The following is a 57,671-nucleotide window of genomic DNA, read 5'->3' on the forward strand; positions in this document are numbered from 1 at the left end:
CGCGCCGATGATAGTGCGGATTCCCGTGTGAAAGTAGGTCATCGTCAGGCTTTTATACTGATCAACCCCTCTGCTCTTCCCGAGTAGAGGAGTTTTTCTTTTGCGCCGCGCTATCTGGCAGCCGTAACCAGCCTTCGGCTGACCCTCTTTTGCACTTCAGCGCGGGCAGGCAAGCACCTTGGTGCACGGCTCGATGGCGGTGTTTGGCACAATAGCTGTTTGTGTTTCAAGGACTGCCATGACAGAGCAAAGCTGTCTGCGCCAAGCGCAGCGCCGCCGTCTGCTGCATCTATTGGCGCTGCTGGGCGGTGCCGGTGCGGTATCTCCGGCTTTCGCGCTCTCGCTCGCCGATCTGACCCATACCGATGCGAGCCAGGGCATCAAGGCTGCGCTGACCCAGGGTGCGCAGGTGGCGGTGTCCCAGTTGGGCCAGAACGGGGGCTTTTTCAACAACCCCCAGCTGCGCATTCCGCTGCCTGGCTATATGGGTGAAGCGGCCAAGATGATGCGGCGCTTTGGCCAGGGCCGCTATGTAGATGAGGTGGAGCAGGGCATCAACCGGGCGGCGGAGCTGGCCGTTCCGATGGGCAAGGATATGCTGCTGGATGCCGTGCAGCGCATGACGCTGGACGATGCCAAGCGAAACCTGAGCGGCGGTGAAGGCTCGGTAACCACGTTCTTTATGGAAAAAACACGCCAGCCTTTGACCCAGCGGTTTTTGCCGGTGGTGACCCAGGCGACGGGTCAGGTGGGTGTCGTGCAGCAGTACAACCAGCTGGTGGGCAAGGCAGCGAGCTTTGGCGTCTCCAGCGATGCACTGGATCTGAACCAGTATGTGACCGGCAAGACCCTCGATGGCCTTTACGCTGTGATTGGCGAGCAGGAGCGTGCTATTCGCCAGAACCCGCTGGGCAGCGCCAATGCCGCCGTGCGCAAGGTCTTTGGAGCATTGCGCTAAGCCATGGCCAAGAAACCCCCATTGCCCACGCAGCCCGCCTGCCCTTGTGAATCCGGGGCCGCCTACAGCGCCTGTTGCGGCCGCTTCATAGCGGATTTCGAGGGCATGCCAGCACCGGATGCCGAGCACCTGATGCGGTCGCGTTACAGCGCCTTTGTGCTCGAGGAGCGTGCCTACCTGTTGGCGACCTGGCATGCCTCTACCCGCCCGTCTCAGCTGGATTTTGAGCCGCAGTGCCGCTGGCTGGGCTTGCAGGTCAAGGCCTTCGAGCCGGTGGATGGCAGCCATGCCGAGGTCGAGTTTGTCGCCCGTTACAAGCTGCAAGGCCGTGCGGTGCGCCTGCATGAGCGCAGCCGCTTCGTGCAGGAACAAGGCCGTTGGTTTTATCTGGATGGTGACCAGTTCTGATCACCACCTGTTTTTCGAGGATCCCAAAATGAACCCCAATGCAGGCTTTGAGGCCATGCTGTTTGATTGCGATGGTGTGTTGGTGGACAGTGAAGTTATCACCAACCGGGTGTTGTGCACGATGCTCAATGAGGCGGGCTGGGTGCTGTCGTCCGAGGATTGCCTGCAGCTGTTCATCGGCAAGATGGTGCGCAGCCAGAAGGACCTGATCGAGGCCCACACCGGCAAGCCGTTGACCGATGCCTGGATGGAGGAGTTCTATGCGCGCCGCAATGCAGCGCTGGAGCAGGATGTCAAAGCCATCGACGGTGCGGTGGAAGCGATCAAGGCCCTGCATGCCCAGTTCAACGGGCAGATCGCCTGCGCATCGGGTGCCGACCGCAAGAAGGTGGTGATGCAGTTGCGCATTGCCGGCCTGCTGCCCTATTTTGAAGGCCGTATTTTCAGCGGCCATGAGATGCCGCGCACCAAGCCTTTCCCCGATGTCTACCTGGCTGCGGCTGCTGCGCTGGGTGCCGATCCGCAGCGCTGTCTGGTGATCGAAGACAGCGTGACCGGCACCCAGGCGGGTGTGGCGGCCGGCGCTACCGTGTGGGCCTATCACCCGCCTGCGCATGCAGTCTGCTCGCAGGCCGATCTGGCGGCAGCCGGTGCCAGCCAGTTCTTTGAACACATGGACGATCTGCCGCAGCGCGTGGCGCGCGCCTCGGCCCTCGCGGCCTGAGCATGACGCTGCCCACCAGGCGCAGAGGCGGACACTGAAGCGACAGGCCTGATCCCAGGCTGCACCTAGACTTTTCATCTGTTTGCCACCTGGAGTTGTTATGGGGCCTGTGCATGAGTGGGATGCGGCGTTTGACTTCATCATTGTCGGTGCCGGCATGGCTGGCTGCATCCTCGCCAACCGCCTGAGCGCATCGGGCCGCTTCCAGGTGTGTCTGCTGGAGGCTGGTCCACCCGATCACCACCCCTACATCCACATCCCCGCCGGCTTTATCAAGGTCGGCTACAACCCGCGCTACACCTGGCCATTCAAGACCGAGCCCGATGCCGCCACCCTGGGCCGCGAGGTCGTCGCTCAGTTGGGCCGCACCCTGGGCGGCTCCAGCGCCGTCAACGGCTTCAACTATGTGCGCGGCCAGGCCCAGGACTACGATGACTGGGCAGCCCAGGGCGCCACAGGCTGGTCTTATGACGAGGTGCTGCCGTACTTCAAGCGTTCGGAGCGGCGCCTGGCCCTCTGTGACGTGAACTACCGGGGGCTCGAAGGCGAGCTGCCCATCACCGACTGTGACTGGCGCCATCCGCTGTGCGATGCCTTTATCGCCGGCGCAGCCAGCCTGGGCATCCCCTCCGGCAAGGACTACAACGCGGCCAAGCAAGAGGGCGCAGGCTATTACCAGCGCTGGATCCACCGGGGCTGGCGGGTCAGCGCCGCCAAGGCTTTTTTGCGGCCTGCCAAGGGGCGCTCCAACCTGCGGGTCATCTGCCGCGCCCAGGTCAGCCGCCTGGTGATCGAAGGCACACGCGTCACCGGCGTGGAGTACGCGGCCGAGCCTGGCGGCCCGCTGCGGCGCCTGCAGGCCAGCCGCGAGGTGATTGTGGCGGCCGGGGCCATCAATTCGCCCAAGCTGCTGAATCTGTCGGGCCTGGGCGACGCGCAGCGGCTCCAGGATCTGGGCATTGCGGTGCGGCAGCACCTGCCCGGCGTCGGCGAAGGCCTGCAGGACCATATGATGCTGCGCTCCATCGTGCGGGTGCAGAACGCGCCGACGTTGAACACCACCGCCCGGGGCTGGCGGCTCTGGGGCCAGGTGGCGCGTTGGCTGGTCCGCAAGCCCAGCATTCTGGCCATCAGCCCTTCGGTGGCCTATGCCTTCTCATCGGCACAGGCGCCAGGCGCGCGGGCGGATTTTCAGTTCCATTTCTCGCCCGGCAGCTATGCCTCCGGCATTGCCGGCCAGCTCGATGGCTTTCCCGGCATGACCTTGGGCTTTTACCAGCTGCGCCCCCAGAGCCAGGGCCATGTGCGCCTGGCCTCGGCCCATGCCTGGGACAGCCCGGTGATCCAGCCGCACTACCTGCACCATGACGCCGACCAGCGCCTGGTGGTCGAAGGCCTGCGCCAGGCCCGCCGCTTGCTGCACAGCGCCGCCTTGGCGCCCTATGTGGCCAGCGACGAGGCGCCGTCCGCCCAGCTGCAATCGGACGAGGAACTGCTGCAGTTTGCCCGTGAGCGGGGCAGTACCGCCTGGCATTTCATGGGCACCTGCCGCATGGGCGCGGCGGGCGATGGCCAGTCCGTGGTCGACCCCCAGCTGCGTGTGCATGGCATGGCGGGATTGCGGGTCGCCGATGCCTCGGTGATGCCCGCCATGCCCTCCGGCAACACCGGTGCGCCGACGATGATGATTGCGGAAAAGGCGGCGGACCTGCTGCTCGCGGCACACCGCGACTAAGGGGTTGTAGTTACGAACTCTTACTTAGGAGTAAGCCAGAAGAGCGATTGCGGCATCCGCCGCTATATTGAAGAAGACAAGGGCCTCGTGCGTGCAGACGAGGCTGACAAAGAGATTTTGACAACAAAGCAAGGAGACAAACATGTACAAGCTCGTCTATCGTCTGACGAAGGCTGCGGCGTTGGTAGCCAGCGTTTTCGCCTTTTCGGCACAGGCCCAGGACATCAAGATCGGCTACACCGCCGACCAATCGGCCAGCGGCGTGGCCGAGCTGGGCATTTCCGGCCGCTGGGGGTTTGAAGCCGCCATCGAAGACATCAACAAGGCCGGCGGCATCATGGGCCGCAAGCTGGTGGGTGTCATCCGTGATGACCAGGGCACACCGCCCAAGGCCATCCAGACCGTGCAGGAGCTGATCGACAGCGAAAAGGTCAGCGGCATCGTGGGGCCGGCCAACTCCGGCAACGCGCTGGCCTGGCTGCATATTCCGCAGCAAAAGAAGGTGCCGGTGATCGTGCCGATTGGCACGGCCACCGAAATCACCACCCGCTACGCCAAAGAACCGCAGAACTACCTCTACCGCATCTCGATGGTGGACCGCGAACAGGTCGCGTTGCTGGGCGCCTATGCCGTCAAGGCCTCGAAGGACAAGAAGATCGCGATCCTGGCCGATTCCACCGGCTACGGCCAGGGCGGCATCAAGGATGCGACTGAGATTCTGGCGCTGCACGGCGTCAAGCCCGTGGCGGTCGAGAAGTACGGTCCGAAGGACACGGACATGACCTCGCAGCTCAACAAGATCAAGGCGGCAGGCGCGGACACCGTGATCATCTACGGCATTGCCGATGGCGCCGCCCAGGTGCTGCGCAGCATGGAGAAGATCAACTACATGCCCACGACCCTGGGCACCTGGGGCAACCTGAGCTCGCTGCTGCCCAAGATGGCGGGCACCAAGCTGGCCGAGCACCTGATCATGGCGGCCTCGACGACCGAAGACACCTCCGCCAAGACCAAGGCCCTGGGCCAGCGCGTGCGTGTGAACTTCCCCACCCTGACGACCTTCCCCTGCGCTGCCCAGGCCTATGACTCGGTGATGCTGCTGGCCGCAGCGATGAAGCAGGCCAACAGCACCGATGGCGAGAAGGTTGCCGCTGCGCTGGAAAACCTGAACAGCACCGACGGCGTCATCAAGACCTACGACAAGCCCTTCAGCAAGACCAACCATGAAGGCCTGAGCGTGAGCGACTTCTACCTCGCCCGCTGGAAGGGCAGCGACGTGGTGCGCTTTGAGGACAGTGTCTACAAGTCGCTGACACCAGCGGATCTGAAGAAGTAAGGCATCGGCTCGTCAGGCCTGCGCCCGCCCCATGCGGCACGCAGGCCTGGTTTTTTTAGCAGCAATGTGTCTGGGGTACGTATGCTGGATTCGATACTGCAGGCGGTCTTTAGCGGGCTGGCCTTGGGAAGTATTTATGCCTTGGTGGCGGTGGGCTTCAACATCACCTTCAACACCACCAAGACCTTGAACTTTGGCCAGGGCGAGTTCCTGGTCGCGGGCGCGTTTGTCGCGGTCTCGGTACTGCTGCTGCTCGCCGGCAAGAACATCACCGACAGCCTGCTGCCCGCCGATGTCAGCCTGTGGCGCTATGTGCTCAGCCTGCTGGGCACGATGGCCGTCCTGGCGCTGCTGGGCCTGCTGCTGTACTACGCCGCCGTGCGGCCCTTTGTGGGGCGTGGCGGCATGGCCTGGGTGATGAGCACCATCGGCTTTGGCATCATCATCCAGAACACGGCGCTGGCCATCTGGGGTCCTGCCCCTCTGGTCATGCCCTCGCCGCTGGGCAGCGAGGTGCTGCGCATCGGCAATGCCGGTGTGCTGCCCCAGGAGGTGCTGGTGCTGGTCTGCAGCGTGACCGTGTTGCTCGCGCTCGATTATGTGATGCGCCATACCCGCATCGGCAAGGCCGTGCGCGCGGTGGCGCAAAGCGGCAGCGCCGCCACCCTGATGGGCATCAATGTGACGGCCATCGTCGTGCTGGCCTTTGTCATCAGCTCCAGCCTGGCGGGCCTGGCCGGTTTGCTGATTGCGCCCATCACCACGGCATCGGTTTTCATGGGCATGAGCCTGGCACTCAAGGCTTTCTCCTCGGCCATTCTGGGGGGGCTGACCAGCCCGCGCGGCTGCATGCTGGGCGGCTTTGTGCTGGGCCTGATTGAAGCGCTGGTGGGCCTGTGGCAGGCGGAGATGCGCGAGATCAGCATCTTCTTGCTGATCATCGTGGTGCTGGTGGTGCGGCCCCAGGGCCTGCTGGGCCAGAAGATCGTGGAGAAAGTCTGATGAACAGCGAGATCAAGCACTACGGCTGGCTGGCCCTGGTGGCGGCGCTGGTGGCCGCCATCCCGCTGATGACCAGCAACGACTTCTACCTGCGCATCGTCTTTCTGATCGGGGTGAACTACATCGCCGCCTCCGGGCTGAATGTGCTGGTGAACTACACCGGTCAGAAATCGCTCGGCCATGCCGGCCTGTTTGCTGTGGGCGCCTATGCGGTGGCGCTGCTCACCACCCGCTGGGGCTGGAACCCCTGGGCCGCGTTTGCGATGGCCGGCGTGCTGGCCGGCCTGTTCGGCGTGGTGATTGCGCTGCCGGCGCTGCGGGTCAAGGGCCCGGCGCTGGCCATGGTGACCATCGGCTTTGGCATCGTGGTCGAGAAGGTGGTCTCCGAATGGCAGGATGTGTTTGCCGGCCAGCAGGGCATCTATGGCGTGGTGCCGTTGAAGCTCGGCGATCAGATGTTTGCCTCGTCGCACTGGGTCTGGTTTGTGCTCGCGCTGTGCGTGGTGCTGCATCTGATGTTTCGCCACCTGCTGGCCGGGCGCTTTGGCCGCGCCTTCATGGCCGTCAACACCGCCGAGGTGGCGGCCGAGAGCGTCGGCGTCAGCGTCTACAAGTTCAAGGTGCTGGCCTTTGTCATCAGCGCCTTTACCTGCGGCATCGCCGGTGCGCTGATCACGCAGCAGAACCAGTACATCAACTCCGACTTCATCACCTTCAACCTGTCGGTGTTCTTCCTGCTGGTGGTGCTGTTTGGCGGCAATTCCGTCTATGGCCCGCTGCTGGGTGCGGTGGTGCTGACCTTGCTCGATTCGCTGCTGTCGCGCTGGCCAGGTGTGCAGCATTTCACCTATGGTGCGCTGTTGCTGTTTGCGCTGTACGCCATGCCCAATGGCCTGGCCGGCACCTTGCGCAGCCTGGCGCGCAAATATGCGCCGGGCCTGCTGCCTACGCCGCAGCTGCCGCGTGATCTGCCGGCCTGGCAACTCAAATCGGCCGCGCCGCTGGCCAGTACCGGCAGCGAGGGTTTGCTGGACGGCCGCGGCATCTACAAGGCCTATGGCGGCGTGGTGCCGACCAATGAGGTGGATCTGTGCATCAAGCCCGGCCATGTGCATTCGCTGATCGGGCCCAATGGTGCGGGCAAGACCACGTTGCTCAACATCCTCTCGGGCATTGTGGTGCCCGAGCGCGGCACCATCCAGTTCGCGGGGCAGAGCATTGTCGGTGTCTCGCCCAACCGGATTGCCCGCATGGGCCTGGGCCGCACCTTCCAGAACCTGCGGCTGTTCAGTGACATGACGGTGCTCGACAACGTCAAGGTCGGCTTGCATGCGCATATCCAGGCGGGCTTCTTTGCCAGCCTGATCGGGGTGGGCAAGGCCCGGCGCGCCGAGCTGGCTGCGCGGGATGAAGCCTTGCAGATCCTCGACCGCCTGCAGCTGCGCGACAAGGCGCTGCATACCGCAGGCAGCTTGCCCTATGGCCTGCAGCGCCGGCTGGAGCTGGCGCGCGCGCTGGCCACCCACCCGCGTTTGTTATTGCTCGATGAGCCGGCCGCCGGCCTCAACCCGCAGGAGACGCAGGAGCTGATCCAGGTGATTGCGCGCATCCGCGATCTGGGCATTACCGTGCTGCTCATCGAGCACCATATGGACCTGGTGATGGCGGTGTCCGACCACGTGATCGTGCTCGACTACGGCCAGAAGATTGCCGAAGGCACGCCCCAGCAGGTGCAAAGCAATCCGCGGGTGATTGCCGCCTACCTGGGCAGCGACGATGAATCCGAGGACGACGCGATGAACGGAGGCACCCATGCCTGAGCAAACACCATTGCTGCGTGTCGAGGCGCTGGAGCTGCACTACGGCGCTGTGCAGGCCCTCAAAGGGGTGTCGCTGCAGGTGCATGCCGGTGAGGTGGTCACCATCATCGGTGGCAATGGCGCGGGCAAGAGCACCCTGATGAAGGCCATCTCGGGCCTGGAGCCCACTGCAGCGGGCCGCATCGAGTTCCTGGGCCAGGACATCACCCGCATGCCCGGCCACCTGCGCGTGCCCTTTGGCATCGCCCAGTCGCCCGAGGGGCGGCAGGTGTTTGCCGACCAGAGCGTGCATGACAACCTGCTGCTGGGCGCCTACCACCGCAAGGATGGCGCCGCCGCGATTGCCGCCGATGTGGAGCAGCAGTTCAACACGTTCCCTCGGCTGCGTGAACGCCGCGCGCAGATGGCCGGCACCATGTCGGGCGGCGAGCAGCAGATGCTGGCGATTGCGCGTGCGCTGATGTCGCGGCCCAAGCTGCTGCTGCTCGATGAGCCCTCGCTGGGCCTGGCGCCGCTGATCGTCAAGGAGATCTTTGCAATCGTGCGCCAGCTCAAGGCGCAGGGGGTGACCATCTTGCTGGTCGAGCAGATGGCCAACCAGGCGCTGGCGGTGGCCGACCGCGCCTATGTGCTGGAGACCGGCCACTTCACGTTGCAGGGCGCAGCGGCCGATCTGCGGCGCGACCCCAAGGTGCGTGCCGCGTACCTGGGAGCCCATGCATGAGCGCGCCGGCCGCCGACAGTTTTGACTATGTGGTGGTCGGCAGCGGCGCGGCCGGAGCCATCGTCGCTGCCCGCTTGGGCGAAGACCCGGCGCTGCGCATCTGCGTGCTTGAAGCCGGCCCGCCTGACCACCGGCCCTACCTCAAGCTGCCGGCCGGCTTCATCAAGGTGATCTTCAACCCGGCGGTGGCCTGGCAGTTCAGCTCCGAACCGACGGAGCGCACCGCTGGCCGGCGCATTCCGCTGCCCCAGGGCAAGACCCTGGGCGGCTCCACCTCCATCAATGGCCTGGTCTACAACCGGGGCCAGCGCGAGGATTTCGACGGCTGGGCCGCGCAGGGCAATGCCGGTTGGTCCTATGACGAGGTGCTGCCGTATTTCCAGCGCAGCGAGCATTTTGTCGATGGCGGCGATCCGGCACTGCGCGGCCACAACGGCCCGCTCAAGGTCAGCCTGCCGCACTGGCCGCACCCGATTTGCGAGGCCTTTCTGGAAGGCGCCGCCGAGCAGGGCCTGGCGCGCAACCCGGACTACAACGGCGCCTACCAGCAAGGCGTGGGCTATTTCCAGCGCAGCATCCACAACGGGTGGCGCATGAGCACGGCCGGCTGCTTTCTGCGCCCGGCCGTGCGGCGCGGCAACCTGGATGTGCGGACCGGCGCGCAGGCGCTGCGCATTCTGGTCGAGGGCGGCCGCGCCTGCGGTGTGGAGTACCTGCAGGATGGTGTGCGGCGCCAGGTGAGGGCGCGGCGCGAGGTGATTGTCAGCGCCGGCGCCATCAATACACCGAAGCTGCTGCAGCTGTCGGGCATTGGCGATGGCGAGCGGCTGCGCGCGCTGGGCATTGCCACGCAGGTGCACCTGCCCGGTGTGGGCCAGCACCTCAAGGACCATTTCTCGGTGCGGCTGGTCGCCTCGGTGAAGAACGCCACCACCATCAACGAGCTGGCACGTGTGCCACGTCTCTGGGGCCAGGCCTGGCAATGGCTGCGCGGCAAACCCAATATCCTGCAGCTCAGCCCCTCGGTGGTGCACTGGTTCGCGGCCTCGCAGCCGGGGCGGGAGCGGCCCGATCTGCAAGGCGTGTTCTCACCGGCCAGCTACCGTGAAGGCTACGTGGGCCAGCTCGATGTGTTTCCGGGCATGACCTGCGGCGTCTGGCAGCACCGGCCGCAAAGCATGGGTACGGTGCAGCTGGCCTCCGACGACCCACTGGCCGATCCGGTGGTGCAGCCACGCTATCTGGAGGACGAGGGCGACCGCCAGACCTTGATCCGTGGCGTGCGGCTGGCCCGCGCCTTGCTGCAGAGCCAGGCGCTGGCGCCTTACCGGGTGGACGAGGTCATGCCGGGGCCGCAGGTGCAGTCCGATGACGAGATCCTGGACTTCATCTACCGCTACGGTGTGTCGTCCTACCACCTCAACGGCACGGCGCGCATGGGGCCCAGGCCCGAGGCGGGTGCCGTTGTCGATGCTCAGCTGCGCGTGCACGGCTTGCAGGGGCTGCGGGTGATCGATGCCTCGGTGATGCCCGAGATCACCTCGGCCAACACCTGCGCGGCCACGATGATGATTGGCGAAAAGGGCGCCGATCTGCTGCGCCGCGCAGGCTAGACTCCCGGCACTCCTCGCCCTGCAGCAGCGGGCCCGGCGCGGTCAGCGCTTTTTGTGCGCCCGCATGTCCAGCACCTGGGGCAGGCTGCGCACATCCTGGCCTGCGGCCAGAATCCGGTGCTTCTGGATCTTCTGCGTGCCGGTGGTGGGGATCTCGTCGGTGAACCACCACCAGCCTGGCACCTTGTAATAGGCCATCTCCTGCTGGCAGAACGCGAACAGCTCCTGGCAGATGGCAGTGCCGGGCGCCACACCTTCGCTCAGCACGATGCTGGCCAGCACCTCTTCTTCGCGGATGTCATCGGGCGCGGCCAGAACGGCCACCTGGTGCACCTTGGGGTGGGACAGCAGCACGGCCTCCACCTCGGCGGCCGCAATGTTCTCGCCGGAGCGGCGGATGATGTTCTTGCGCCGGTCCATGAAGTGCAGCAGGCCATCGGGGTCCTGCACCACGACATCCCCGGTGTGGAACCAGCCGCCCTCCCAGGCCTTGGCGGTGGCCTCGGGGTTGTCCAGGTATTCGCTGAAAAAATGCTTGCGCGGCGTCTCGGCCGAGTGGCGCACCAGCATCTCGCCAGGCGTGCCGGGCGGCACCGGCTGGCCGCTCTCATCGGCCACCCGCACCTCCAGCCCCGGTGTACCCCGGCCAAAGGAGCGTGTGCCCACCTGGCGGTCGTCGCCATGGTCGGAGAGGGTGCGCACCACCTCGGTCATGCCCCACAGCTCGATCAGCGGAAAGCCAAAGCGCTGCTCGAAAGCGGCATGCAGCTGCGGCTCCACCCCCGCGCCATAGCCAAAGCGCACGCAGTGCTGTTTTTCCCAGTCGGATGGCGGCTGCTTGAGCAGCAGCGGAATGATCACGCCCAGGTAGTGGACGATGGTGGCGCGGCTGCTGGCCACCTCTTCCCACCAGCGGCTGGGCTGAAAGCGGTCGGTCTGGATCTGGCAGCCACCGCTCAGCAGCATGCAATAGAACGACAGGATGGAGGCGTTGACATGGAACAGCGGCAGCGGGTTGAACAGGCGCTCGCGGCCTTCCTGGATCGACACATGGCCTGGGTGGGATGCATACCACTTGCCAGCGGCCAGCTCATAGGCATGCGACAGCACGCAGCCCTTGGGCTGGCCGGTGGTGCCGGAGGTGTAGAGGATGCTTGCAGGCGTATCGGCACTCAAGCGGCCCGACGGCTGCGAGCGTGCTGCTGGCAGTGTGATGGCGCTGCCATCTTGCGGATCGGTGCAGACCAGCGCCGGCTGGTTGCGCGTGTCCTGCAGGGACTGCTGCAGCGCCTCCAGCCGCTCGGGCAGGCAGACGACCAGATCCAGCTGCGCATGGTCGATCAGGTAGTTCAGCTCGCGGCGCTTGTAGTCGGGGTTGATGGGCACACAGCAGATGCCCAGGCTGTTCATCGCCAGCTTGTGCCAGAGGTGCTCGGGCCGGCTTTCCAGAAACAAGCCCACGCGGTGGCCCACGCCATAGCCGGCCGCCTGGTAGCTCGCCTGCAGCCGCGCAATATGGGCGCCGGCCTGCGTGTAGCTGAACTCGCAGCCCTCGGGCAGGTAACTGCGCTTGGGGTTGGCCGGCACTGCCAGCAGGCTGTGGTCGGGGTAGCGCGCCATGGCGGCCTGCAGTGCCTGGCCAATGGTGGTCTGGTCGGTGATGGCGATCATGTCGAGGGCTTCCAGGCAAGGTCAGGGCCGGATCAACGGCGACGGAATGGGGTCGATCTGCTGGTCCAGCGCGGCCTGCTTTTCGGCCTCCAGGCTGCGCAGGAAGGCGGCGCGCTGTTGCAGCTGCATCCAGTAGTGCTGGGTGGCCGGCCCCCATTGGGACGACATGCCCAGGTAATCCGACAGCATCAGCGCATAGCCCACGGCCACATCGGCGGCCGTGAAGCGGCCTGCGCAGAGGTAGGGCTGGTTGTCCGGCATCGCCTGGGCGGCGGTCTCCAGCGCGCGCAGCCGCCCCAGGAACCAGCGCTCGTAGTCTTCAGCCACCTGGGGCTGGCGCCGCACGGCGGGCTCAAAGAACTGGTAGCGCAGCACCAGGGTCTGCGGAAAGGTCAAGGTCGCATCGGACATGTGCAGCCAGTTCAGGTAGCTGCCATAGGCGGGGTCGCTGGGCTGCACGTCCAGGCGCTGGGCGGGGTCGCGGCTGGCCAGGTACTGGCAGATGGCGGCGGACTCGGTCATGCGCGTGTCGCCGTCGATCAGCAGCGGCACGGTGCCCAGCGGGTTGAGCGTCAGATAGTGCTTGGCCAGTGCGCGGGGCGGAAAGGGCAGCATCTGCAGCCGGTAGGGCAGGCCCAGCTCTTCCAGCATCCATAGCGCGCGGAACGAGCGCGCGCTCGCACAGTGGTACAGCTCGATCACAGCAAGTCTCCATCCGATGTTGTGCCGCCATCTTGGCACGAATGGACGCCAGTGGCTGCCCTGCAGGTGTCAGCCAGGTTGCAAATCGGGCCGGTGTCAGGCCCGCATCTGCGGAGCCTCAGGCCGGCGGCCGGGTGCTCTTGCGGTACTCGGCCGGGGACATGCCCATCCAGGTGCGGAAGGCGCGGATAAAGCTCTTGTCATTGCTGAAGCCGGCCAGCTGCGCGATCTGCTTGATCGGCCGGTTGCTGCGGTGGAGCAGGGTCAGCGAGCGTTCGCGCCGCACCTCGTCCTTCAGGGCCTGCAGCGATGCGCCCTCGTCCTTGAGCTGGCGGTGCAGGGTGCGCAGCGACAGATGCAGCTTGGCCGAGAGGCTGTCGGCGCTGTGCATCGCCGAGGGGTCGGCGGCCAGCAACTGGCGCACGCGCTGCACCATCAACCGGTCGCGGCGGTAGGGACGCACGGTGAGCGGCAGCGCGCGCTGCAGCATGCGCTGCAACGCCGCTTCGTCGCGGGCAATCGGCAAGGCCAGGTAGCGCGCATCAAACTGCATGCGGGTGACCGGTGCGCCAAACTGCACATCGCCAGGGAAGAGCAGCGCATACACATCGGCATGGGCGGGTGCGTCGAACGGAAAACTCACCTTGAACAGCGGCAGCGACGAATCGACAAACCAGCTCGACAGCCCATGCATATTGCGCAGCATGGAGACCAGGCAGAACTCGCGCAGCTCGCCCAGGCCGGTGTGTTCGATGATCTCGACCGTGGCCGTCTCGCCCTGCACCTGCAGGCTGAGCGCCAGGTCATCGGTGAGCAGGCCATGGTGGCGGCACCAGCGCTTGAGCGCCACCCCCAGGTTGGGGCTGGTGAGCGAGGCGCGGGCCAGCATGCCATAGCTGCCCCAGGGCAGGCGGCGGCTGAACCAGCCCAGGGCCTCGTCGTCCAGCTCCTGCATGGCGGCGTCGGAGAGGGTTTCGAACTGCAAGGCGGTGATGCCAGGGCCGTCTTTTTCGACCGCCAAGGGATCGATTTGCGCCAATTGCAGCGCACGATCCGCACTCAGCCCCCGGTGCTGGTAGGCACGGGCGATCGCCCGGACAAAGGCCATGGGCGTGACTGCGGGGTGGTGCACGACGGCAGAAGAGGGCAGGGGTTTGGGCATGGAGGGTGGGGTTTAAATAGCGCCAAGCAGGGCCATTGTACTGGCGACATTTGCAACCATCCTGCCATCATTTGCGCGGCACGCTCGCGTATGCTGAAAGACAAGGAAAAAGGCCGCCGACCCGGCTGGTTGGGCGGCGGACAGGAGACACCATGAGCGAGACCAGATTGACCAGCAGCTATGCACGGGGCGCCAGCGAGCCGCGCCTGCTGAACAAGACCATCGGCCAGCAACTGAGCGAGACGGCGGCCCGTTTTGGCGCGCGTGATGCGCTCATCAGCCGCCACCAAGGCCTGCGCCTGAGCTACCAGCAGCTGCTGGCGCAATCGCAGCAACTGGCCAGTGCCTTGCTGCGTGCCGGCATCGCCAAAGGCGACCGGGTCGGCATCTGGTCGCACAACAATGTGGAATGGGTGCTGCTGCAGCTGGCCACCGCCCATGTGGGCATCATCCTCGTCAACATCAACCCGGCCTACCGCACCTCCGAGCTGGCCTATGCGCTGAACAAGGTGCAGTGCAAGGCGCTGTTCGTGATGGAGCGCTTCAAGACCAGCGACTACCTGGGCATGGTGCGCGCGCTGGCGCCGGAGTTGGAAACCCAAGGCAGCGCCGCACTGCAGATCGCGGCGCTGCCCGATCTGCGTCTGGTGGTCTGGATCGATGTCGCAGGCCAGGGCCAGGAGCAGCCGGGCATGCAGCGCTTCTCGCGCTTTATCGCCAGCGGTGAGGCAGCCGACCCGCAGGTCGCGCAGATCGGCGCCACCTTGACGCCTTACGACCCGATCAATATCCAGTTCACCAGTGGCACCACCGGCTTTCCCAAGGGCGCCACCCTGACCCACCGCAATATCGTCAACAACGGCTATTTCATTGGCGAGGCGATGCGCCTGACCGAGGAAGACCGGCTCTGCATCCCCGTGCCGCTCTACCACTGCTTTGGCATGGTGCTGGGCAATATGGCTTGCATGACGCATGGCGCGGCCATGGTCTACCCCAATGATGGCTTTGATGCGCTGACCGTGCTGGAGACCGTGCAGGCCGAGCGCTGCACCGGCCTGCATGGCGTGCCCACGATGTTCATCGCCGAGCTGGACCACCCGCGTTTTGCCGAGTTCGACCTGTCGAGCCTGCGCACCGGCATCATGGCTGGCTCCCCCTGCCCGATCGAGGTGATGAAGCGCGTCGTCAGCCAGATGCATCTGTCCGAGATCACCATCGCCTACGGCATGACCGAGACCAGCCCGGTCAGCTGCCAAAGCTCGACCGATACGCCGCTGGACAAGCGCGTGTCCACCGTCGGCAAGGTGCATCCGCACCTGGAGGTCAAGATCGTCAGCCCCGAGACCGGCGAAACCGTGGCCCCCGGCCAATCGGGTGAGCTCTGCACACGCGGCTACTCGGTCATGCATGGCTACTGGGGCGACGAGGCCAAGACGCGCGAGGCCATCGATGGCGATGGCTGGATGCACACCGGCGACCTGGCCACGATGGATGCGGAAGGCTATGTGAACATCGTCGGCCGCATCAAGGACATGGTGATCCGGGGCGGCGAGAACATCTACCCGCGCGAGATCGAGGAGTTCCTCTACACCCACCCGCAGGTGCAGGATGTGCAGGTGGTGGGCGTGCCCGACAGCCGCTTTGGCGAGGAGCTTTGCGCCTGGGTCATCGTCAAGGCCGGCCAAAGCCTGGATGCCGAGGCGCTGCGCAGTTACTGCAAGGGCCGGGTGGCCCATTACAAGGTGCCGCGCTATATCGAGTTTGTCGAGGCCTTCCCGATGACGGTGACCGGCAAGATCCAGAAGTTCAAGATCCGCGAGGCGATGATCGAATCGCTGAAGCTGGATGTGAGCAAGACCGCCTGAGACCGGCAGAGCGCCGCCATGCAGCACCCGTTTGAACGATCAATGCCCTTCCAGCTTGGCAGCCTGCTTGGCGGCGGCGCGGCGGGCCACTTCCAGGCGCTTGCGCAAGGTGATCTCGCTCAGGTCCAGCTCCTGGACCAGGCTGCGCAGCGATTCGTCGTTGATGCGGTTGTTGTGCCGCTCTGCGTAGATGGTGTGGCGCTCGACCTTGATGCAGTTGAGCCGCATCTCCAGCTCGGCCACATAGCGCAGGCGCCGCTCCTGCACGGCGTCGGGCGTGGCCAGGTCCTGCACCTCGGCCGATTCGGGCGTGCGCTCTTCGTCGAGCAGGTCGATACGGTTGCGGTACTCACGCGCAATCCGGCCTTCGATTTCATGCTGCTGGGCCTGCCATTCGGTGGGTTGCTGGGCGGCATCGTCGTCACTCATCGCCAGGCTGTTGATCGCTGCGCGGCAGGCTGCAATGCGCGCCTGGCGCTCTTCGCGCACCGATTCGGGCTCGCTCGTCGCCTGCACGCGGCGCAGCACCAGCGGCAGGCCGATGCTGCCGATCACCAGGGTGAACAAGATCGTGCCGGTGGCCAGAAAGATCAGCATGTCCCTTGCCGGAAACGGCTGGCCGTTGTTCAGCAGCAGCGGCACGGACAGCGCACCGGCCAGCGTGACCGCTCCGCGAATGCCCGCCAAGGTGGTGGCCAGGTTCAGCCAGAGATCGGGTTTCTTGATCAGCTTGCCGGCCTGGTGGGCCTTGTGCAGGCTGCGGCTGACGCCCAGCATCAGCCAGATCCAGCGCAGCGCCAGCAGCGCGATCGAGATGATGGCCACATAGCCCACCAGAATCCACCAGTCATGGCCGGCATCGCGCAAGGTCACGCCAATAATCGACGGCAGCTGCAAGCCCAGCAGCAGGAAGATCGCGCCGTTGAACGCCGATTCGACCATCGCCCAGGTACCGGCGGTCTGCATGCGCTCGGAGATGTAGTCGGCCCGGTTCAGGTCGCCAAAATTGGTGGCCACGCCAGCGGCCACGGCCGCCAGAATGCCGGAGACGCCAATCTTTTCACCCAGCAGGTAGGCCGCAAACGGCAGCAGCACCAGCAGCAGCACCATCTGGGTGGCCGCCACATCGCCCAGGCGGCGGGTGACGGTATCGCGCAGGTAGCTGAAGCCCCAGCCCACCGCCGCACCCACGCCCAGGCCGCCCAGCGCGATCCACAGAAATTCCTGCGTGACCTGGGTCCAGGAGAACACGCCGGTCAACGTGGCGGCGATGGCGAATTTCAGCGCCACCAGGCCCGAGGCATCATTGAGCAGCGACTCGCCTTCGAGCACATGCATGGTGTGGGCCGGCATGCCCAGGTTGCGCGTGATGGCCGAGACGGCTACCGCATCGGTGGGCGATATCACGGCGGCCAGCGCAAAGGCCACGGTCAGCGGGATCTCCGGAATCATCCAGTGGATCAGGTAGCCCAGGCCAATCACGGTAAACAGCACCAGGCCAAAGGCCAGCCGCAAAATAGGGCGGTACAGCGCAAAGAACTCGCGCTTGGGAATGCGCCAGCCGTCGGCAAACAGCAGCGGCGGAATGAACAGCAGCATGAACAGGCCGGGATCGAAATCGATATGCAGGCCTTGTTGCGGCCAGGACAGCGCAGCGCCCAGCATGATCTGGATCAGCGGCAGCGGTATGGCCCGGATGTAGCGCGCAATGATGCCGGTGACGGCACCGATCATCAGGACGAGCAGGACGGTTTCGACGGTGTGCATGGTGCGGATTCGTTTGGCAGCAGACTATTTTTAAAGAAAACGCGTTTCTGAACGGAACGCTAGAACATTGAAGAGGACAAGCATGAGCAAACTCGCAACCCAGCTGAATGCCCGGTCGGCAGATTTTCAGACCAATGCGCAAGCCATGCGCAGCATTGTGGAGGACCTGCGGGCCCAGTCTGCCAAGGTGGCGCAAGGCGGTGGTGAAGCCGCACGGGCCAAGCACCTGGGCCGGGGCAAGCTGCTGCCGCGTGACCGCGTGCAGATGCTGCTGGACCCCGGCACGCCCTTTTTGGAGCTGGCACCGCTGGCTGCACTGAACATGTACAACAACGATGCGCCCGGCGCGGGCCTGATTGCCGGCGTGGGCCGGGTCAGCGGGGTGGACTGCATGATCGTGTGCAATGATGCCACGGTCAAAGGCGGCACCTACTACCCGATGACGGTTAAAAAACATTTGCGCGCGCAGGAAGTGGCGGCGCAAAACCGCCTGCCCTGCATTTACCTGGTCGATTCGGGCGGCGCCAACCTGCCCAACCAGGACGAGGTCTTCCCTGACCGTGAGCACTTTGGCCGCATCTTCTACAACCAGGCCAATATGTCGGCCCAGGGCATTGCGCAGATCGCCGTGGTCATGGGCTCCTGCACCGCCGGCGGCGCCTATGTGCCGGCGATGAGCGATGAGTCCATCATCGTGAAGAACCAGGGCACGATTTTCCTCGGTGGCCCACCGCTGGTGAAGGCTGCGACCGGCGAGGTGGTGAGCGCCGAAGACCTGGGCGGCGGGGATGTGCACACCCGCCTGTCGGGTGTGGCCGACCACCTGGCCGACAACGACACCCATGCGCTGGCGCTGGCCCGCAAGGCCGTGAGCCATCTGAACAAGGCCAAGCAGCCCCATGCCGCGGACAAGGCGCCGCAGGCACCGGCCTACCCGGCCGATGAGCTGTATGGCGTGATTCCCGTCGATACGCGCAAGCCTTTCGATGTGCGCGAAATCATCGCCCGCATTGTCGATGGCAGCGATTTCGACGAGTTCAAGGCCCGCTTTGGCGCCACCCTGGTCTGCGGCTTTGCCCGGGTCGAGGGCATGGAGGTCGGCATCATCGCCAACAACGGCATTCTGTTCAGCGAATCGGCCGTCAAGGGCGCGCACTTCATCGAGCTGTGCTGCCAGCGCAAGATTCCGCTGGTCTTCCTGCAGAACATCACCGGCTTCATGGTGGGCCGCAAGTACGAGAACGAGGGCATTGCCCGCCATGGCGCCAAGCTGGTGACGGCGGTGGCCACGGCCAGCGTGCCCAAGTTCACGATCATCATCGGCGGCAGCTTTGGCGCCGGCAACTACGGCATGTGCGGCCGAGCCTACAGCCCACGCTTCCTGTGGATGTGGCCGAACGCACGCATCAGCGTGATGGGCGGCGAGCAGGCGGCCAGCGTGCTGGCCACGGTCAAGCGCGATGGCATCGAGGGCCGGGGCGGCGCCTGGACGGCGGAGGAGGAAGAGGCCTTCAAGGCACCCATCCGCCAGCAGTACGAGGACCAGGGCCACCCCTACTACGCCTCGGCACGCCTGTGGGATGACGGCGTTATTGACCCGGCAGACACCCGCCGCGTGCTGGCGCTGGGCCTGGCCGCCACCCGCAATGCACCGATCGAAGACACCAAGTTCGGCGTCTTCCGCATGTAAGGCCCTGAGACAGAGAGGACACCATGAAAAGCACATTTCTGACCGTTGAAGCCGCTGGACCGGTGGCCACCATCACGCTGACCCAGCCCGACGTGCGCAATGCCTTCAGCGATGAGGTGATTGCCGACATCACCCGCGCCTTCAGCTGGGTGGGTGCGCAGGCCCAGGTCCGCGCCGTGGTGCTGGCCGCCGAGGGCCCGGCCTTTTGCGCCGGCGCCAACCTGAACTGGATGCGCGCGATGGCCGACTACACCCGTGAGGAGAACCTGGTCGATGCCGGCAAGCTCGCCGAGATGCTGCGCGTGATCTACACCTGCCCCAAGCCGACGATTGCGCGGGTGCAGGGCGATGTCTACGCCGGCGGCATGGGTCTGGTCGCTTGCTGCGACATGGCGGTGGCGGCCAGCCATGCCGGTTTTTGCCTCAGCGAGGTGAAGATCGGTCTGATCCCGGCCACGATCAGCCCCTATGTGATCCGCGCGATGGGCCCGCGTGCGGCGCACCGCTACTTTCTGACCGGCGAGCGCTTTGACGCCGCTGAAGCACTGCGCACCGGCTTCGTGCACCAGGTGGTGGAGGCCGAGGCGCTGGACAGCGCCGTGGACGGCCTGCTCAAGCACCTGCTGAGCGCCAGCCCGGCAGCGGTGCAGGCCTGCAAAAAGCTGGTGCTCGATGTGGCCGGCCGCGAGGTGGACGAGGCGCTGATCGCCGAGACGGTGGCCGGCATTGCCGATATCCGCGCCAGCGCCGAAGGCAAGGAAGGCGTGCAGGCATTCTTGAACAAACGCAAACCCAGCTGGCTGGGAGGCTGAAGTACGCATAACGCGGCCTTGGATGGCAGACAGCAAGCAGGCGTTGGCGCTATAAACAGCGCGTTTGCTGACTGGCACTGAGGAGCCCCCACCATGGATACCTGGAACACCATCGTCAACTGGCTGCACGGCATGGGCCTGCATCTGGACAAGGACACCGCCCAAACGGTGGGGCAGGCGGCCGACCAGGTCGGCCAGGTGGCCGGCCAGATGGGCCAGGCCATGGCGCAGTGGGACTGGGGCCAGCTGATGGCACTGGCGGCCGCGCTGGGCTGGGCCAGCGGCTTTCGGCTCTACGCGGTGGTGTTTGTGACGGGCACGCTGGGCGCGACGGGCGTGCTGCACCTGCCCGGCGGGCTGACGGTGCTGCAGCAGCCGGTGATCCTGGTCATCAGTGGCGCGCTGCTGTTTGTCGAGTTCTTTGCCGACAAGATCCCCGGCGTAGATTCGGTCTGGGATGTGGTGCAGAGCGTCGTGCGTGTGCCCGCTGGCGCGGCCTTGGCCGCCAGCGTGTTTGGTACCGACAACGCAACGATGGCCACGGCGGCCGCCTTGATGGGCGGCACCCTGGCGCTGAGCAGCCAGGTGGCCAAGACCACGACGCGCGCGGCGATCAACACCAGCCCGGAGCCGTTCTCCAATTGGGGGGCGAGCCTGCTGGAAGACGGGGTGTCGGTCGGCGCAGTGTGGCTGGCTATCAACCACCCGCTGGTGTTTGCGGTGGCGCTGGCCGTGGTGCTGGTGCTGATGTGGGTGATGACCTGGGCGCTGTGGAAGTTTTTGCGGGCTGTGGTGCGCCGGATTCGCCGGTGGCTGGGCCATGAAGAGCCGGTGGCCCTGGCTGCCACCGGCGCGGATCACCAACGATATTGACCCAGGGCTTGCGAAGGCGGGCCGGGGACAGGGAAGAAGACTGAGGAGATTGTTGTATGTTCTCGAAAATTTTGATCGCCAACCGTGGTGAGATTGCCTGCCGCGTCGCCGCTACCGCCCGCCGCATGGGCGTCAAGACCGTGGCCGTGTACTCTGATGCCGACGCCCATGCCAAGCATGTGGCCGCCTGCGACGAGTCCGTGCACATCGGTGGCAGCGCCCCCAAGGACAGCTACCTGCGCTGGGAACGCATCATCGAGGCCGCCCAGGCCACCGGCGCCCAGGCCATCCACCCCGGCTACGGCTTTCTGAGCGAGAACGAGGACTTTGCCGCCGCTTGCGCCGCTGCGGGCCTGGTCTTCATCGGCCCGCCTGCCAGCGCCATCCGGGCAATGGGCCTGAAGGCCGAATCCAAGCAGCTGATGGAAAAGGCCGGCGTACCCCTGGTGCCGGGCTACCACGGCGCAGGGCAAGACCCGGCCCTGCTGCACGCGGAGGCCGACCGCATCGGCTACCCGGTGCTGATCAAGGCCAGCGCCGGCGGCGGTGGCAAGGGCATGCGTCTGGTGGAGAAGAGCGAAGACTTTGCCGCCGCGCTGGAATCCTGCAAGCGCGAAGCCATCAACAGCTTCAGCAATGATGCGGTGCTGATCGAGAAATACGTGCTGCGCCCGCGCCATATCGAGATCCAGGTGTTTGGCGATACGCAAGGCAACTGCGTCTACCTGTTCGAGCGCGACTGCTCAGTACAGCGCCGCCACCAGAAAGTGCTGGAAGAGGCACCAGCGCCCGGCATGACGGCCGCACTGCGCCAGCAGATGGGCGAGGCGGCGGTGGCAGCGGCCAAGGCCGTGGGCTATGTGGGTGCGGGCACGGTGGAATTCATCGTCGAGCAGCCCGGCGGCTACGACCAGCCCGAGGCGATGAAGTTCTACTTCATGGAAATGAACACGCGCCTGCAGGTCGAGCACCCGGTGACCGAGGCCATCACCGGCGAGGACCTGGTGCAGTGGCAGCTGCTGGTGGCCAACGGCCAGCCGTTGCCCAAGCAGCAGGCCGAGCTGAAGATCAGCGGCCACGCGATCGAGGCGCGTATCTGCGCCGAGAACCCGGACAACAACTTCCTGCCCGCCACCGGCACCTTGCATGTCTACCGCAAGCCCGACTGCAGCAGTTTTGCGATCAGCGATGTGCGCATTGACGATGGCGTGCGCGAAGGCGATGCCATCAGCCCGTTCTACGACAGCATGATCGCCAAGCTCATCGTCCATGGCGCAGACCGCGCCCAGGCGCTGGCACGGCTGGATGCGGCGCTGGCGGCCGTGCGCATCGTCGGCCTGCAGACCAATGTGCAGTTTCTGCGCCATATCCTGGCCACGCCCTCGTTTGGCCAGGCCAAGCTCGATACGGCACTGATCCAGCGCGAAGAGGCGCTGCTCTTCAAGCAGCGCGGCCTGGGCCTGGATACCGCTGCGGCCGCTGCCGTGGTGGCCGAGCTGCTGCAGGAGCGCGCTACCGAGAGCAACGACCCCTTCAGCCGCCGCGACGGCTGGCAATCGCATGGCGTGACCGAACGCCGTTTTGACTTTGAGTTTGGCGGCGACAAGCTGCAGGCGGCGCTGCGCTACGAGGCCGGTGGCTTGGTGCTGACGGTGGGCGATGCCACCGGGCCGCTGCAGTTCAGCCCCAACGGCGAGCTGGTGGAGCTGCAGTTCAACGGCCAGCGCGACCAGGTGCAGACCTGGCAGCAGGGTGAGGTGGTGCATGTATTTGCCCCACGTGGCGCGGCCGAGATCACCGCCATCGATGCGCTGGCCCATGCCGGCGACGCTGGCAGCGAAGGCGGGCGCCTGACGGCGCCGATGCCGGGCAAGGTGGTGTCGTTTGCGGTCAAGGCCGGTGACAAGGTCAGCAAGGGCCAGCCGCTGGCGGTGATGGAGGCCATGAAGATGGAGCACACGATTGCCGCCCCAGCCGATGGCGAGGTGCTGGAGCTGCTGTTTGCACCCGGCGACCAGGTGACCGAAGGCGCCGAGCTGCTCAAGCTGCAGGTCGCTGCGTCCTGACGTATGCGCCTCTGCGCTGTCTGTGACGGCGCTGCGCTGCTTTCTGTGCTGAAATGCCGGCCATGAAAATTCTCGTCTACACCGACAGCGATGCGCTCCAGCCCTGGCTGGACGCGATTCGGCTGCACCTGCCCCAGGCGGATGCCAGCGGCTGGACCCCGGGCATGGCCCAGGCCGACTACGCGCTGGTCTGGAAGCCGCCGCAGCAGCTGTTGGACGAGCAAGGCGCGGGCCTCAAGGCCATTTTCAACATGGGTGCCGGCGTCGATGCGCTGTTCGCGCGCCGGCTGCCGCCTGGCGTGCCGGTGCTGCGGCTCGAAGATGCCGGCATGGCCGTGCAGATGGCCGAGTATGTCTGCCATGCGGTCATCGACCATTTCCGCGACCTGGCGCCGTACCGCGCCCAGCAAAGCGCCGGCGTCTGGGCACAGCAGCCCTTGCGCTTGCGCAGCGATTTTCCCGTCGGCGTGATGGGCCTGGGTGTGCTGGGCGAGCGCGTGGCCCAGGCGGTGGCGCAGTTTGATTTTCCGGTGCGCGGCTGGAGCCGCTCGCCCAAGCAGATCGCTGGTGTGGACTGCTATGCAGGCAGTGCCCAGCTGCCGGCCTTTCTGCGTGCCACACGCATCCTCGTCAACCTGCTGCCGCTGACCCCGCAGACCGAGAACATCATCGACGCCAGCCTGCTGGCGCAGCTGCAGCCGGGCGCCTATGTGATCAATGTGGCGCGCGGCGCGCACCTGGTCGATACCGACCTGCTGGCGGCGCTGGACAGCGGCCAGGTCGCTGGCGCCACACTGGATGTGTTCCGCAGCGAGCCGCTGCCCGCCGGCCACCCGTTCTGGCAGCATCCGCGGATCCGCATCACCCCCCACAGCTCCGCCCGCACCTTGCCCGAAGAGACCTTGCAGCAGATCCTGCACAAGCTCCAGGCCTTTGCCGCCGGAGAGAAGCCTGGCGGCATGGTCTATGCCGATCGCGGATACTGATTCCGCCCCCCGTTTTTGAGAAATACTCCAGGAGACGCCCCATGGCCCGCTACCCCCAACGTGTCCAATTGATTGATGTCGGCCCCCGTGACGGCCTGCAGAACGAGAAATCGCCAGTGCCGGCCGCCGTGAAGATCGAGCTGACCCACCGGCTGCAGGAGGCAGGCCTGACCGAGATCGAGGTGACCAGCTTTGTCAGTCCCAAGTGGGTGCCTCAGATGGGCGATAACGCCGAGGTGATGGCGGGGCTGGCGCGCAAGGCCGGTGTGCGCTATTCGGTGCTGACCCCGAATCTGAAGGGCTATGAAGCGGCCGTGGCCTCCCAGCCCGATGAGATCGTGGTCTTTGGCGCGGCCAGCGAGGCCTTCAGCCAGCGCAACATCAACTGCTCGATTGCGGAGAGCATCGAGCGCTTTGCCCCCGTGGTGGACGCGGCCAAGGCTGCCGGCATTGCCGTGCGTGGTGCGATGAGCTGCACCGTCGGCTGCCCCTATGAAGGGGAGATTGCGCCTTCGCGCGTGGCCTACCTGGCCGAGCTGATGAAGGGCATTGGCGTGGAGCGCGTGGATGTGGCCGACACCATTGGCGTGGGCACGCCGATCAAGGTGCAAAAGGCGCTGGAGGCCACGTTGCAGTATTTCGATGTTGACCATGTCAGCGGGCATTTCCACGACACCTATGGCCAGGCGCTGCCCAACACCTTGGCCTCGCTGGAGCTGGGCATCTGGAACTTCCAGTCTTCCATCGCCGGCCTGGGCGGCTGCCCCTATGCCAAGGGCGCAACCGGCAATGTCGCCACCGAGGACCTGGTCTACATGCTGCAGGGCATGGGCATCGAGACCGGCATCGATCTGGACAAGCTGGTCGATGCAGGCATCTACATCAGTGACTTCCTGCAGCGCAAGCCCAACTCTCGCGTGGCCGTGGCACTGATGAACAAGCGCGCGGGCTGAAGGGCCGAGGCGGGGGCGCGAATGTCCGGGACGCGAATGTCCGGGGCACGAATGCCCGGGGCACGAATGCCCGGGGCACGAATGCCCGGGGCGCTGCAGCCGGGGGCGCAAGCCGGCACAATCATGGCTTAACCAGGAGTCAAACCATGTGTGGAGCGGAATTGCTGAGCCTGCCCGAAGGGGTGCAGCGGGTAGCCAGGGTGCTGCAGGACCAGGGCCATCCGCATGGGCCGCAGATGCTGGAGGTCTCAGCGCGCACAGCCCAGGAGGCTGCCGATGCGCTGGGCATTGCATTGGGCCAGATTGCGAAGAGCATTATTTTTCGCCGCAAGAGCGATGACGCCTGCGTGCTGGTCATTACCTCGGGCGATTGCCGCGTGGACGAGGCCAAGGTGGCCGCGCTGGTCGGCCCGGTGGGCCGTGCGGATGCGGACTTTGTCAAAGCCCGCACCGGCTTTGCGATTGGCGGTGTCTCGCCGGTGGGCCATCTGAGCAAGCCCATTACCCTGATTGACCGCGAGCTGTTCCGCTTTGAACAGATTTGGGCTGCAGCAGGCCACCCGAATGGCGTGTTTGCGCTGGCGCCAGCCGATCTGCAAGCGCTGACCGGCGCGCCGGTGGCCGATGTGGTCAAGGAGGCGGCATGACAGAGCAAGCGGACAAGCCGGTGGCGTTGCCCGTGGCCTCGCCCGCGCCGCTGGCAGCGCGCACCAAGCAGGTCCGGGTGACCGGTGCCTTTGCGGCCTGTTACGCCGATGTGGTGCCATCGCCCTGTGTGTCGCTGTGCAAGATGAACGCGGACCGCAGCCACTGCATCGGCTGCTACCGTTCGATTGACGAGATCCGCGCCTGGTCCAAGGCCGATACCGCCGAGCGCCAGCAGATCTGGCTGCAGGCACTGGGCCGTGCGGGCCTGGGCAGCAATGGCCGGCCCTTGGTGCCGGCGGTGTGACCGGGGTCCGGTATGAAAACCATCGATTTCTACCTGGACTTTGTCTCTCCCTATGCCTGGCTGGCCTTTGATGCGCTGCCCCAGGCCTTGCAAGGCCATAGCGTGCATGTGCGCTATCGGCCTGTGCTGCTGGGTGCGTTGCTGCAGCAGCATGCCAATCCCGGGCCGGCCGGCATCGCCGGCAAGCGCGAATGGACCTACCGCCACGCCAGCTGGCTGGGCCACCGGCAGGGCTGCGGTCTGCAGATGCCCGCCCAGCATCCTTTCAACCCGTTGCCGTTGCTGCGCCTGGCGCTGCGCACAGCGCAGGGCGGCTGTATCAACCGCTTCACGGCCGACGCCATCTTCCGCCATGTCTGGCTGGGAGGGGCCGATGCGCTGGATGCGCAGCGCCTGCAGGCGCTGGAGCAGACACTTGCCGAGCAGCTGCGCGGTGGCGATGCGGCCGAGCAGGAGGCCAAGCAGGCCTTGCGCAGCAATACCGACGCCGCAGTGGCCGCCGGCGTGTTTGGCGTGCCCAGCATGGTGCTGGATGGCAAGCTGTTCTGGGGTTTCGATGGCTTGCCAATGCTGAGTGCCTACCTGAACGGCGATGCCTGGTTTGCCGATGGCCAGTGGGATGCGTCGGCCGACCGTCCTTCCGGATTGGCCAAACGCTGATGTCCGGCTTCTGAGTCGCTGAAAACACCTTTTCCCGTGGATTTGCCAGCCCTGGGACTTTCCCTTGGTTGCTGCTGCAGTGCAGCGATTTTCCACATAGCAAAACCTTTTCTGCGGGTTGCGCTGGATTTTGTCAGCGAATTGTCAGCAGCTTGCAAGCTAGTGTTGGAAAACCGTCAGACTTGGGTCAGCGCATGCTTGAAGAATGCAGTGTCCGCCAAACAAAAGTGCGGCAACACTACAAGGAGACAACAGCATGGCAACCAGTGCAGCAGCACGGCCGATGACCAAGGAGGAGCGCAAGGTCATCTTTGCCTCGTCACTCGGCACCGTTTTTGAGTGGTACGACTTCTATCTCTACGGCTCGCTGGCGGCCATCATCGCCAAGCAGTTCTTCTCCGGACTGGACCCCACCTCCGCCTTCATCTTTGCGTTGCTGGCCTTTGCTGCCGGCTTCATCGTGCGCCCCTTCGGCGCGCTGGTGTTCGGCCGCCTGGGCGACATGATCGGGCGCAAGTACACCTTCCTGGTCACCATCTTGCTGATGGGCGCCTCCACCTTCATCGTCGGCATCCTGCCCAACTACGCCAGCATTGGCGTGGCAGCGCCCATCATCCTGATCGTGTTGCGCATGCTGCAGGGTCTGGCGCTGGGCGGTGAATACGGTGGTGCCGCGACGTATGTGGCCGAGCATGCCCCCAACGGCAAGCGCGGTGCCTACACCTCGTGGATCCAGACCACGGCCACCCTGGGTCTGTTCCTGTCGCTGCTGGTGATTCTGGGCACGCGCACCGCGATGGGCGAGCCTGCGTTCAATGACTGGGGCTGGCGCATTCCGTTCCTGGTGTCGATCATTCTGCTGGGCGTGTCGGTGTGGATTCGCATGACCCTGTCCGAATCGCCTGCGTTCCAGCGCATGAAGGCCGAAGGCAAGACCTCCAAGGCGCCGCTGAAGGAATCGTTCGGCCAGTGGAAGAACCTGAAGATCGTGATCCTGGCACTGGTGGGTTTGACCGCTGGTCAGGCCGTGGTCTGGTACACCGGCCAGTTCTATTCGCTGTTCTTCCTGACCCAGCAGCTCAAGGTCGACGCCGTGACCGCCAACCTGATGATCGCCGTGGCCCTGCTGATTGCAACGCCCTTCTTCGTGATCTTTGGCTCGCTGTCCGACAAGATCGGCCGCAAGCCCATCATCATGGCGGGCTGCCTGCTGGCCGTGCTGACCTACTTCCCCGTGTTCAAGATGCTGACCGAAGCGGCCAACCCCGATCTGGCAGCAGCGCAAGCGAGGAACAAGGTGGTGGTGGTGGCCAACCCGGCCGAGTGCTCGTTCCAGTTCAACCCGACGGGGACGTCCAAGTTCACCAGCTCCTGCGACGTGGCCAAGCAACTGCTGGCGGCCAATTCGGTGAGCTATGAAACCGAGGCAGCACCAGCGGGCACAACGGCGGTCATCAAGATCGGCAACGACACCATCCCCAGCTATGCAGCGGTGGGCCTGAGCGGCGACGATCTGAAGGCCAAGGATGGCGCGTTCAAGAAGGCTGTGGCGGAAACGCTGGCCAAGGATGGCTACCCCACCAAGGCCGATCCCTCCAAGATGAACAAGCTCTTGACGGTGGTACTGCTGACCTACCTGGTGCTGCTGGTGACCATGGTGTACGGGCCGATTGCCGCGATGCTGGTGGAAATGTTCCCCACCCGCATCCGCTACACCTCGATGTCGCTGCCCTATCACATCGGCAATGGCTGGTTCGGTGGTTTGCTGCCCACGACGGCCTTCGCGATCGTGGCCCAGACCGGCAACATGTACAACGGTCTGTGGTACCCGATCATCATCGCCGGCATCACCTTCGTGATCGGTACCTTGTTCGTTCGCGAAACCAAGGATGTCGATATTTACGCCGACGATTGACCCGCGCAACTGCGAGCAGGCCCCGGTTATCTGCACTGCGTGATACCCGAGGCCTTCACCTCCCCACAGCACCTCCGGGTGCTGTTTTTTTTGCCCCTTTCCGGCTCTCATGGTTAATACCAGGGTGTGTCATCAAAGTGTGGTAGCGATGCGTCACTCTCTCAAAATCTGCGCGATGGAAAGCACGATAAATGGGGTCTGCCGCCTAGAATTAACAATATGTGACGGGCCGAATACTGCTCTGTGCAAACGCTATCAGCACCGTCCAACCATTTTTAATGACTACATCCCCGAGGACACTATGCGCTCACTGAATCGTTTGATGATTGCCACCTTGGCCGTTGCTGGCTCTACCGCTGCACTGGCTCAAAGCAGCGTGCAGGTTTATGGCCGTGTGAATACCTCGGTGGAGCGCCAGAAGGTGGGCGATGTCTCCACCACCGGCCTGTTCAACAACGCATCGCGTATCGGCTTCCGTGGCACGGAAGACCTGGGTGGCGGTCTGAAGGCTGGCTTCGTGCTGGAATCGGGTTTCAACTCGGACGACGGCTCGGGCACCGGCTCCGCAGGTGGTCTGACCTTCCGCCGCCAGAGCGAAGTGAACCTGGCTGGCAACTTCGGTATGCTGCGTCTGGGCACCTTCACCTCCGAGTCCTACTATGCGGTGGCCGACTACGGCGTGCTGGACCAGCCCAACCACGACACCGGTTCGCTGTCGGATGCGCTGTACACCTACGTGATGCGTGACTCCAACAAGATCGCCTACCGCACCCCCGTGTTCCTGGGCGGCCTGACCATCGAAGGCGCTGCATCGTTCCACGAAAAGGCCGCTGGCACCAATGACAAGCATGGTTACGACCTGGCTGCCAACTGGGAAAGCGGCCCTCTGGCGCTGGGTGCAGGTTTCAGCAAGGTCGGTGGCGACAAGCAACTGGGCCTGCGCGCGCACTACACCATCAATGCCTTCCAACTGGGTGCTTACTACCAACGCTCTGACGAAGAGCTGCGCGGCAAGCGCAACGCGGCCCGCGTGACCGGTATGTACACCGTGGGCGCGTCCGAATTTGTCGCTGGCTTCGGCTGGGCTGGCAAGTGGGACGACGTCAGCAACAGCGGCGCCCGCCAGCTGATCCTGGGCTATAACTACAACCTGAGCAAGCGCTCCAAGCTGTACGCTGGTTACACCAAGGTCGACAACAAGGCCAATGCCAGCTACGCCACCGGCATCTCCGGCGCCGACTTCAGCACCTTCGCTGCAGGTATCCGCCACAACTTCTAAGCAAGCCGGGCGCCCAGCGCGCCTTCCGCTTCACGACCCGCGTTCGAAAGAGTGCGGGTTTTTTTATCGCGGTAATGGCTTCTCGATGAAGGTGTTACCTGTCGCGCGCTGTTGCGCACTGACCCGCATTCGCAAGAACGCGGGTTTTTTATTTTTCGGCATCAATGGGTTTAGCCTGATTCTGCCTACCTCCCACGTTTATCCAAACGGTCTTGCCTGCATTAACCAAACTGCACTTTTTAAAATAGAAAATAACTATTAAAAACCATGTTTGGGTATTAAATATAAATAGCCAGACCGGTCTTCATGCAGAAATCGGCGGTCCTGTCTGGCGATTTCAAAGACTTTCCGTGAGGAGACAACATGCGTGTACTGATTAACCGTATGACCTTGGCCGGCCTGGCCGCTGCCGGCTCGTCTGGGGCAATGGCGCAAAGCAGTGTGGAGATTTTTGGCCGCATCAATACCACGCTGGAACGGCAAAAAACAGGAGATGTAACGACCACCGGGCTGTTCAACAACCGCTCGAGCATCGGCTTTCGCGGTACCGAAGACCTGGGTGGCGGGCTGAGAGCAGGCTTCGTGCTGGAGGCCGATTTCAACTCGGACGATGGGAGCGGCCGTGGAGGCACGGGCATCGACTTCAGGCGCCAGAGTGAAGTGAACCTGTCGGGGCATTTTGGCAGCCTGCGCCTGGGCTCGATGCCTTCCGAATCCTATATTGCCATGGCTGCCCAAGGGGTGATGGGCCAGCCCAACCATGACTTGGGTTCGCTGTCTGATGCGCTCTACTACTACCCGATGCCGGATGCCAACAAGGTGGCCTATCGCACGCCCGTGTTGTGGGGCGGCCTGACGGTGGAGGGCGCGAGCGCATTCCATGAAAACGGAGAAAACAGCGGCAACAAGAACGGCTACGACCTCACGGCCAAGTGGTCCCAAGGGCCGCTGTCGCTGGCCACAGGCGTCACCAAGGTCCACGACAGCACCACGTTGGGCCTGCATGCCCAGTACACCTTTGATGCCTTCCGAATAGGGGCCTACTACCAGCGCACCAATGAAGACCTGCGCGGCAAGCGCAATGCGGGCCGCGTCACTGCGTTGTACAGCCTGGGTTTATCGGATTTGATTGCCGGGTTTGGTTGGGCGGGCAACTGGAGCGGGGTGGGAAGCAGCAGCGCGCGCCAACTGATCCTGGGCTACAACTACCACCTGAGCCTGCGCACCAAGGTGTATGCCGGCTACACCAGGGTGGACAACAAGGCCAACGCCCGGTATGCCACCGGCACCGACGGTGCCGACTTCAGCACCTTTGCGCTGGGCATACGCCACCACTTCTGAGGGGGCACCCTCAGGCGCCCCGCGCGCCTTCTGCTGCCAGGCCCGCATTCGACAGGATGCGGGCTTTTTCGTGGGGGCAGGGCCTGTGGTCCGGATACATCGTTGACTTGCTAATATCTGTAAATTTGTACAGTGGTTTGCAGGGCTTTGCCGCGAGCTGATTCAGCCGATGAATGAACTCCCTAGAATGGTTGTTCACGATCATTTGCCCCCACGCAGTCGTGTCAGCCTTCCAAGTCCGGGCTTCCCTGCTACTGAGCCGGGGCCTTGCTTATCCGGTTGCTGGACTGCGCCAACGAATTACTGGATAGCTCATCGGTATGTCTCAGGAAAACATTCGCATCCGTGGTGCGCGTCAGCACAACCTCAAGAATCTGGATCTGGATATCCGCACGGGGGAGTTGACGGTGGTGACCGGGCCCAGCGGCTCGGGCAAGTCCAGCCTGGTGTTTGACACGCTCTATGCCGAAGGGCAGCGCCGCTATGTCGAGACCTTCAGCGCCTATGCGCGCCAGTTTCTCGACCGCATGGACAAGCCTGCGGTCGACAAGGTCGAGGGGGTGCCGCCCGCCATCGCGATTGACCAGACCAACCCGGTGCGCAGCTCGCGATCGACGGTGGGCACGATGACCGAGCTCAACGACCACCTGAAGCTGCTGGTGGCACGCGCCGGCCACCTGTTTGACCAGCAGACCGCGTTGCCGGTGCAACACGACACGCCCGAGAGCATTTACGAGCAGCTGCTGCAGCGCACCCAGGCGGACGATCCGCGCATCGTCGTGACCTTCCCCGTCGAGTTGCCGGCCAACACCAGCGCCGAGCAGCTCGAGCAATGGTTGTCGGCCAGCGGCTTTACCAAGGTGCAGGCCGAGCGTGAGGTCGATGCCGTGCGCCACGCCGCTGCCGTGGACAGCAGCAAGAAAAAGCCCAAGGCCGGCAAGCAGGCCGCGTCGGAGGCGCCCCAGCGGGTCAAGCTGCTCGATGTGGTGGCCGACCGTTTCCGCCTCAGCAAGGCCGAGAAGGCGCGTGTGATTGAAGCCATCGAGGTGGCTTTGAAGCGCGGCAGCGGCCATATGACGGTGTATGCCATCGCCGAGGCGGATGCCGACGGCAACACCGCCGAGCCCGCGCTGTGGAAGTTTTCGTCCGGCCTGCACTGCCCGGAAAGCGGCCTGCGCTACCGCGAGCCGACGCCGTCGATGTTCTCGTTCAACTCGGCCGTTGGGGCCTGCGATGCCTGCCGGGGCTTTGGCCGGGTCATCGGTGTGGACTGGGGCCTGGTGATCCCCAACGACAAGCTGACCTTGCGCACCGGTGTGATCAAGCCGATCCAGACGCCGGCCTGGAAAGAGATCCAGGACGATCTGATGCGCCATGCCGAGGCGCAGGGCATTCCCCGCGATACCGCCTGGGCCAAGCTGACCGAGGCGCAGAAGGACTGGGTCATCAACGGCGAAGAGGGCTACAAGGATGGCAACTGGAGCCGCCAGTGGTATGGCATCCGCCGTTACTTCGAGTACCTGGAAACCAAGTCCTACAAGATGCATATCCGCGTCTTGCTGTCCAAGTACCGCAGCTACACGCCTTGCCCGGTCTGTGGCGGTGCACGTCTCAAGACCGAGAGCCTGCTGTGGCGCGTGGGCTCCAAGGCCGCTGCCGATGCGGCCCTGCCGCCCGCACAGCGCTTCATGCCGCGCGGGGTGGCCTGGAGCCGCGAGCAACTCGAAGCCCTGCCAGGCCTGAGCCTGCATGACCTGATGCTGCTGCCGATCGTGCGGCTGCGCCAGTTCTTTGCCAGCATGGACATCCGCCGCAGCAACGATGGCGACGCACAGGCGCTGCGGCTCTTGCATGAAGAGATCAGCAACCGGCTGCAGTACCTCTGCGATGTCGGCATTGGTTACCTGACCCTGGATCGCCAGAGCCGCACCTTGAGCGGCGGCGAGGTGCAGCGCATCAACCTGACCACGGCGCTGGGCACCTCCCTCGTCAACACCTTGTTCGTGCTCGACGAGCCCTCGATCGGCCTGCACCCGCGCGACATGGAGCGCATCACCGTCGCGATGAAGCGGCTGCGCGACGCCGGCAACACCTTGGTGGTGGTCGAACACGACCCGGCGGTGATGTTCGCCGCTGACCGTATGATCGACATGGGCCCCGGCCCGGGCGAGAAGGGCGGCCAGATCGTGTTCGACGGCACCACGGCCGAGCTGCGCCATGCCGACACCCTGACCGGCGCCTACCTGGGCGGCCGCAAGCAGGTGGGCATGGGCGCCAAGCGCATGGTCACCGAGAGCACGCCACGCCTGATTCTGGAAGGCGCGACCGAGCACAACCTTCAGAACGTGTCGGTGGATTTCCCGCTGCAGCGCATGGTGGTGGTGACCGGCGTGTCGGGCTCGGGCAAGTCCACCCTGATCCAGGATGTGCTGGCGCCGGCCCTGATGCGCCATTTTGGCAAGCCGACCGAGCTGGCCGGCGCCCACCAGCGCCTGCTGGGGGCCGACCACCTGTCCGATGTCGTCTTTGTCGACCAATCGCCGATTGGCAAGACCGCGCGTTCCAACCCGGTCAGCTATGTGGGCGCCTGGGATGCCATCCGCGAGCTGTTTGCGACGGCGCCGCTGTCGCTGCAGCGCGGATACACCGCCGGCAAGTTCAGCTTCAACAGTGGCGATGGCCGCTGCCCCACCTGTGGCGGTTCGGGCTTTGAGCATGTGGAGATGCAGTTCCTCTCGGACGTCTACCTGCGCTGCCCCGATTGCGATGGCAAGCGCTACCGCACCGAGATTCTGGAGGTGCGCATCGAGCGCAATGGCCGTTTGATGAACGTGGCCGATGTGCTGGAGCTGACCGTCAGCGAGGCCGCTGGCTTGTTCGCCAAGGACCGCGAGGTGATCCGCGCGCTGCAGCCCATCGTCGATGTGGGGCTGGAATATGTGAAGCTGGGCCAGCCCGTGCCGACCTTGTCGGGCGGCGAGGCCCAGCGCCTGAAGCTGGCCGGTTTCCTGGCCGAGGCTGCCAAGAGCGCCTCCAAATCCAAGCAGACCCTGGCGCGCAAGGGCAGCCTGTTCCTGTTCGACGAGCCCACCACCGGCCTGCATTTCGAGGACATTGCCAAGCTGATGCGCGCGCTGCGCAAGCTGCTGGAGGCCGGCCATTCGTTGATTGTCATCGAGCACAACCTCGATGTGATCCGTGCCAGTGACTGGCTGATCGACCTGGGGCCCGATGCCGGCGAAGACGGCGGCAAGGTGGTGGAAGAGGGCACGCCCGAAGAGGTGCGCAAGTCCGGCCGCTCCTACACCGCGCAGGCGCTGCGCGATTACGAAGTGGCGATGCTGGGCGGGCGTACCGACGGCCAGCCCCATGAGGTGCGCGAGCCGCGCGCCGGCTATGCGCTGGAGCGCAGTGCGCCGGCTACCGCAGCCGTGGCGCCCAGCGACAGCATCCAGATCATCAATGCCAAGGAACACAACCTGAAGAACCTGAGCGTGGACATTCCGCGCGGCAAGTTCAACGTGGTCACCGGGGTGTCGGGCTCGGGCAAGTCGACGCTGGCGTTTGACATTCTGTTCAATGAGGGCCAGCGCCGCTACCTGGAATCGCTGAACGCCTATGCGCGCTCGATCGTGCAGCCGGCCGGCCGGCCCGAGGTCGATGCGGTCTACGGCATTCCGCCCACGGTGGCGATTGAGCAGCGCCTCTCGCGCGGTGGCCGCAAATCGACGGTAGGCACCACCACCGAGGTCTGGCATTTTCTGCGCCTGCTGTATGTGAAGCTGGGTGTGCAGCACTGCACCAAGGATGGTGCGGCGGTGCAACCGCAAACGCCCGAGAGCATTACCGCGCAGCTGATGACGCAGTACCGGGGCCAGCTGATTGGCCTGATGGCGCCGCTGGTCGTCGCCCGCAAGGGCGTCTACACCGAGCTGGCGGACTGGGCGCGGCCGCGTGGCTACACGCATCTGCGCGTCGATGGCCAGTTCCTGCCGACCACCGGCTTTCCGCGCCTGGACCGCTTCAAGGAGCACACGGTCGAGCTGCCGGTGGCCAGCATCGAGATCAGGCCCGAGAACGAGGCGCTGCTGCGCGACAAGCTGGCCACGGCGCTGGAGCTGGGCAAGGGCGTGCTGCATGTGCTCTCGGCCATCGACAGCCTGGAAGCGGCGATGCTGGCGGGCAGCGACACGGCCGCCATCGGCCAGCTGCAGGTGTTCTCCACCAAGCGCGCCTGCCCGGTCTGCGCCACCAGCTATGCCGAGCTCGACCCGCGCCTGTTTTCGTACAACAGCAAGCATGGCTGGTGCCCCGATTGCGTGGGCACCGGTGTCAAGCTGACCAAGGACCAGCGCAAGGTCTACGACGACTCGGTGATGACCCAGGACAACCGGGGCCGCGAGCAAAGCTTTGAGGAGCCCGAGGCCGAGGACGTGGGCGAAACCACCTGCCCGACCTGCCAGGGCACGCGCCTCAATGCCACCGCGCGTGCGGTGCTGTTCCATGGCCAGGCGATCTCGTCGATCGCGCGCCTGTCGGTCACCGATGTGCGGCTCTGGATCGAGGGGCTGCAGCTGTCCGGCCGCGAAAGCGACATCGCCCGCGACCTGGTGCCCGAGATCCACAGCCGCCTGGCCTTTCTGGAAGAAGTGGGCCTGGGTTACCTGACCCTGGACCGGGGCGCGCCGACCTTGTCGGGCGGCGAGGCGCAGCGCATTCGCCTGGCCGCGCAGCTGGGCAGCAATCTGCAGGGCGTGTGCTATGTGCTCGACGAGCCCACCATTGGCCTGCATGCACGCGACAACCACATCCTGCTCAATGCGCTGCACAAGCTGGGCGCCAAGGGCAATACGCTGGTGGTGGTGGAGCATGACGAGGACACGATCCGACGTGCCGACCATGTGATCGACATCGGTCCCAGCGCCGGCAAGCGCGGTGGCCGCCTGGTGGCCCAGGGCACAACCCAGGATGTGATGGACGCGGCCGATTCGCAGACCGGCCGCTACCTGCTGCATGCGATGCGCCATCCGTTCCAGCCGCGCCGCCTGGTGCATGGTGTGGCCGATGCGGTGGCTGTGCCCGCCGAGGAGGCCAAGCCGGTCGCCAAGAAGCGCACTAAGAAGCAGATCGCCGCCGACACTGCTGCCGCGCTGGCGGCTGACAGCGCCGAGGCCAATGCCGCGCTGGCCGCACCGGCCCGGGCTGATGCGATGGCGCCGTTGCACTGGCTGACGGTGCTGGGTGCCAACCTGCACAACCTGCAGAACGTGGACGCACGCGTGCCGCTCAAGCGCCTGGTCGCGGTGACGGGGGTGTCTGGCTCGGGCAAATCGACCCTGGCGCGGGATGTGCTGCTGACCAATGTTGCGGCCTGGGTCGCCCAGCGCGCGACCAAGGCCGGGCGTGACGACATGGATGCCGGCAAGGCCCCGGCGCTGACGGGCTGCAAGGGCCTGCAGGGCTTTGAAGGCATCGACCGGGTGCTGGAAGTGGACCAGACACCGATTGGCAAGACGCCGCGCTCCTGCCCTGCCACCTATATCGGGTTCTGGGACACGATCCGCAAGCTGTTTGCCGAGACCCTGGAGGCCAAGGCCCGCGGCTATGCGGCCGGGCGCTTCTCCTTCAACACCGGCGAAGGGCGCTGCCCTGCGTGCGAGGGCCAGGGCATGCGGACCATCGAGATGAGCTTTCTGCCCGACGTGAAAGTGCCTTGCGAGGTCTGCCATGGTGCCCGCTTCAATGCCGAAACCCTGGCGGTGACCTGGCGTGGCAAGAGCATTGGCGAGGTGCTGCAGATGGAGGTGGATGAGGCCGTGGCCTTTTTCGCCAGCATGCCGAGCATCGCCCATCCGCTGCAGCTGCTGCAGGATGTGGGCCTGGGCTACCTGACCCTGGGCCAGCCTTCGCCCACCTTGTCGGGCGGCGAGGCGCAGCGCATCAAGCTGGTGACCGAGCTGACCAAGGTGCGCGATGACATCACGCGCCGTGGCAACAAGGCACCCCACACCTTGTATGTGCTCGATGAGCCCACCGTTGGCCTGCACATGGCCGATGTGGACAAGCTGATCCATGTGCTGCACCGCCTGGTCGATGCCGGCCACAGCGTCGTGGTGATCGAGCATGACCTGGATGTGATTGCCGAAGCCGACTGGGTGATCGACCTCGGACCGGAAGGCGGCAATGCCGGTGGCCGCATTGTGGCCGCTGGCACGCCTGAAGACCTGGTGCAGGCGGGCACGCATACCGGCAAGGCGCTGGCGCCTGTGCTGGCGCGCTGAGCCGGTGCCGGGCTGCCAGGGCAGGGCGTTTGCTGACAGCGCGCCCTGCCGGGCCTGGGCACAATCGCAGCATTGACCTGCAAGGAGCCCAGAATGCATATAGACCCCCGGCACCCGGAAGCCCCGCCTGTGAAAGACCCCGCCCCGGTGCAACCCCCACCGGTGCCCACGCCTGGCATTCCGTCACCCATCCAGGAGTAGCGCTGGGCATGGCGTGCCCGTGCAGCGGCCACTTGGGCGTATGATCGCGCTCTTTGTGGGTCTACGGGCGGGCGACAACGATGCGCATTTTGCTGATTGAAGACGAGCAGGAGATGGCCGCCTGGCTGGTGCGCGCCCTCAAGCAATCGAATATCGAAGCAGTGCATGCCTCACAGGCTGCGATGGCCACGCGCCTGCTGCCCGATGGCCGCTTTGACGTGGTGGTGCTCGATCTGCAGCTGCCCGACCAGCATGGCTTTGACTGGCTGTCGGCGATGCGAGCGCAGGGCCACCGTGAGCCGGTGCTGGTGCTGACCGCGCAAGGAGCGGTGCAGGACCGGGTCGAAGGCCTGCACCGGGGCGCCGATGACTACCTGACCAAGCCATTTGAGGTGGCCGAACTGGAGGCGCGCCTGGCCGCGCTGCACCGGCGCAGCCAGGGGCGGGCCCAGGCGATGCAGCAATGCGGCTCGCTGCGCTATGACAGCAACCACCGCACCTTCTGGCTGGCCGAGCAGATGCTGGCGCTGACCCCGCGCGAGCATGCGGCGCTCGAAGCGCTGATGGCGCGCACTGGCGCGCCGGTGGGCAAGTCCAAGTTGACAGCCAAGGTCTTCCCGCAGGACAGCAGCGTGAGCCCCGATGCCATCGAGCAGGTGCTGCACCGGGTGCGGCGCAAGCTGGCGGGCGGTGACGTGCATATCGTGACGGTGCGCGGCCTGGGCTATATGCTCGAAACCCTGGTGCCCAAGGGCCCGGGCAGCACACTTTCTTCCTGAATCCGATGCGCCCGCGCCTGCGCTCCTCCAACGGCCTGCGTCTGCGCCTGCTGTGGGTGCTGGTGCCCGTGCTGATGGGCCTGCTGGTGCTCGACAGCTGGCGCGACAGCGTCAGCCTGGCGCGCGAGCTGGAGCGGGCCTATGACCAGAGCCTGCTGGAGCCCGCCCAGGCGCTGTCGGACAACCTGCGCTGGGACAACGACGGCCAGCTGAGCCTGGACGAGCCGCTGCACATCATCTCGATGTTCGAGGTGCTCAGCAGCCGGCGCAAGTTCTTGCGCGTGCAGCTGCAGACGCCCGACGGCACGCAGCAGCGCCTGCTGCTGGGTGCCGCCGAGTTCCCCGAGCCCGCACATGACCCGGCCGACCCCAGCCGCCCCTTTCGCGCTGCCGACGATGGCACGCGGGTGTCGTATGCCGCCGAGGTGGACCACCAGCCGGTGCGGGTGCTGGCGCTGCTGCGGGTACTGCACGACCAGTCGGGCCAGGAATGGCGCGTGCTGATCCAGACCGCACAGACCAGCGCCGGCATCGAGCGCACGGTGCGCAGCCTGATGTGGGACAGCCTGCTGCGCGATGGCCGCACCTTGCTCGTCCTGGTGCTGGTGGTGTGGCTGGGTGTGGCCTGGGGCCTGCGGCCGCTCCAGGCGCTGCGCCGGGCCGTGCAGCAGCGCCGCAGCGAAGACCTGCAGCCGCTGGCCACCGAGGCCGTGCCCGGCGAGGTGCGGCCCCTGGTCGATGCGATGAACCTGCACCTGGCGCAGCAGCGCGATGCGCTGGCCCAGCAGCGCCAGTTTCTGGCCGATGCCTCGCACCAGCTGCGCACGCCCTTGGCCATTCTGAGCACGCAGGCCGGCTACGCGCTGCGTGAGACCGACCCCGACGCCGTGCAGGCCACGTTGCGCAGCATGCTGCAGCAGCTGCAGCGGGGCCGCCGCGTGTCCGAACAGTTGCTGGCGCTGGCCCATGCCAGTCAGCCGGCATCTCCCCAGGCGCTGGACGGCGCGGTCTGCGACGCCAATGCGGTCGCGCGCGAGGTGGTGCTGGCCTACCTGCCACTGGCGCTCGACAAGCAGCAGGACCTGGGATGGACCGATGTGCGCGGCCAGGATTTTGAAGGCGATGCCGAAGGCGAGACCGACCCGGGCGCGGCGATGGCTGCACCGGTGCAGGCGGCCGCCACCGCCGTCTATGAGCTGCTGGCCAACCTGGTGCACAACGCGATTGCCTACACACCTGCCGGGGGCCGCATCAATGTGTCGGTGCAGCGCGAGGGTGCCTGGGTGGAGATCCGTGTGCAGGACAACGGCCCCGGCATTGCGCCCGAGGACCGCGAGCGCGCCTTTGCGCGCTTCAGCCGCTTGCAGGCCGATGCGGCGTTGGCGCCGGGAGGATCGGGCCTGGGACTGGCCATCGCCCGGGCCTATGTGCAGCGCTTCCATGGCGACTTGCTGCTGCAAGATGGCGATGCCAGCGATGGCGCGGCTGGCCGGGGGCTCACCGCGGTGGTGCGCCTGCCGCTGGCTCCGGATCCGGCCTGAGCGCACTGTCCTTTGCGGGACTGTTTTCGCTAAGTAGATTTACGTATTTTGAGGCGCTGCCTGGCGTTTGGCAGCTGTTTGGCAGCTTCGTTTTCTAGACTTTCCGCGCAAGTTGTAAGAAAAGGAGACGAATATGGGTCAACACAGGTCCACCCTTGCGGGTGTGCAGGGGCGCCGGGCGCCCGCCAAGGAGCGGCCATGAGCACCGGCGGCAAGAGCTACAACAAGGATTACTACGGCGGCGCGCTGATGGTCCTGATCGGTGGCAGCGCTGCCTATGCGGCACAAGGCTACAACATCGGCTCGCTGGCCCACATGGGTCCGGGCTACTTCCCATTTGCGATCGGCGTGCTGCTGGCGCTGACGGGGGTGCTGATCGCGCTGAACGCCAAGAAAAAAGGCCCCGGTGACGATGCGGCACTGGTCGGGCACAAGCACGAGATTCCGGATTTCCGGGGCGCTGCCTGCATCATTCTGGGCACCATTGCCTTCTACTTCTGTGGCGAATACCTGGGCCTGCTGCCGGCGACCTTTGCCATCGTGTTCATCTGCGCCCTGGGTGACCGCAGCAACAGCGTGATGGCCTGCTTTGTGCTGGCCATGTCGATGATGATCGTCGCCGTGTTGATTTTCTGGTGGGCGCTGCAGGTGCAGATGCCGCTGGTCAGGTGGGGGATGTAAGCCATGGGACAAGCACTGCAAGACCTTTGGTACGGCTTTGGCATCGCCTTCCAGGGCCATAACCTGATGTGGTCGTTCTTCGGCGTGCTGGTGGGCAACCTGATCGGCGTGTTGCCGGGCATGGGCGCGCTGTCGGCGATCTCGATTCTGCTGCCACTGACCTACACCATGCATCCGGTGCCTGCCATCCTGATGCTGGCCGGTATCTTCTATGGTTCGCAGTACGGTGGCGCCATTGGCGCGATCTTGCTGAACCTGCCATCGCACCCGCCCCATGCCGTGACCTGCCTGGACGGCTACCCGATGACCAAGAAGGGCAAGGGCGGAACCGCGCTCGGCATCACGATGATCTGCTCGTTCTTTGCCGCGTCGGTCGGCATCATCGTGATGATCTTCGCCTCGCCGCTGCTGACCACGATCGCGTTCAAGTTCGGCCCCGCCGAGCTGTTCTCCATCATGCTGCTGGGCCTGCTCGCGGGCTCGACGATGTCGCGCGGCTCGCCGCTCAAGGGTGTGGCGATGACCTTGTTCGGCCTGCTCTGCGGCGTGGTCGGTACCGACGTGAACAGCGGCACCTTTCGCTTCGCGTTCGACCTGCCTGATCTGAGCGATGGCCTGGAGATGGTGGCCGTGGCGATGGGCTTGTTCGGTATTGCCGACTTCCTGCTGAACGTCAACAAGATGAAGGCGATCACCAGCAACACCAAGATGCGCATCCGTGACATGCGGCCCTCGATGGCCGAGCTCAAGGAAGCGTTCTGGCCGATGGTGCGCGGCACCACGGTGGGCACGCTGTTTGGCGCCATGCCCGGCACCGGTCCGACGATCACCACCTTCATTGCCTACGCGCTGGAGCAAAAGGTGGCCAAGGATCCGAGCCGTTTTGGTACCGGCATGATCGCTGGCGTCGCAGCCCCCGAGGCCTCGGCGCACTCGAAGACCCAGGTGGACTTCATTCCGACGATGAGTCTGGGCATCCCTGGCGACGCCGTGATGGCACTGCTGCTGGGCGCGCTGCTGATCCAGGGCATCCAGCCCGGCCCGCAGCTGATCACCGAGCATCCGGACATTTTCTGGGGTCTGATCGCCAGCTTCTGGATTGGCAATGTGATCCTGATGATTCTGAACGTGCCGCTGATCGGTGTCTGGGTCAAGATGCTGGCCGTGCCTTACAAGTACCTGTTCCCGTCAGCAATGTTCTTCATTGCGGTCGGGGTATTCACCACGCAGAACAGCCTGTTCCATATCTGGGAGGTGCTGGCCTTCGGCATCATCGGTGCGGTGTTGATGGTGCTGGACTTCTCGGTGGCGCCGATCATGCTGGGCTTTGTGCTCGGCCCGATGATGGAAGAGAACTTCCGCCGTGCGCTGCTGCTGTCCCGTGGTGACATGATGGTCTTCATGCAGCGCCCCATCAGCGCGACCTTTGTCTGCATCAGCCTGTTCCTGCTGGCTGCCGTGACCTGGTCGGCCTGGCGCAAGCGCTCCAGCGTGAGCAAGGTGGCGCAAGCCATCGCGCAAGAGACCGCTGGGGCGGGCGTCGTAGCGGCCAAGTAAGCCTCTGCTGCCCCTGCAAAAACCGCTCTCAGGAGCGGTTTTTGCATTTTTATGCTGGCGGAAATCAGCGCTGCAGTTGGGAGAATTCGCGCTCCACATCGGCATGGGCCTGCTGCATCGTGGCCGACGGTGGCGGCCCCATGCGGCTCACGGCCACGGCGGCGATCCATGCAAACACAAAGCCCGGGATGATCTCGTACAGACCCAGCCAGCCAAGCTGCTTCCAGACCAGCACGGTGACAGCGCCAACGATGATGCCGGCCAGTGCGCCGCCTCGCGTCATGCGGCCCCAGAACAGCGACAGGATGATGACCGGACCAAAGGCCGCACCAAACCCCGCCCAGGCATAGCTCACCATGCCCAGCACCTTGGCTTCGGGATTGCTGGCGATGGCAATGGCAATCAGCGCCACGAGCAGCACCATCGCGCGGCCCACCCAGACCAGCTCGCTCTGGCTGGCCTGCTTGCGCAGGAACACGCGGTAGATGTCTTCGGTCAGCGCGCTGGAGCAGACCAGCAACTGGCAGGACAGGGTGCTCATCACCGCAGCCAGAATGGCGGCCAGCAGCGCACCCGCAATCCAGGGGTTGAACAGCTGCTTGGTGATCTCCATGAACACGGTCTCGGCATTGGCGTTCACGGCGGCTGCACCCTCAGGGTGGGCCGCGAAGTACGGAATGCCGATGAAGCCCACGGCCACCGCACCACCCAGGCACAGCACCATCCAGGTCATGCTGATGCGGCGCGCCGCCGGAATGGTCTGCACCGACGAGGCGGCCATGAAACGCACGAGGATGTGCGGCTGGCCAAAGTAGCCCAGGCCCCAGGCCAGCAGCGATACGATGCCCGCAACACTGGCACCGCGCAGCAGGTCGAACTTCTCGGCGCTGACGATGGCATGCAGATCCTGCCCCGGCTGCAGCTGGCCCTGCACCGCCAGCCAGGCGATCACCGGTGCCAGCAGCAGCGCGGTGATCATCAGCGAGGCCTGGATGGTGTCGGTCCAGCTCACGGCCAGAAAGCCGCCAATCAGCACATAGGCGATGGTGCAGGCAGCACCCACCCACAGCGCGGTGGTGTAGGGCATGCCGAACATGTTCTCGAACAGGCGCGCGCCTGCCACGACACCGGAGGCGCAGTACAGGGTGAAGAACACCAGGATCACCAGCGCGGTGACGATGCGCAGCACATTGCTGCGGTCCTCGAAACGGTTGGCCAGGTAGTCCGGCAAGGTCAATGCATTGCCGGCGCGCTCGGTATAGAGGCGCAGGCGCCCCGCCACAAAGAACCAGTTGAGGTAGGCGCCGAAAATCAGGCCGACGGCGATCCAGGACTCGGACAGCCCGGTGGCATAGATGGCACCGGGCAGGCCCATCAGCAGCCAGCCGCTCATGTCGGACGCGCCCGCCGACAGCGCCGTGACAAAACTGCCCAGGCTGCGGCCGCCGAGGATGTAGTCGGACAGGTTCTTGGTGCCCAGGTAACCGAGCCAGCCGATGGCGAGCATGGCCACCAGGTAGATGGCGAACATGATCGCTGTGGGATCGTTCCAGGAAAATTGCATCACTGAGCCTCCATGGTGTTGTGGTATTTCGGGTTTGAAGAGCGAGCGCGTTTCTTGGCGATAAGCCGGGTCCGCCGGTGCCATGGGCTTGGAATGCTCCCCAGACGGAGGCCGTCAAAGGAAGTCGCCACGGGCCTGGGCTGGTCAACGCGCCCGGCCTGCAATATGGCACGGTTGCCCGGTGAAATTAACCCGGGTTATCTATTTTGATGTGACGATAGGTAAGAAAAAGCCCCTGGCTGGCAGGCCAGGGGCTGACGGCGAAGCAGGCGCCGTGGGAGATCAGGCCGGCAGGAAGCCGTCCACCGACAGGTAGCGTTCGCCGGTGTCATAGGCGAAGCCCAGCACCTTGGCGTTGGGCGGCAGATCGGGCAGTTTCTGCGCGATGGCAGCCAGGGTGGCGCCCGACGAGATGCCGACCAGCAGGCCTTCTTCACGCGCCGCACGGCGTGCGTATTCACGGGCGGGCTCGGCATCGACCTGGATCACGCCGTCGAGTACGCTGGTGTCGAGGTTGCGCGGGATAAAGCCGGCGCCAATGCCCTGGATCGGGTGCGGAGCAGGCTGGCCGCCGGAGATGACGGGCGAAGCGGTAGGCTCGACCGCGTAGACCTTGAGCTGGGGGAACTTGGCCTTGAGCACATGGGCCACGCCCGAGAGGTGGCCGCCGGTACCGACGCCGGTGATCAGCACATCCAGGCCATCGGGGAAATCGGCCAGCACTTCCTGCGCGGTGGTGCGCTCATGCACGGCGGTATTGGCGGGGTTCTCGAACTGCTGCGGGATCCAGGAGCCAGGGGTCTGCGCGGCCAGTTCCTCGGCGCGGGCGATGGCGCCCTTCATGCCCTTTTCCTTGGGGGTCAGGTCAAAGCTGGCGCCATAGGCCAGCATCAGGCGGCGGCGCTCAATGGACATGCTCTCGGGCATCACCAGGATGAGCTTGTAGCCCTTGACCGCGGCGACCAGCGCCAGGCCCACGCCGGTGTTGCCGCTGGTGGGCTCGATGATGGTGCCGCCGGGCTTGAGCGCGCCGGACTTCTCGGCATCTTCGATCATCGCCAGCGCGATGCGGTCCTTGATGGAGCCGCCCGGATTGCTGCGTTCGGACTTGATCCAGACCTGGGCGCCAGCGCCGAACAAACGGTTGATACGGACCACCGGCGTATTGCCGATGGTGTGCAGAATATTCTCAACTTTCATGGTGCCTCCAGCAGATCAGGATGAACAAGGGGGTGGAAATTGCCGAACCATTGTGACGCAGTTGATCATTCCATCTGGAATATCAATATGCCTAGGATGTTCTTAGCGTCGCCGGCTGCATTCCTTGACGGGCATCAATACCGCCTCCGGCCTCTGGGGCGAAGATGCCTGTGCATGTTACTGCTGCGCAAGGAGGCGGTTTGCTGAGTTTCAACACCACCCTGGTCTTACTGGCCATCTGCTGCGTCAGCCTGTTGCTGGGTTTTTCCTGGCGCGACAAAGGCTGGGCGCCGTGGCTGATGCTGGTATCGGTCTGTGGCCTGCTGGCGCTGATGGCCAGGATCATCTACGACCTGCTGGCGATGGGCTGAGCAGGCCCTGGTTCGCCACCAGGTTCCCTGGCGTCAGGCCGCTGTGCTGGCGCGCGGTTTGGCGCGGCGCAGCGGCGTCTTCCACAGCTCGGCCAGCAGCACACCCAGGATGGTCATCGCGCCGCCGATCCACAGGTAGCTGTGCAACTGCTCCTTGGCCCAGGCCGAGGCGATCAGCGCGGTCAGCAACGGGGTCAGGTTGAAGAACATGATCGAGCGGCTGGGCCCGAGCTTGGCGACGGCCGTCATCCACATCCAGGTGGCCACGATGGATGCCATCGTGCCGGCATAGGCAACCAGGTACCAGTTGTCGGCATGGAGGCCGACCTTGGGCGAGGCCAGGTAGAACGGCAGCTGCGCGACCATGGCCACCACCATCTGCAGGTAGAGCAACTGCCAGCTGGGCACGCGCGGCATGGCCCAGCGCTTGAGCAGGACGTTGTAGGCCGCATAGGCCAGGCAGGCCAGCAGCATCAGCAGATCGCCCCGGTTGATGCCCTGGTCCAGCAAGGACCCGGGGTGGCCTTCGCTGATCACCAGCACCACACCGGCAAAGGCCAGCACCGAGCCGATGGCGCCACCGGCCGTCAGCACCTGGCCGAGCAGGCCCACGCAGATGCCCAGCACCACCAAGGGCGACAGGGTCAGGATGATGCCCATGTGCGTGGCGGTGGTGTAGGCGGCGGCAAAGTACGCGCAGCTTTGGTAGACCACCATGCCGAGAATGCCCAGCACCAGGATCTGGCCGGCATGGCCCCGGATGGCCTCGCGGTTGCGCCAGACTGCCGGCAGCAGCACGGGGGTGACCAGCAGCACCGCCAGCACCCAGCGCAGAAAGCCGATTTCAATCGGCGCAATGGCGCCAGCGGCCTGTTTGCTGACAACGGTGTTGCCCGACCAGATCAAGACCGCCAGCAGCGGATACAGGTATTGCATATCTCAAGCATTCAAAAACATCTGGCTGCTATCATCGCTGTGGCGGGTTTAAAGCCTATAGCTGTAATCAGACATTTAAAGCACCAAGCCAGACATATTGCGCGGTGCGGCAGGCAAGGAGGCCGCGATGGCGACAGGCCAGGCACTGAAAATTTACGACGTGGATGCCGAGACGGCGCCCTATCTGGTGCGCTACGACGAGTTTGCCGCCGGCAGTTTTGCCGATGCGCACAGCCACCGGCCCGGCCACCTGAACTACACATCGCATGGCACGATGACCATCGTCACCCAGGGGCGGAGCCTGGTGGCACCGCCGCAGTACGGCATCTGGATTCCGCCGGCGGTGGAGCACAACTGCTATGTGCCGCAGGCGGCCGTCTACCGCTCGTTTTATGTGCAGCCGGCGCTGTGCACAGGCCTTCCCGAGCAGGCCTGCATCATCCGCATCAGCGCCATTGCGCGCAGCATCCTCGCCGATCTGGCACAGCGCGACATACGCCGGCCATCAACGGCCGAGGACCTGCGCCTGGCCGAGGTCATGGTGGACCAGCTGCGGCTGGCGCCGCCCGAGCACAGCTTTCTGCCATCGGCCCAGTCCAAGGCGCTGGTGGCCGTGCTCGATGCCCTCAAGGCCGAGCCTGGCAGCCGCCGCACGATGGCCGATTGGGCGTCTTCGGTGCATATGACGGAGCGGACCTTGGCGCGCCACTGCCACCAGGAGCTGGGCATGGGCCTGGCCGAATGGCGCCAACGCCTGCGCCACCTCTGCGCGGTGGATGCGCTGGGCCAGGGTCGGACGGTGCAGGAGATCGCCTTTGACCTGGGCTACAGCACGGCCTCGGCCTTTATCGCGATGTTCCAGCGCGCTGCGGGCATGCCGCCCGAGCAGTTCCGGCGCGAGTTCGGCAACGCGGTGGCCGAATAGGGCGGCGGTTGGCCGTTTATCCTGGCAGCGGCCTGCAGTTTTTGCCCGGCTGGCGCGGGCGGCTGCCATTCGGTGGAATAATCACGCCTGTGAAGCCTGCCAGACCGCCGCTGGTGCTAGTGCCGAAAGGCCGCACTGGAGGAACGTCCGGACTGCACAGGACAGCGTAGCAGCTAACGGCTGCCCACCGTGAGGTGAGGATCAGAGCAACAGAGACGAGTCCGGGGGGCGTACCGCAAGGTAAACCACCCGGGGTGAAACGGGCAATCTCTACGCGCAGCAATACCAAGTAGGCCAGCGTTGATGTGGTTCCGCAGAGTTGGCGGGTAGGTAGCGTCGAGCCGTGGTGGTGACACCCGGCCCAGAGTAATGGCGGTCACGCCTGGGGCAACCCGGGTGCACAGAATCCGGCTTATCGGCAGACTTCACACCTGATCGCGCACAGCGGCCACCGATGCCCATCGGTGGCCGTTTTGCTTTCCGCTCAGTCCTTTTTGCGGGCGCGCGGATGGGCCTGGTCGTAGACCTGGGCCAGGTGCTGAAAATCGAGCCGGGTGTAGACCTGGGTGGTGGTGATGCTGGCGTGTCCCAGCAACTCCTGCACCGCGCGCAAATCCTGGCTGGACTGCAGCACATGGCTGGCAAAGGAATGGCGCAGCATGTGCGGATGCACCGGCGTGGTCATGCCGGCGACCAGGCTGCGCTCGCGCAGGCGCTGCCAGACGCTGGCGGCCGACAGGCGGGCGCCGCGCACACCGATGAACAAGGCTGCATCGCAGGGCGCGACCTGGTCACGCACGGCCAGCCAGGCCTGCAGCGCCACCAGCGCCGCCTTGCCCACAGGGACCACACGGCGCTTGCTGCCCTTGCCCAGCACATGGGCCTCGGCTGCCTCCATATCGATCCAGCCCAGCGCCTGCACGCTGGCAGCGGTATCCAGGCCCACGAGCTCGCCCACGCGCAGTCCGCTGCCATACATCAGCTCGACCATGGCACTGTCGCGGGTCTGCACCCAGGGGTCGCCCTGCGCATGGCTGGCTTCGGAAAAGCGCACCGCATCGTCGACGGACAAGGCCTTGGGCAAGGGCTTCGGAGATTTAGGGGCGCGCACATCCTGCACCGGGTTGCGCTCGACCAGGCCTTCGCGGCCAGCCCAGTTGAAAAAGCCGCGCCAGCCGCTCAGGATCAGCGCAATGCCACGGCCACTGCGGCCTGCGGCATGCATCTGCGCGACAAAGCGGCGGATATGCTGGGGCCCCAGTTGCAGTACCTCGGTGTGGGCCTCGGCGGCCATGGCCGACAGGCGCTGCAAATCCAGCGTGTAGAGCGTGTGTGTGCGCGGCGCCAGCCGCTTTTGCACGCGCACATGCTCCAGGTACTGGAGCATGGGGGCGCTGAGCGCGGCGCTGTCCATGGGCCTAGCGCAGGCGGCAGAGCACGCTGGCGGCAATCTCGCCCATGCGCTCGAGCAGATCGGTGTCCATGTCGGCCTGGAAGCGGGCCGGATCGGGCGAGCCCAGCACCAGCAGGCCCCAGGCGGGGGTGTCACCCAGGATGGCGCCGTCGCGCAGCGGCAGCAGCACCACCGACTGCACCTGCGCGCTGTCGGGCAGCCAGCCGGCCGGCTCGACGCCGACATTGGGGCCGCAGTAGGGGGTGGACAGCGAGCTCGCAAAGCTGCGCGCATCGGCGCTCACGCCCTGGGCGAAGGGCTCGTTCAGGTAGGTTTCGGCCACATCCCAGAGCCGCAGCGCGACCTGGGGCACCTCGAAGTGCTGCATCAGGCTGTCGGCAATCACCTCGGGCAGCTGCAGCGGGTTGCGGGTCTTGACGACATCGCAGGTCCAGTGGTGGATGCGGTCAATCGTGTGGTGGTTCTGGCTGCCGTTGCGCATCATGTCCATGATGCGGTGCTCCAGGCCCTTGATCTTGTCGCGCAGCATCTCGGCCTGGCGCTCCTGCAGGCTGACGGTGCGGTTGCCGTAGGGGCTGACCATGTGCACGCCGGTCAGCACCTGGGCCTGGCGCTCGAAGAAATCCGGTGTCTGCACCAGGAACTCGGCGATGTCTTCTTCGGTAATGGGGGGAACCTGGTTGTTGTTTGCGCTCATCGGTCTCTCTCGTATCGGCTGCTCGCCGTCTCCTCAATCGGTAGCCGCAAGGTGCAGCGCCGTGCCTAGTCCGGAATGCGGATCTCACCTTCGAACACGGTCGTGGCCGGGCCGGTCATCATCACCGGGTCAGCGGCCTGGCCGCTCCAGGCGATGGTCAGCAGTCCGCCCCGGGTCTGCACATCCACCGGGCTTTGCAGCAGGCCCAGCTCGATGCCGGCCACCACCGCCGCGCAGGCGCCGGTACCGCAGGCCAGGGTCTCGCCGGTGCCGCGCTCAAACACCCGCAGCCGCACCTGGTGCGCCGTCTGCACCTGCAGAAATCCGACATTCACGCGTTCGGGAAAACGGGGATGGGACTCCAGCACGGGGCCCTGGGAGGCGACCGGCGCAGTGTCCACATCGTCGACCAGCATCACCGCATGCGGGTTGCCCATGGACACCGGTACGACGAACACGGTGGTGGGATCGACCGGCACTTGCAGCGCCAGCGGCCATTTCTGGGTGTGGTGCTGGGCCACCGGCGTGAGGCCGCTGGTGTTGAAGGGCACGTCTTCGGGCACCAGGCGGGGCTGGCCCATGTTCACGGTGACCCGGCCATCGGCCATCAGCTCGGGGGCGATCACGCCTTTTTGGGTCTGAACCCGGATCGCGCGCTTGTCGGTCAGGCCCTTGTCATAGACAAAACGTGCAAAACAGCGCGCGCCGTTGCCACATTGCTCCACCTCGCCGCCATCGGCGTTGTGGATGATGTATTCAAAATCCACCCCAGGGGCGGGCGACGGCCGCACCGTCAGGATCTGGTCGGCACCAACGCCAAAATGGCGGTCGGCCAGAAAGCGGTACTGGTCGGCACGCAAACCCAGCGGGCCGGCGGTCTCGTCGAGCACGACAAAATCATTGCCGGCGCCTTGCATCTTGGTAAAACGGATGTCCATCTGCGTATTATCGCTTTTTGGGCCCGGCCGGCTGCACTGCGGGACAGAGGGCCTCATTACCCGCACCGCGCCCCGAGGTTGCAGATGCGGACAGTCTGGGGCAATGCCGTCCTTGCCGGCCCTGCGCGTGACACGGGCCAGCCATGCAAGTGTTGATAATGGGCCCATGACCCGTACCAGCCAGCTCCTCCATGTGCAACGCGAGCCCGCGCCGGCCCGCGCAGCCGCCACGGCCCTGTTCTTGCGCGATGCGCCCGATCCTGATGCGGGGCCCGGCGCCACCCGGCTGGAGGTGCTGATGTCGCGCCGCTCCGACCAGGCGCGCTTTGCCGCCGGGCACTATGTTTTCCCCGGAGGGGCTGTGGATGCCAGCGATGCCCAGCACCACGACCTGTTGGCGCGCCGCACGGCGCAAACCACCGAGGAGCTGACCTACGCCCAGGCCGCCATCCGCGAGAGCATGGAGGAGATGGGCGTGCTGTTGGCCCGCCACGCCGATGGCCGCTGGGCCAGCCAGGCCGAGGTGGCCAGCATTGACCGCAGCCAGCCTCTGCTGCCGCAGTGCGCGGCGCTGGGCTTGACCTTGGCCGCCGATGTGTTGTGGCCGTTGGCACGCTGGACGGCGGCGCAGGAAATACCGATCCGCTTCGACGTGCCTTTTTTGGTGGCGCGCATGCCGCAGGGGCAGGAAGCGGTGACCGATGACACCGAACAGTTCGAGCCGCTGTGGGTGCACCCCGCGCAGGCCTTGCAGCGCGCGGCCGACGGGCAGATGACGGTGATGTTCCCCACCCGGGTCACGCTGGAGCGCCTGGCCGCCTACCCCACGGTGCAGGCGCTGATCGATGTGCTGCAGGCGCTGCAGCAGGTGCAGCCCGGCCAATGGCTCTGGCAGTCGATGCCGCGGGGCGCGGTGGTGAACGGCGAGGTGCGCCGATTCATGGAACATGAGACCGCCTATGGCGAGCTGGCCCTGGTCTGCCCCGATGGCCAGCTGCACCATGCGCTGGGCTGGCAGAGCGCACAGCCGGTGCCGCTGCTGAAGAACGTGCAGCGCCTGACGGCCGACAACGGCGGCACGATGACCGGCCCCGGCACCAACACCTACCTGGTCGGTGACGCCGAGACAGGCTATATCGTCATCGACCCCGGCCCCAGGCCGCAGCCGCAGGACGACCCGCACCTCAGCCGCATCATGGCCGCCACCGGTGGCGATATCCGCGCCATCGTCTGCACCCATTCGCACGCCGACCATTCACCCGGTGCAGCGCCGCTGCAGGCACTGGTCGCCCAGGCAGGCCGAAGCAAGCCGCTGATCTGGGGCCTGTCGTCTGCCTGCACGGCGCGCGCGGGCAGCCAGTTCACGCCCGACCAGGAACTTCAGGACGGCCAGCTGCTGCGATTGGCGCACCCGGGCGATCCCGCAGGCAGCCACAGCCTGCGCGTGGTGCACACGCCCGGCCATGCGGCCAACCATGTCTGTCTGGTGCTGGAAGAGGACGGCCTGCTGTTCAGCGGCGACCATATATTGAACGGCAGCACCACCGTGGTGGACCCGCCGGATGGCAATATGCGCCTGTACCTGGCCTCGCTGGCCAAGCTGGCACAGGTATGTGAACAGGGGGAGATCGGCTTCATCCTGCCAGCCCATGGCTATGTGCTGGCCCAGCCGCTGCAGGTGATTGCCAAGCTGCAGGCACACCGCATGGCGCGCGAAGAGAAGGTGCGCCAGGCCATGGCGCAAGCGCCCGATGGCACGCCGGAGGACTGGGTGGCGATCGCCTATGCCGACACGCCCGAGCGGCTGTGGCCGGTGGCCAAGCGGTCACTGCTGGCCCACGTAGAGCATATTCGCGGGATGTGATCGGGCCGTGGGCGCGAGGCCCAAGGCTCTTAAAGCTTGGGGATCTTGATGCGGCTGATCATCAACGAGCCCGACACGGCAAACAGCAGCACCAGCGGGTGCAAGGTGAAGCCGCCGATCAGCACCTTGCCGAACCACAGATCGGCCCGCACCGCATTCATGGCGGCGGCCAGCGCCAGCAGCGCGACCAGCACGATCGACGTGGGGATGGGGGTGCCTTCAAAGTACTTCACCTTGCCCGAGGGACCCTCCGACAGCGACTCTGCGGTGACGTTGTAGCGCGCCAGGCGCGAGACGCCGCAGGCCACAAAGTAGCCCAGCACGATGCGGTCCCACATGCCTTGCATGCCGCAGGCATAGGCAATGATGGCAGGTGCCACACCGAAGGAGATCACATCGGCCAGCGAATCGAGCTCGCGGCCCATCGCCGATGATTTTTGCCGCCAGCGTGCAATGCGGCCATCAAAGATATCGAAGATCAGCGCGGCCAGCACCAGGGCGGCGGCAAAGTAGATATGCCGGCGGTCCGAGGTTTCCAGAAAGGTCATCGCCGAGAACAGTGCGCCTACGCCGCAGACGGCATTGCCCAGGGTGAACCAGTCTGCGAGGTGGAACTCGCGAATCATCGAAAAGCGTTTGTGTGGACTATTCATGGAAGATGGTGTCTGCGGCTCAAATGCACGGGCCGCCTCTGGGGGCGCCCTGGTTGCCGACCATGGTACACCCTGTATGGGCCAGCGCCAAACCAGGCAGCCGCCATGCTCCATGAAGCGGGCAAGATCTCCATCAATCCTACAAACAATGTAGGCGGAGCCACAACATTGCAGGGCCAGACTGGCGGCACTCAAAACTGGAGCCCTCCGCCGTGACTTTCAATACCGAACAACTGCTGGCTGATGAAGCCCAATACTGCTCTTTTGGCGACACCGTTCACTACGTCAATCCCCCCAAGATCTTCAGCGGCTGCGAGGGCAGCTACATGTATGACCAGGAAGGCACGCCTTACCTGGATCTGCAGATGTGGTATTCGGCCGTGAACTTCGGCTACAAGAACAAGCGCCTGGAAGACAAGATGATCGAGCAGCTGCGCGAGCTGCCCCAAGTGGCCAGCCAGTACCTGCACCCGACGAAGATCGAGCTGGCCAAGTTCATTGCGCAGGATGCCGAGAAGAAATGGGGCATGCCAGGCCGCGTGCATTTCAACGTGGGTGGCGCCCAGGCGATTGAAGACTCGCTCAAGGTGGTGCGCAATGCCACCCATGGCAAAAGCCTGATGTTCGCGTTTGAAGGCGGCTACCACGGCCGTACCCTGGGTGCCTCGAGCATCACCTCCAGCTACCGCTACCGCCGCCGCTTCGGCCATTTCAGTGACCGCGCGCAGTTCATTCCCTTCCCGTACCCTTTCCGCCGCCCCAAGGGCATGACTGCAGAAGAGTATGCGGATTCCATCGTGCAGGAGTTTGCGCGCAAGTTCGAGAACGAGTACCACGCCGTCTGGGATCCCAAGACCCAGCAGTGCGAGTACGCGGCCTTCTACATCGAGCCGATCCAGGGCACGGGAGGCTATGTGGTGCCACCGCCCAATTTCTTCAAAGGCCTGAAGAAGGTGCTCGACGACCATGGCGTGCTGATGGTGGTCGACGAAATCCAGATGGGCTTCTGGCGCACCGGCACCCTGTGGTCGGTGGAGAACTTCGGCGTCAAGCCCGATGTGCTGGTGTTCGCCAAGGCGCTGACCAATGGCCTGAACGCGCTGTCCGGTCTGTGGGCCCGTGAGGAGCTGATCAACCCCACGGTGTTCCCGCCAGGCTCGACCCACTCGACCTTTGCTTCCAACCCGCTGGGCACGGCGCTGGGCCTGGAAGTGATGAAGATGACCCACGAGATGGACTTTGGCCGCCAGGTGCGCGAGTCGGGTGCCTATTTCCTCGATGGTCTGCAACAGCTGCAAAAGCGCCATCCGGAAATCGGCGATGTCGATGGCATGGGCCTGGCGCTGCGCGCCGAGATCTGCACGGCCGATGGCTTTACCCCCAACAAGGCGCTGCTGGACAAGATGGTCGACCTGGGCCTGGAAGCCAAGCTCACGTACCAGGGCCAAAAACGGGGTTTGGTGCTCGACGTGGGCGGCTACTACAAGAACGTGATCACCTTCGCGCCGTCGCTGATGATCAGCCGCAGCGAGATCGATGAAGCGCTGGTGCTGCTCGACCAGCTGATCACCCTGGCCAAGGCGTCCTGAACTTGAGTGAATCCTTGCGCCCCTCGCGCAACCAGTTGGAGCCCTCTGCGCTGATCCGGCAGTTTGCCGCGCATCCGCCCGAGGGCTTTGCGGTGTTTTCGGACCGGCCGTTCCCGGCCTTTCGCGCGCCCTTTGACCTACTGACCACGGCTGACGAGGCCGTCAAGCGCTGGGTGCTGCAGCTGCCCGGCGGGGCCTGGCTGGCGCAGCGCTTGCGGCTGCGCACCGATTTTGTCGGCTCCACCTTGAGCGAGTACCTGGTGCTGCCCCCGGATGTGGCGATGGACAAGCTGGCCAGCCAGCTGTGCCGCTACGCCGGCCGCTGCATGCTGACCATTGTCAAGGACCTGCCGCAGGCATCGCCGCTGCTGCCGCCGGCCGACAATGCCGATGCCCATCGCTTGGCCCAGGCGCTGCAGCACGAAGGCTTCATCCTGGTGGAAGGCCAGGCGCTGGCCTATGTGCCTATCGATTTCGACAGCATTGACGGCTACCTGGCGCGGCTGTCCAAAAACCGGCGCTCCGACCTGCGCCGCAAGCTCAAGAGCCGCAGCCAGCTGCAGATCCGGCGCATTCCCACCGGCCCGGCCTTTGCCGACGAGGCCCTGGTCGATGCCTACTATGCGCTGTTCGAGGCCGTGTATGCACAAAGCGAGCTGCATTTTGACAAGCTCAGCCGCAGCTTTTTTGCCGCAGTGCTGCGCGATGCCGCCAACCAGGGCCTGGTGTTTGAGTACCGCGATGCGCAGGATGGCAGCTTGCTGGGCTGGAACCTGTGCTTTGCGCATGATGGGCGGCTGGTCGACAAATACATCGGCCTGTCCTACCCGCGTGCGCGCCAGACCAACCTGTACTTCGTCAGCTGGATCGTGAACCTGGAATATGCGCTGGAGTGCGGCCTGTCACACTATGTGGCCGGCTGGACCGATCCCGAAGTCAAGGCGCAACTGGGCGCCAGCTTCACTTTTACCCAGCATGCGGTCTACATCCGCAACCCGCTGCTACGGGCCTTGGGGCGGCGGTTTTCCCGGCATTTTGAAAGTGACCGCGCATGGCAGGAACAGCGATGACCCCGTTGGTGCTGGATGTCGATGGCTCCGTCGGCCCGTTGGCTGGTGAGCTGCGCCTGGCGCTGGGCGACTGGCAGGAGGCGATCCGCTTTGGCGCATCGCTGGGCCGCTACCAGCAGTTCCGCCGCCATCTGCAGGCCCAGCTGCCGCCGCAGCATGGCACGGCCTGGATGGGCAGTGGCGATTTTCACCACCTGTCCTGGCTGCTGATCGAGCACTGCATCGCCCGCCAGCGCTTCAGCCCTGCGCGCCCGTTGCGGGTGGTGGTGCTGGACAACCATCCGGACAACATGCGCTTTCCCTGGGGTGTGCATTGTGGCTCCTGGGTGCGGCGCATCGCCATGCATCCGGCGGTATCGCATGTGCATGTCGCGGGCATCACCTCGCCCGATATTGGCGCCGGCCATGCCTGGGAGAACTACCTGCGTCCGTTGCATGCCGGCAAGCTCAGCTACTGGAGCTGCGGCGTGGACACCGGTTGGGCGCGGCGCCTGGGCATGTCGGCCGCCTTTCGGGCTTTTCCCGGCCTCGATGCCTTGGCCGATGCCCTGACCGCCACCCTGGCCAGCGAGCGCCAAAGCACCTACCTCAGCATTGACAAGGATGTGTTTGCCACGGACGTGGTCACCACGAACTGGGACCAGGGCCAGATGCGCGAGGCGCAGGCGATGGGCATCATCGCGGCCTTGGGCGGCCAGCTGGTGGGCAGCGACATCACCGGCGATGTCTCGTCCTGGCAATACAGCACCTGGTGGAAGCGCTGGCTCAGTGCGGGTGACGGCCAGGACACGGCCATCGATGCCCAGGCGCTGGCGCAGGCACAGGCGGGCCAGCATGCGCTCAACCAGCGGCTGATGGCGGCATTGTCTGCCGCAACGCATCCAGCAACTGGCCAAACAACGCATCACTGAGCCAGGCGCTGTTGCTGATGGCCAGCAGGCGCTGTGCCCAATCGCGGGCCTGCGGCACCGGGTCATCCATCGCCTCGCCCAGCACGGGCGCATAGCGCTCGTAGTCGGGCAGCACCCGGCTGAAGGGCAGTGACAGCCCCCAGCCGCTGGCCCAGTGCGCCTGCATCAGCGCATCGCGCTGGGCGGCACTGGGCAAGCGCAGCAGAATCACCGGCCAGATGCCTTGCGCCTGGGGCGGGGAGTCCTCCACCACCTCCAGACCGGGCAGCGTGCGCAGCTGGGCGATGCGCTGCTGCGCCTGCTGCTGCGCCTGCGCCCAGTGCGCATCCAGCCGGGCCAGCGCACGCAGGCCAACGCGCTGGCGCCAAGCGCCCATGCTGTGCTGCGGGATGTGGCTGCCGAAGTCATCGCCAGCGGCTGTCACCCAGTCGCCCCGCGCCAGGCTGCGCCGCAGCGGTGCGCCGTAGACCCGGTCGAGCAGCGCCGGGCGGAAGGCTGCGGCATAGCCGAGCAGCTCCAGGCTGCGGCGCAGCTCCCAGGCCAGGTGGGGGCGTATCGATGCCTGGTGCTGTGCACGCAGCGCCGCCATCAGCGCCGGGTCGCGGGCCAGCAGCACGCCGCCTTCGTAGGTGCTCAGGCCCTTGCCCACTGCCAGGCTGAACAGCGCGATGTCGCCCTGCAGGCCCACGCTGCGGCCGTGCACCCGGGCGCCCAGGGCCTGGGCGGCGTCCTCGATCACATAGGCGCCGCAGGCCTGGGCGCGGGGCAGCAGCCGGGCGACATCGGCCACACGGCCGCCTAGGTGGGTGGGCACCAGTGCGAGGGTACGGTGGCTGAGCAGCGCATCGAGCGCATCGCCATCCATGTCCAGGCAGTCAGGTGACAGGTCGCAGAGCCGCAGCTGCAGGCCACACTGCGCAACGGCCAGCGCCACCAGCGGGCAGGTGTAGGCGGGCACCACCACCTCGCAGCGATCGGGAGCCAGCTGCTGCAGCGTGCGCAGTGCCAGCACCAGCGCGGAGGTGCCCGAGCACTCCAGCAGCACCTCGTCCACTTCCAGCCAGGCGGCCAGCGCCCGGTCCAGGCGCTTGTCACCCCAGGGGCGCAGATCGGCGCAGCGCAGCGCCAAGCCTGCGGTGGGAGGCACGGAGATGCGGCGCGCAGTCATCGGCGGTGGCCAGGGCTGTGGCGCGCCATCAGCGTGCAGCGGCGCTGGCGCCGGTACCGTCCGCCAGGTTCTCTCCCGGCTTGGCGGCACCATGGTCCCGGGCTTCGCTCAGGGCCAGGCAGGCAATGCCGGCCACGATGAACATGCAGCCCAGAATCTGGGGCAGGCCGATGGTCTCCTGGAACAGGTAGTGGGACAGCACCAGCACCGAGATGATCTCCAGGTGCGAGGCGGCAAAGGCGGGGCCGACGGGTGCGCGCCGCAGCAGATGCATCCAGGTGAAAAAGGCGCCGATGTAGCCGATCAAGGCGCCATAG

The 57,671-nt window shown here is 65.3% G+C and carries 46 protein-coding genes and 1 other RNA gene (1 of these 47 running past the window's edge); 34 read left to right on the plus strand and 13 right to left on the minus strand.

Annotated elements, in window-relative coordinates; genetic code table 11:
• Positions 1-238 precede the first annotated feature (238 nt).
• From AB7A72_RS14100 to AB7A72_RS14140, 9 genes are all read left to right on the plus strand, one after another.
• On the plus strand, positions 239-958 hold the full coding sequence (locus tag AB7A72_RS14100; protein ID WP_312833822.1) for a DUF4197 domain-containing protein: 720 nt from the start codon (positions 239-241) through the stop codon (positions 956-958).
• A 3-nt stretch (positions 959-961) separates the two neighbouring features.
• The gene (locus AB7A72_RS14105) at positions 962-1,366 is read left to right on the plus strand and encodes a YchJ family protein (RefSeq protein WP_369460357.1); all 405 of its coding nucleotides are present in this window, start codon (positions 962-964) and stop codon (positions 1,364-1,366) included.
• A 28-nt stretch (positions 1,367-1,394) separates the two neighbouring features.
• The gene (locus AB7A72_RS14110) at positions 1,395-2,090 is read left to right on the plus strand and encodes an HAD family hydrolase (protein WP_312529215.1); all 696 of its coding nucleotides are present in this window, start codon (positions 1,395-1,397) and stop codon (positions 2,088-2,090) included.
• Between the two features lie 100 nt (positions 2,091-2,190).
• On the plus strand, positions 2,191-3,825 hold the full coding sequence (locus AB7A72_RS14115; protein ID WP_369460358.1) for a GMC family oxidoreductase: 1,635 nt from the start codon (positions 2,191-2,193) through the stop codon (positions 3,823-3,825).
• Positions 3,826-3,967: 142 nt separating this feature from the next.
• Positions 3,968-5,161 carry an ABC transporter substrate-binding protein gene (locus AB7A72_RS14120; protein WP_312529217.1) on the plus strand — a complete coding sequence of 398 codons (1,194 nt, stop codon included), beginning with the start codon at positions 3,968-3,970 and terminating at the stop codon, positions 5,159-5,161.
• 81 nt (positions 5,162-5,242) lie between these two features.
• On the plus strand, positions 5,243-6,163 hold the full coding sequence (locus tag AB7A72_RS14125; protein ID WP_239810622.1) for a branched-chain amino acid ABC transporter permease: 921 nt from the start codon (positions 5,243-5,245) through the stop codon (positions 6,161-6,163).
• Positions 6,163-7,983: a branched-chain amino acid ABC transporter ATP-binding protein/permease gene (locus tag AB7A72_RS14130; protein ID WP_369460359.1), complete on the plus strand. Its 1,821-nt coding sequence runs from the start codon at positions 6,163-6,165 to the stop codon at positions 7,981-7,983. Before AB7A72_RS14125 ends, AB7A72_RS14130 begins: the two co-directional genes overlap by 1 nt.
• Entirely contained in the window at positions 7,976-8,707 is a 732-nt protein-coding gene (locus tag AB7A72_RS14135) for an ABC transporter ATP-binding protein (RefSeq protein ID WP_043338144.1), read from the plus strand. Before AB7A72_RS14130 ends, AB7A72_RS14135 begins: the two co-directional genes overlap by 8 nt.
• Positions 8,704-10,320 carry a GMC family oxidoreductase gene (locus AB7A72_RS14140; protein ID WP_369460360.1) on the plus strand — a complete coding sequence of 539 codons (1,617 nt, stop codon included), beginning with the start codon at positions 8,704-8,706 and terminating at the stop codon, positions 10,318-10,320. Before AB7A72_RS14135 ends, AB7A72_RS14140 begins: the two co-directional genes overlap by 4 nt.
• Positions 10,321-10,362: 42 nt before the next feature.
• Here the strand turns inward: AB7A72_RS14140 and AB7A72_RS14145 are convergent, their stop codons facing one another.
• The 3 genes from AB7A72_RS14145 to AB7A72_RS14155 form a co-directional block, all read right to left on the minus strand.
• A complete protein-coding gene (locus AB7A72_RS14145) occupies positions 10,363-11,991 on the minus strand; it encodes an AMP-binding protein (RefSeq protein ID WP_313334451.1) in 1,629 nt (542 codons plus the stop codon).
• Positions 11,992-12,012: 21 nt separating this feature from the next.
• On the minus strand, positions 12,013-12,693 hold the full coding sequence (locus tag AB7A72_RS14150) for a glutathione S-transferase family protein (protein WP_369460361.1): 681 nt from the start codon (positions 12,691-12,693) through the stop codon (positions 12,013-12,015).
• A 118-nt stretch (positions 12,694-12,811) separates the two neighbouring features.
• Positions 12,812-13,855: an AraC family transcriptional regulator gene (locus AB7A72_RS14155; protein ID WP_239810628.1), complete on the minus strand. Its 1,044-nt coding sequence runs from the start codon at positions 13,853-13,855 to the stop codon at positions 12,812-12,814.
• 152 nt (positions 13,856-14,007) lie between these two features.
• On the opposite strand from AB7A72_RS14155, the gene AB7A72_RS14160 reads away from it, so the two are divergent.
• Positions 14,008-15,720, plus strand: coding sequence for an AMP-binding protein (locus AB7A72_RS14160; RefSeq protein WP_239810629.1), 1,713 nt, complete (start codon positions 14,008-14,010; stop codon positions 15,718-15,720).
• Positions 15,721-15,759: 39 nt separating this feature from the next.
• Here the strand turns inward: AB7A72_RS14160 and AB7A72_RS14165 are convergent, their stop codons facing one another.
• Positions 15,760-17,487 carry a Na+/H+ antiporter gene (locus tag AB7A72_RS14165; protein WP_312418085.1) on the minus strand — a complete coding sequence of 576 codons (1,728 nt, stop codon included), beginning with the start codon at positions 17,485-17,487 and terminating at the stop codon, positions 15,760-15,762.
• A gap of 82 nt (positions 17,488-17,569) precedes the next feature.
• On the opposite strand from AB7A72_RS14165, the gene AB7A72_RS14170 reads away from it, so the two are divergent.
• From AB7A72_RS14170 to AB7A72_RS14250, 17 genes are all read left to right on the plus strand, one after another.
• A complete protein-coding gene (locus AB7A72_RS14170; RefSeq protein WP_239810631.1) occupies positions 17,570-19,177 on the plus strand; it encodes a carboxyl transferase domain-containing protein in 1,608 nt (535 codons plus the stop codon).
• 23 nt (positions 19,178-19,200) lie between these two features.
• The gene (locus AB7A72_RS14175) at positions 19,201-19,989 is read left to right on the plus strand and encodes an enoyl-CoA hydratase/isomerase family protein (protein ID WP_116926530.1); all 789 of its coding nucleotides are present in this window, start codon (positions 19,201-19,203) and stop codon (positions 19,987-19,989) included.
• 93 nt (positions 19,990-20,082) lie between these two features.
• Positions 20,083-20,862: a DUF4126 domain-containing protein gene (locus AB7A72_RS14180; RefSeq protein WP_369460362.1), complete on the plus strand. Its 780-nt coding sequence runs from the start codon at positions 20,083-20,085 to the stop codon at positions 20,860-20,862.
• A 56-nt stretch (positions 20,863-20,918) separates the two neighbouring features.
• A complete protein-coding gene (locus AB7A72_RS14185) occupies positions 20,919-22,928 on the plus strand; it encodes an acetyl/propionyl/methylcrotonyl-CoA carboxylase subunit alpha (protein ID WP_312458292.1) in 2,010 nt (669 codons plus the stop codon).
• Positions 22,929-22,990: 62 nt separating this feature from the next.
• Positions 22,991-23,914 carry a 2-hydroxyacid dehydrogenase gene (locus AB7A72_RS14190; RefSeq protein WP_369460363.1) on the plus strand — a complete coding sequence of 308 codons (924 nt, stop codon included), beginning with the start codon at positions 22,991-22,993 and terminating at the stop codon, positions 23,912-23,914.
• A 41-nt stretch (positions 23,915-23,955) separates the two neighbouring features.
• On the plus strand, positions 23,956-24,867 hold the full coding sequence (locus AB7A72_RS14195; protein ID WP_239810636.1) for a hydroxymethylglutaryl-CoA lyase: 912 nt from the start codon (positions 23,956-23,958) through the stop codon (positions 24,865-24,867).
• Positions 24,868-25,013: 146 nt separating this feature from the next.
• Positions 25,014-25,514 carry a YbaK/EbsC family protein gene (locus tag AB7A72_RS14200; protein ID WP_369460364.1) on the plus strand — a complete coding sequence of 167 codons (501 nt, stop codon included), beginning with the start codon at positions 25,014-25,016 and terminating at the stop codon, positions 25,512-25,514.
• A complete protein-coding gene (locus AB7A72_RS14205; RefSeq protein ID WP_369460365.1) occupies positions 25,511-25,819 on the plus strand; it encodes a DUF1289 domain-containing protein in 309 nt (102 codons plus the stop codon). Before AB7A72_RS14200 ends, AB7A72_RS14205 begins: the two co-directional genes overlap by 4 nt.
• A gap of 12 nt (positions 25,820-25,831) precedes the next feature.
• The gene (locus AB7A72_RS14210; protein ID WP_369460366.1) at positions 25,832-26,479 is read left to right on the plus strand and encodes a 2-hydroxychromene-2-carboxylate isomerase; all 648 of its coding nucleotides are present in this window, start codon (positions 25,832-25,834) and stop codon (positions 26,477-26,479) included.
• 256 nt (positions 26,480-26,735) lie between these two features.
• Complete coding sequence (locus AB7A72_RS14215) at positions 26,736-28,394, plus strand: MFS transporter (RefSeq protein WP_239810640.1); 1,659 nt, start codon at positions 26,736-26,738, stop codon at positions 28,392-28,394.
• Between the two features lie 301 nt (positions 28,395-28,695).
• Positions 28,696-29,673 (plus strand): porin, encoded by a 978-nt coding sequence (locus AB7A72_RS14220; RefSeq protein WP_239810641.1) that lies wholly within the window; start codon positions 28,696-28,698, stop codon positions 29,671-29,673.
• A 363-nt stretch (positions 29,674-30,036) separates the two neighbouring features.
• On the plus strand, positions 30,037-31,014 hold the full coding sequence (locus AB7A72_RS14225) for a porin (RefSeq protein ID WP_369460367.1): 978 nt from the start codon (positions 30,037-30,039) through the stop codon (positions 31,012-31,014).
• Positions 31,015-31,334: 320 nt separating this feature from the next.
• Positions 31,335-37,295, plus strand: coding sequence for an excinuclease ABC subunit UvrA (uvrA, locus tag AB7A72_RS14230; protein WP_369460368.1), 5,961 nt, complete (start codon positions 31,335-31,337; stop codon positions 37,293-37,295).
• Positions 37,296-37,576: 281 nt separating this feature from the next.
• Positions 37,577-38,275, plus strand: a complete 699-nt coding sequence (locus tag AB7A72_RS14235) for a response regulator (RefSeq protein WP_239810644.1) — start codon at positions 37,577-37,579, stop codon at positions 38,273-38,275.
• Between the two features lie 5 nt (positions 38,276-38,280).
• Complete coding sequence (locus tag AB7A72_RS14240) at positions 38,281-39,816, plus strand: sensor histidine kinase (RefSeq protein ID WP_369460369.1); 1,536 nt, start codon at positions 38,281-38,283, stop codon at positions 39,814-39,816.
• Between the two features lie 198 nt (positions 39,817-40,014).
• Positions 40,015-40,497 carry a tripartite tricarboxylate transporter TctB family protein gene (locus AB7A72_RS14245; RefSeq protein ID WP_239810646.1) on the plus strand — a complete coding sequence of 161 codons (483 nt, stop codon included), beginning with the start codon at positions 40,015-40,017 and terminating at the stop codon, positions 40,495-40,497.
• A gap of 3 nt (positions 40,498-40,500) precedes the next feature.
• Entirely contained in the window at positions 40,501-42,054 is a 1,554-nt protein-coding gene (locus AB7A72_RS14250) for a tripartite tricarboxylate transporter permease (protein WP_369460370.1), read from the plus strand.
• Between the two features lie 64 nt (positions 42,055-42,118).
• Here the strand turns inward: AB7A72_RS14250 and putP are convergent, their stop codons facing one another.
• Together putP and cysK are read right to left on the minus strand one after the other, a co-directional pair.
• Complete coding sequence (putP, locus tag AB7A72_RS14255; protein WP_239810648.1) at positions 42,119-43,618, minus strand: sodium/proline symporter PutP; 1,500 nt, start codon at positions 43,616-43,618, stop codon at positions 42,119-42,121.
• Positions 43,619-43,900: 282 nt separating this feature from the next.
• Positions 43,901-44,818: a cysteine synthase A gene (cysK, locus tag AB7A72_RS14260; RefSeq protein WP_239810649.1), complete on the minus strand. Its 918-nt coding sequence runs from the start codon at positions 44,816-44,818 to the stop codon at positions 43,901-43,903.
• 200 nt (positions 44,819-45,018) lie between these two features.
• On the opposite strand from cysK, the gene AB7A72_RS14265 reads away from it, so the two are divergent.
• The gene (locus AB7A72_RS14265; RefSeq protein ID WP_239810650.1) at positions 45,019-45,189 is read left to right on the plus strand and encodes a hypothetical protein; all 171 of its coding nucleotides are present in this window, start codon (positions 45,019-45,021) and stop codon (positions 45,187-45,189) included.
• 33 nt (positions 45,190-45,222) lie between these two features.
• Here AB7A72_RS14265 and AB7A72_RS14270 read toward each other — a convergent pair whose 3' ends face one another.
• Positions 45,223-46,125, minus strand: a complete 903-nt coding sequence (locus tag AB7A72_RS14270; protein WP_369460371.1) for a DMT family transporter — start codon at positions 46,123-46,125, stop codon at positions 45,223-45,225.
• A 127-nt stretch (positions 46,126-46,252) separates the two neighbouring features.
• Between AB7A72_RS14270 and AB7A72_RS14275 the strand changes: the two genes are divergently transcribed.
• Complete coding sequence (locus tag AB7A72_RS14275; RefSeq protein ID WP_369460372.1) at positions 46,253-47,050, plus strand: AraC family transcriptional regulator; 798 nt, start codon at positions 46,253-46,255, stop codon at positions 47,048-47,050.
• Between the two features lie 91 nt (positions 47,051-47,141).
• Positions 47,142-47,481, plus strand: an RNA gene (gene rnpB, locus AB7A72_RS14280) — RNase P RNA component class A.
• A 53-nt stretch (positions 47,482-47,534) separates the two neighbouring features.
• Here rnpB and AB7A72_RS14285 read toward each other — a convergent pair.
• The 3 genes from AB7A72_RS14285 to dapF form a co-directional block, all read right to left on the minus strand.
• A complete protein-coding gene (locus AB7A72_RS14285) occupies positions 47,535-48,464 on the minus strand; it encodes a tyrosine recombinase XerC (protein WP_312417457.1) in 930 nt (309 codons plus the stop codon).
• A gap of 4 nt (positions 48,465-48,468) precedes the next feature.
• Positions 48,469-49,161 carry a DUF484 family protein gene (locus AB7A72_RS14290; protein ID WP_312417456.1) on the minus strand — a complete coding sequence of 231 codons (693 nt, stop codon included), beginning with the start codon at positions 49,159-49,161 and terminating at the stop codon, positions 48,469-48,471.
• A gap of 65 nt (positions 49,162-49,226) precedes the next feature.
• On the minus strand, positions 49,227-50,099 hold the full coding sequence (gene dapF / locus AB7A72_RS14295; RefSeq protein ID WP_369460373.1) for a diaminopimelate epimerase: 873 nt from the start codon (positions 50,097-50,099) through the stop codon (positions 49,227-49,229).
• A gap of 166 nt (positions 50,100-50,265) precedes the next feature.
• On the opposite strand from dapF, the gene AB7A72_RS14300 reads away from it, so the two are divergent.
• Entirely contained in the window at positions 50,266-51,963 is a 1,698-nt protein-coding gene (locus AB7A72_RS14300) for an MBL fold metallo-hydrolase (protein ID WP_369460374.1), read from the plus strand.
• 29 nt (positions 51,964-51,992) lie between these two features.
• Here AB7A72_RS14300 and pssA read toward each other — a convergent pair whose 3' ends face one another.
• On the minus strand, positions 51,993-52,616 hold the full coding sequence (gene pssA / locus AB7A72_RS14305) for a CDP-diacylglycerol--serine O-phosphatidyltransferase (RefSeq protein ID WP_239810657.1): 624 nt from the start codon (positions 52,614-52,616) through the stop codon (positions 51,993-51,995).
• 212 nt (positions 52,617-52,828) lie between these two features.
• Between pssA and AB7A72_RS14310 the strand changes: the two genes are divergently transcribed.
• Genes AB7A72_RS14310 through AB7A72_RS14320 form a run of 3 tightly spaced genes read left to right on the plus strand, consistent with a single transcriptional unit; the run spans position 52,829 to position 56,186 of the window.
• Positions 52,829-54,205 (plus strand): aspartate aminotransferase family protein, encoded by a 1,377-nt coding sequence (locus AB7A72_RS14310; protein WP_239810658.1) that lies wholly within the window; start codon positions 52,829-52,831, stop codon positions 54,203-54,205.
• A 2-nt stretch (positions 54,206-54,207) separates the two neighbouring features.
• Positions 54,208-55,275, plus strand: coding sequence for a GNAT family N-acetyltransferase (locus AB7A72_RS14315; RefSeq protein ID WP_313332722.1), 1,068 nt, complete (start codon positions 54,208-54,210; stop codon positions 55,273-55,275).
• Positions 55,272-56,186, plus strand: a complete 915-nt coding sequence (locus AB7A72_RS14320; protein ID WP_369460375.1) for a hypothetical protein — start codon at positions 55,272-55,274, stop codon at positions 56,184-56,186. Before AB7A72_RS14315 ends, AB7A72_RS14320 begins: the two co-directional genes overlap by 4 nt.
• Here AB7A72_RS14320 and AB7A72_RS14325 read toward each other — a convergent pair.
• Entirely contained in the window at positions 56,116-57,354 is a 1,239-nt protein-coding gene (locus tag AB7A72_RS14325; protein WP_369460376.1) for a DegT/DnrJ/EryC1/StrS family aminotransferase, read from the minus strand. The genes AB7A72_RS14320 and AB7A72_RS14325 overlap by 71 nt on opposite strands.
• A gap of 28 nt (positions 57,355-57,382) precedes the next feature.
• Positions 57,383-57,671 carry the 3' portion of an EamA family transporter gene (locus tag AB7A72_RS14330; RefSeq protein WP_239810661.1) on the minus strand. 146 nt of this gene lie beyond the right edge of the window, so only the last 289 of its 435 coding nucleotides appear in the window; the start codon falls outside the window, past its right edge; its stop codon occupies positions 57,383-57,385.

It is taken from the genome of Comamonas sediminis (assembly GCF_041107495.1).
GTDB classification, from domain to species: domain Bacteria; phylum Pseudomonadota; class Gammaproteobacteria; order Burkholderiales; family Burkholderiaceae_C; genus Comamonas; species Comamonas sediminis.

Bases quoted from the DNA above. Each gene is read 5' to 3' on its own strand.
- AB7A72_RS14195 (WP_239810636.1), top strand. From the start codon at position 23,956: ATGGCCCGCTACCCCCAACGTGTCCAATTGATTGATGTCGGCCCCCGT.
- AB7A72_RS14175 (WP_116926530.1), top strand. From the start codon at position 19,201: ATGAAAAGCACATTTCTGACCGTTGAAGCCGCTGGACCGGTGGCCACC.
- AB7A72_RS14145 (WP_313334451.1), bottom strand. From the start codon at position 11,991: ATGATCGCCATCACCGACCAGACCACCATTGGCCAGGCACTGCAGGCC.
- dapF (WP_369460373.1), bottom strand. From the start codon at position 50,099: ATGGACATCCGTTTTACCAAGATGCAAGGCGCCGGCAATGATTTTGTC.
- AB7A72_RS14155 (WP_239810628.1), bottom strand. From the start codon at position 13,855: ATGCCCAAACCCCTGCCCTCTTCTGCCGTCGTGCACCACCCCGCAGTC.
- AB7A72_RS14110 (WP_312529215.1), top strand. From the start codon at position 1,395: ATGAACCCCAATGCAGGCTTTGAGGCCATGCTGTTTGATTGCGATGGT.
- AB7A72_RS14245 (WP_239810646.1), top strand. From the start codon at position 40,015: ATGAGCACCGGCGGCAAGAGCTACAACAAGGATTACTACGGCGGCGCG.
- AB7A72_RS14220 (WP_239810641.1), top strand. From the start codon at position 28,696: ATGCGCTCACTGAATCGTTTGATGATTGCCACCTTGGCCGTTGCTGGC.
- AB7A72_RS14130 (WP_369460359.1), top strand. From the start codon at position 6,163: ATGAACAGCGAGATCAAGCACTACGGCTGGCTGGCCCTGGTGGCGGCG.
- AB7A72_RS14140 (WP_369460360.1), top strand. From the start codon at position 8,704: ATGAGCGCGCCGGCCGCCGACAGTTTTGACTATGTGGTGGTCGGCAGC.
- AB7A72_RS14160 (WP_239810629.1), top strand. From the start codon at position 14,008: ATGAGCGAGACCAGATTGACCAGCAGCTATGCACGGGGCGCCAGCGAG.
- putP (WP_239810648.1), bottom strand. From the start codon at position 43,618: ATGCAATTTTCCTGGAACGATCCCACAGCGATCATGTTCGCCATCTAC.
- AB7A72_RS14135 (WP_043338144.1), top strand. From the start codon at position 7,976: ATGCCTGAGCAAACACCATTGCTGCGTGTCGAGGCGCTGGAGCTGCAC.
- AB7A72_RS14240 (WP_369460369.1), top strand. From the start codon at position 38,281: ATGCGCCCGCGCCTGCGCTCCTCCAACGGCCTGCGTCTGCGCCTGCTG.
- AB7A72_RS14185 (WP_312458292.1), top strand. From the start codon at position 20,919: ATGTTCTCGAAAATTTTGATCGCCAACCGTGGTGAGATTGCCTGCCGC.
- uvrA (WP_369460368.1), top strand. From the start codon at position 31,335: ATGTCTCAGGAAAACATTCGCATCCGTGGTGCGCGTCAGCACAACCTC.
- AB7A72_RS14325 (WP_369460376.1), bottom strand. From the start codon at position 57,354: ATGACTGCGCGCCGCATCTCCGTGCCTCCCACCGCAGGCTTGGCGCTG.
- AB7A72_RS14115 (WP_369460358.1), top strand. From the start codon at position 2,191: ATGGGGCCTGTGCATGAGTGGGATGCGGCGTTTGACTTCATCATTGTC.
- AB7A72_RS14275 (WP_369460372.1), top strand. From the start codon at position 46,253: ATGGCGACAGGCCAGGCACTGAAAATTTACGACGTGGATGCCGAGACG.
- AB7A72_RS14320 (WP_369460375.1), top strand. From the start codon at position 55,272: ATGACCCCGTTGGTGCTGGATGTCGATGGCTCCGTCGGCCCGTTGGCT.
- AB7A72_RS14225 (WP_369460367.1), top strand. From the start codon at position 30,037: ATGCGTGTACTGATTAACCGTATGACCTTGGCCGGCCTGGCCGCTGCC.
- AB7A72_RS14165 (WP_312418085.1), bottom strand. From the start codon at position 17,487: ATGCACACCGTCGAAACCGTCCTGCTCGTCCTGATGATCGGTGCCGTC.
- pssA (WP_239810657.1), bottom strand. From the start codon at position 52,616: ATGAATAGTCCACACAAACGCTTTTCGATGATTCGCGAGTTCCACCTC.
- AB7A72_RS14100 (WP_312833822.1), top strand. From the start codon at position 239: ATGACAGAGCAAAGCTGTCTGCGCCAAGCGCAGCGCCGCCGTCTGCTG.
- AB7A72_RS14180 (WP_369460362.1), top strand. From the start codon at position 20,083: ATGGATACCTGGAACACCATCGTCAACTGGCTGCACGGCATGGGCCTG.
- AB7A72_RS14215 (WP_239810640.1), top strand. From the start codon at position 26,736: ATGGCAACCAGTGCAGCAGCACGGCCGATGACCAAGGAGGAGCGCAAG.
- AB7A72_RS14205 (WP_369460365.1), top strand. From the start codon at position 25,511: ATGACAGAGCAAGCGGACAAGCCGGTGGCGTTGCCCGTGGCCTCGCCC.
- AB7A72_RS14250 (WP_369460370.1), top strand. From the start codon at position 40,501: ATGGGACAAGCACTGCAAGACCTTTGGTACGGCTTTGGCATCGCCTTC.
- AB7A72_RS14190 (WP_369460363.1), top strand. From the start codon at position 22,991: ATGAAAATTCTCGTCTACACCGACAGCGATGCGCTCCAGCCCTGGCTG.
- cysK (WP_239810649.1), bottom strand. From the start codon at position 44,818: ATGAAAGTTGAGAATATTCTGCACACCATCGGCAATACGCCGGTGGTC.
- AB7A72_RS14200 (WP_369460364.1), top strand. From the start codon at position 25,014: ATGTGTGGAGCGGAATTGCTGAGCCTGCCCGAAGGGGTGCAGCGGGTA.
- AB7A72_RS14120 (WP_312529217.1), top strand. From the start codon at position 3,968: ATGTACAAGCTCGTCTATCGTCTGACGAAGGCTGCGGCGTTGGTAGCC.
- AB7A72_RS14125 (WP_239810622.1), top strand. From the start codon at position 5,243: ATGCTGGATTCGATACTGCAGGCGGTCTTTAGCGGGCTGGCCTTGGGA.
- AB7A72_RS14290 (WP_312417456.1), bottom strand. From the start codon at position 49,161: ATGAGCGCAAACAACAACCAGGTTCCCCCCATTACCGAAGAAGACATC.
- AB7A72_RS14105 (WP_369460357.1), top strand. From the start codon at position 962: ATGGCCAAGAAACCCCCATTGCCCACGCAGCCCGCCTGCCCTTGTGAA.
- AB7A72_RS14235 (WP_239810644.1), top strand. From the start codon at position 37,577: ATGCGCATTTTGCTGATTGAAGACGAGCAGGAGATGGCCGCCTGGCTG.
- AB7A72_RS14210 (WP_369460366.1), top strand. From the start codon at position 25,832: ATGAAAACCATCGATTTCTACCTGGACTTTGTCTCTCCCTATGCCTGG.
- AB7A72_RS14300 (WP_369460374.1), top strand. From the start codon at position 50,266: ATGACCCGTACCAGCCAGCTCCTCCATGTGCAACGCGAGCCCGCGCCG.
- AB7A72_RS14170 (WP_239810631.1), top strand. From the start codon at position 17,570: ATGAGCAAACTCGCAACCCAGCTGAATGCCCGGTCGGCAGATTTTCAG.
- AB7A72_RS14285 (WP_312417457.1), bottom strand. From the start codon at position 48,464: ATGGACAGCGCCGCGCTCAGCGCCCCCATGCTCCAGTACCTGGAGCAT.
- AB7A72_RS14270 (WP_369460371.1), bottom strand. From the start codon at position 46,125: ATGCAATACCTGTATCCGCTGCTGGCGGTCTTGATCTGGTCGGGCAAC.